This window comes from Microcoleus sp. T2B6, assembly GCF_036700475.1.
Taxonomy (GTDB): Bacteria; Cyanobacteriota; Cyanobacteriia; order Cyanobacteriales; family Microcoleaceae; genus Microcoleus.
Window position 1 is genome coordinate 52,911 of sequence record NZ_JAUBOZ010000021.1, and the last position, 48,225, is coordinate 101,135.

A 48,225-nucleotide genomic window follows, 5' to 3' on the forward strand; every position below is an offset into this window, starting at 1 on the left:
TTCCACAAGATAATTCATCTGTTGTGGAACTAACAGGCAAGATGCCTGTTCCACCAGATAATTCATCTTGTGTGGAAGCAACAGGCAAGATGCCTGTTCCACCAGAAAATTCATCTCTTGTGGAACGGGCATCTTGCCCGTTCTTGACAATGCCACATCTCCTTTGAAAATAATTCGGCGACTGAAATAGGAATTTCAGAAAGTCGTCAAAAAACCACTGGGGAATCGCTGCATTGTTATACTCAAGCGGCAACTGATAAGCGTCGCTGTACAGCATCACTGCGAGGAGATATTGCATCTTCTCGGCAATTTCCCCTCCTTCAGCAAGTTTCGAGGATAACTCCTGGACAAAACTTTGTTCTTCGTCAGTTAAAGTTTCATGTTTGAGACCGCTATGTAGTAGCAATTTATGAGCTTTCCCCATGTCTTTCGAGTAAGCAGTTTCTAATTTTTCCGCTGGCAAATTCAGCCAATATTCAGCTAGCTGTTGGCGGTAGGGGCGCAGCGCGAGAAGAGGCTGTTTTGAGGGGAATTTCTTGTATTGATCAAGCATTGCTGACAATTCCGATAAACTCGGCTGGGTTCTCAATGCCAGCTTTTGGCGGATTTGCTGTTTGATTTGTTGATTCAGGAAACTGTAATCAGGACTATTGAGTAGTTTTTTGTAAAATCTTACTACATCCTTATGATTTTCCCCAGCCGCGAAGTTTTTCCAAGTTTGTTGTTCGGGATGAATCCGCAGTGAGGACAGTTTTTCGTCTACAAATCCGATGTGATAGTTCCCCATGATTCGCCACCACATATCTAAGTCTACATACTGAGATAATCCCGAATCAAATAATCCTATTTCTTCAAAGACTCGCGCGGCAATTAAGACGGTACTCGGTTCGCCAATTTTGTTTATCGGGTTGGTCAAGCAGTTAGTATCTGCCAGTAATTCTTTTCCGGGCTGAATAGATTTTAAATTCGACCAACTTTTATGCAAATCTTTAATTGATTGGGAAGCTCTCCGCAAAATTGGGTTAGATTCATCTTCAGCTATGGTGATGCCGCGCGGGGAGAAAACCATACCTATTTCTGGGTTTGCTTGGGCGAGTGCGACCATTTTCTCAATACATTCTGGTGCGAGTAAGTCGTCTTGAAATAGAAATTTAATGTATTGGCCTGTTGCTTGAGAGATGCAAAAATTCCAGTTTTGTGATAAGCCGTAGTTGCGGTGCAGTATGATGCGGAAATCGACTAAGGTTTGTGATTGGAATGATTGGGCGATCGCAATTGTGCGGTCTGTGGAGCCGTCGTCGGATATAATCAGTTCTATGTTAGGGTAGGTTTGGGCCAAAGCACTTTGAATTGCTTCCCCAATAAATGCTTCTCCGTTGTATGTCGGAATGCAAATGCTAACCTTCGGCTGCCCGTTTGGCAGTTCTGCTTTTGATTGACTTTGTTGCTGTGATGGTGGCAAGTTAGCCCTAATTTTGGCAGACTGCGCTTTGGCAGCTCCTGAAAGATGTATGCTTTGAAAGCTATCGGTAATCTCGGCAATATATTCGAGACGTTTTCTAATTTTATTCCCTGTAACTTGCGGGTTGAGTAAAGTCTTAATTTCCTCAGCAGCTATCGCTCCAATTTGTTGAGCTTCCCGGTAATTGTTGAAGACGTACCGCATTAAATCCGCAGCGTGTTCGACATCCGGTTCGGCCCAAACATTGCCTTTTTTGTAAGGCCCGCAATCTTTCTCAATTGGGATTAACTTATACTTGACTAAATAGCTGTTGCCGACATTCATAAATTCTGTATTTGATGAATAGTCGGTGGCAATTACGGGTTTTCCGTAAAACATGGCTTCAGCCATTGTTAAGCCAAATCCTTCGCAGCGGTGCAGCGATACATAACAGTCGCAATTATAGAGCAAGCCGTTAAGTTTATTTTTGGACAAATATCCGTCTAGATGTTTGATATTTGAATTATTTGCTATGGCTGAGTTTAAGGATGCTTGCGCCGCTGAAAATTTGTGGGAATTAGAAGATTTGATGACCAATAATACGCTGTTATCTTCCCCAAAAGCTTGTTTAAATGCTTGAATTGTCGCCAAAGTATTTTTGCGCTCTATGCGGCTAGAAAAGTCGAAGACAAACAAGAAAATAAATTTATTTTTCGGTAAATTCAGTGCTTCTCTTTTCAGGGAAGGTGCGGGGAGAGCAATACTGGGCATGATTTTGATAACGGGAATTGGCGAGACTGCGGAAATTGCCTCGGCGCAATAGTTGCTGTAAGTCCATATTTCGTGAAAGTGATTAAATGCTGGCTGCCATTCTGGGGGAAATGCGGGCAGTTCCCAAGCCCAAAAGCCGATATTGTATTGGTTTTTAAAGTAGCTGGAACCTGTATGTTTAATAAAGGTTGCAACTTCATCGGCGTTGACTTGAATTAAGTTTACGGGATGGGGATTGTCTTGGCTAAAATTTTGATAGGTGGTGTCTTTCTTGCGGTGGGGACTGCGGGTAAAATTGTTGATGACGAAGGGAATGTTGGCGGCTTCTGCGGCTCGGATGTTTGCTCGGACACCTTCTCCTATGCCAAATTCGCCGTTGATGTAGCCGGCGATGTTCATTCCTAGATTAGGCTTCATAGTTTCTAATGTATTTAGCAAATTGTTGGGTTTATTTTTTGGGAAAAAGCCGAATTAATTGAGCTCCTCAATCGCGCTAAAGGAGGGTATAGATTGAGAATAAATTATTATAAGTTTGCTCAATATTTGCTAAGATATAGCAATCCTTGTAGGATGGGTGAATAAGATTAAATGAACCGCAGAGGCCGCAGAGAACGCAGAGGAAGAGAAGAGAGGGAAGAGAAAGAGTTGGCAACAAAAAATTTGGTGCTTGACAAATGTGCCGATCGCCATTGTATACTGGCATCGCAATGCTAACCTTCGGCTGGTTGTCTGTCGGCATGGGTGGCTCTGTTTTATTTTACGATAAACTCATCAGGAATTTTAGAGAAAGTGATCGATCGCGTCAACCACGACCTCTTGAAGCTGCTCCCGCCGGATGCTAAAGTCATTGTTGAAATTGGTTGCGGTACGGGTTCGACGGGCGAACAGTACAAACTGATCAATCCCCATTGTCAGTATATTGGCATTGAATGCGATCGAGAAAAAGCTAAAATTGCAGTCGATCGGCTAAACTGGGTGACGGTAGCCGATATTGAAGAAATTGCCCTCGAAAGTCTCGACATCGCCCCAGGAACCGTCGATTGTTTGGTTTTTGGTGACTTGCTACCCTATCTCAAAAACCCTTGGGAAGTGCTCAAGCAGTACAGTGCTTTGCTGAATCCAGAGGGGCAAATTCTCGCCAGAATCCCTAATGTTCAATACTGGCGGCGGATTGTCAATCTGTTGCGGGGACAGTGGGAGAATCCCGACAGCAAGATGCAGCACTGGTTTACCCTAGAAAGTATTAAATCACTATTTGCTCAAGCCGGATTGCAGGTTTATGAATTTCAAGGGAAGGGACACAAAACTGAAAATTTTGTCCAGTTTCAGGAATTACTGCATCCTATGGTAAAGGCTTTAGAGCTAACATCGAGCAGTTTTGCTACGGAAACAGGTGCTGAATATTATATCGTGCGATCGACCAAATCGACCGTACCTGCGCGCAGACTGCTGATTCAGACTATCATTATGGCTCCTACAGGGTGCGATCGCGTGCGAGTTTTGGAACCGGACAAATTTAGCGCTACAATTCCCGGTGTCCGCACCGTATCCGCCGTGAAAACAGCAGAATTAATTCCGCCACTGCTGGGAGAAGAAAAAGTCTTCATCTGGCAGCGGACAATCATGCAATATCCCGGCTATATTCCCCAACTCAAAGAACTCCTGCAACAAGGCTATTTAATAGTAGCTGAAATTGACGATAATCCCATCCGTCGCCGCGAATACGCCGACAATAATTACCTCAGCTATCGCGGCTGTCACTGCGTGCAAACTTCTACAGAACCCCTAGCCAAAATTTTGCGCCAATACAATCCAAATGTTGCCGTATTTCCCAATCAATTAGCTTATCTACCTCCGCCGCGAATTTATCCGACAGAAGATACAGTCACCATCTTTTTTGGTGCACTCAACCGCGAAAAAGATTGGCAGCCGATTATGGCAGCGCTCAATCGAGTTTTAGTCGCACACAAGCACAGGATTAGAGTTAAAGTAATCCACGACAGCCGTTTTTTTGAAGCGTTGGAAATACAGCAAAAAGAATTTGAACCATTTTGCAGTTACGAACGGTATCAAGAAATTATGTACAGTTGCGATATAGCTTTGCTACCGCTTGTTTCCAACCCGGTTAACGAAATGAAATCCGACTTAAAATTTATTGAATGTGCAGCGCGGGGAGTAGCGGTGCTGGCAAGTCCCACTGTGTACGAACATTCGATTGTCGAAGGTGAAACCGGATTGATTTATAGATATGAAAAAGAGTTTGAAACCAAACTAAATTCGCTGATTTCTGACACTTCTCGGCGCCGGAAAATAGCCGCGAATGCTTACGAATGGGTGCGGGACAACCGCTTACTGTGCGGGCACTACCGGCAGCGGCGAGATTGGTACTTACAGATGCGGGAGGAGTTGCCACGTTTAAATGCTGAGTTGCGCGATCGCCTGCCGGAGTTATTTGGTGACTAAGTGCGGTAAGATTTATAGGCTATTGTGCGATCGTTCTGTTTTATTGTTTAATTTCTAATTGTTACTCCACACCAATGCGAATTCTATTCACTATTGCTCACTTTTACAATCCCAGCGGCGACGGGAAACACGCTTCCCAGCGAAATGATCCGCAACCACGACTAAATGCTTTAACCGCTTGCGTGACATCGCTGCAAGCTTTGTACGGCAAATCTCAGTCCATGATTGACATTAGCGAATGTGCAACTATCCCAGCAAATCAATCTCAACAGCACGAAATTGACATTGTTGTTTGCACTACTCAAGGTTATCATCTGTTGCCTCAACTGCCAGTGCAGCCCAGATGTTTTATGCACCATGCTACAAAATGCGAACCGCTGCTGTTGGGGTTTGAGTGTCAAGCAGTTTTGCGAGCGTGTCTTAACAAATACGATTATTTCTGTTATTTGGAAGATGATTTAGTTCTGCATGATCCGTGGTTTTTTAGTAAATTAAAGTGGTTTACGCATCACGGAGGAAATGGGAATTTGCTGCAACCTAATCGCTATGAAATAGCGCCTAAAGGCGCGGTTTTTAAAGCATATGTTGATGGTGATTTAGCAGACTCAGCGACTTCTGCGTTTCAAAATGTAGACGAGCAGCGGCAGTTAACGGGAAAAATCATGGAACAAAAAATCGCTTTTGAGCGGGCGTTGAATCCTCATTCCGGCTGCTATTTTTTGAATGCGGAACAGATGGCACACTGGGCTAAGCAGTCTCATTTTTTGGATAGGGATACGAGCTTTATCGGCCCGCTGGAAAGCGCGGCAACTTTAGGAATTATGCGGACTTTTAGAGTTTACAAGTCAACTCCTGCTTATGCTAATTTTTTGGAGATTCAACATTTTGGAGCGAGTTTTCTGAACTTGATTGGTAATAAGGTGAGGATACCCGAAGAAGGATGAGTTAAGATATTCAGGTAAGCTGCAATACTTGAGAGGTAGCATGACCCCGGCAACCGAAAAGATTGTCCTTCCCTCTCCCTTCCCCGACCACACTCAACTGCCAGAGGAAGACGGCACTTTTGTGAAGAATTTTCAGGAGCATCCTCAGAGCATTATTTTGACTGATTCTATCGGGTCGGTATTGCAAGGGCTTCATCCCGATGGGCAATATGCTATAGGGCAAGACTGTGGCATCTACTGGCGAGAAACAGACCCACTTGAAAAGGGAGCAGAAGCTCCTGATTGGTTCTACGTGCCGAACGTGCCACCAAGACTAGGAAATCAGATTCGTCGCTCTTACGTGCTGTGGCGGGAATTCATGGCTCCGATGATTGCTTTGGAGTTCGCATCGGGAGACGGTTCAGAAGAGCGGGACACAACCCCACTATCGTACTCGGAAGTTGGAGCGGCGCAAAGGCCTGGGAAGTTTTGGGTATATGAACGGATCATGCGGATTCCGTATTATGGCATCTATGAAATCAATAGTGGCAGGCTGGAGGTTTACAATCTGAACAACGGGTTTTACCAGCAGTTGCTTCCGAACGATCGCGGTCATTATCCGATCGCGCCAATGGGGGTAGAATTAGGACTGTGGGAAGGCCGTTATCAAAACCAGACAATGCTGTGGCTGCGGTGGTGGGATAGCGAGGGCAATTTGCTGCTAACAGGTACAGAACGAGCTTCCTTAGCAGAGCAGGCTTTGAGTGCAGAAGCCCAAGCACGGCGGGATGCCATCCCTCGGTTGTTGGCAATGGGATTGAATACAGAGCAAGTGGCAGAAGCACTCGGTTTATCAGTAGAGGAAGTTAGGCAGCATTCACAATCTTAATGTTGCTTTTGATTAAGAATATTCCTGGACGCAGAAACCGGGTTTTTTTACAAAACTACTGCATTTTATCCTTGAATGCTGGTGAAAAACCCGGTTTCTTTGGTATTTATGCGTCATATCATGTCCGAGAAATTGACCATAATATCCCGGCCGGGCGGGTTTTTGAGATTGTCAATTATTGGCACATATTTTTGGTGAACCCGCCCCTACCTGATTTCGGGTGAAGCGAAGCGGAGGAAATCGACCGGGCATGATAATAAGTCCTAATCTATTTTACAGCAGTCAAAACATCGCCGATTTTAACTGTGCCGCTGTTGATGATTTTGGCTAAAACTCCTGTTTGTGCGTGACCAAATTCCTTTTGGAGTAAACTGAGTAGGGAAATATCCCGATCGCCTGTTTCTGGATTCACTTCTATATTGACACAGCGACCGATTCGTGCTGTAACTTCTATGAGCGCCGTGCCTAATTGAAACTGTTTTCCAATCAACTCAAATTCTGACCAAGCTGCCATACCTTCTAGCACAATGTTCGGGCGAAATCTGCCCACGTCAATGTTTTGAACAGCAATTTCTGTTAATTGGTCTAATGTGGCTTGACTGAGTAAAGAAATGTGTACTGGTTCTCGATCGGGATAACGAGTTTCGCCGCTGGTGTCGCCGACTAATTGCAAAGGTGCAAACTGCGGGTGTCTCGCTTCTTTTGTCGGTTCAATTGCCGCCAGATATTCTGTGAAAAAACTGCCGATGCGATCGCGACCCGCTGCTGTGTTCGTTTCTGCGGATAACACTGCAACTCCTTCACGCTTGACTGTTAAAACGGCCGTTTCCGGTTGATAATGACATTCTAAAGCTGCTAACAAAGGCCAATCGTTTTGAACCGCAAAATTTTTTTTGCTCATCCAAGGCATATTTTGGGCGGGCATTTTTGCAGATTCAAGATTATCTGCAAACATTAAGGCAAAAGCTCGATCGCCCTTAATTCCATGTCCTGCTATTAAAGCAAACTCCGACATTTCTTGCGGTGTCAGCCCTTTAATTGGATAAATAAATAACTGTTTTATTGTTGCTAATGTCATAAAGTTTTCTGAAGTTAGTAGAATTTTAACTTTCACTCTTGTCCCCCCCTTACTAAGGGGGGCTAGCGGGGTCGAAGCTATTTCACACACATTAATCCAATTGCTATAAAAACCCGATTAAGCTAGCAATTCATAGCGGCGGATATCTGGAGGCCCAACGGCCAAACCGTCTAATTTCTGCACGGCGTCTTGAATGTGAGTTGAACCGAGATGTAGTTCGAGCAAATCTGCACTTTCCCACTCTTCAACATAGGTAAAATCTGTGGGATCGGCTTGATTTTGCAGGAGTTCGTATTTGATGCAGCCTTTTTCTTTACGAGTTGGTTCTATAATGCTCAGCAGCAGAGATTTAAGTTCTGCTACTTTGTCGGGAAAGGCAGCGAGGCGGGCGACTACTCGCAAGGTTGTTTTGGACATAGGAGAAAAAAGTCACAGATAGGACGATCGAACTTACCGATTTTTATTTGGAAAACTCAGCAATACATGATTTTACTTAAAGTAACCTAAACAGGTCGATCGGTCAATCGATTTTAGATTTTAGATTTTAGATTTTAGATTTTAGAATTGACCCCACGGATAAATTCGGGGGGCAAGTTTCATCGGATACAGGTTTTTTATTTCTCCACGGATGAATCCGGGGGCTTGTATCCTGGATGCGAGGAGGTCAACCACAGTAAAATTAGCCCAGGACGCGCTCAATTCTCAGAAACCCGGTTTCTTGCCAAATTATTCGTTAGCAACCGCAGAGCGTCGTAGAAACCGGGTTTCTTTAGATATTTTGGTAAATACCGAAGGAACTCAATCTTTGGGATAAAATCGCTTGTTTTCTGTAGAATATTCCCAGGCGATATTCTCCGGGTCTTTTTCGCGGCTCCACTGAGCAAACTCCGGCTTAAGTTTCCACTTGCCGATCGTACTTGCGTGAACTTTGAACCTGCGAGAGAGTTCCGTCTGGGTAAAAGAGATTTTGGGCTTGTGAGGAGTCTTGGTTTGAGCAATGGGGAATAAATTTGGTTTTTTCTCTTGTGTTTTTTCCCGATTTGTGGGAGGCTCTTGAACAGCTATTGCCACATTAGCTGTTTCGCTTTGATTGACAGTTGGAGCTATTTGAAAATAATACAAAATTCCGCCTTGTTCCGTCACCTCAAAATCCGCTGCAAACTCCGACGCTCGTTCGTCGAGATACTCTTGAACCTTTTCTCCGGGGAGTTTCGCATTCATCGCCAAATCCAAAGCCGTAACTCGCCCTTGATTTTCCTTGATCAACTTGTAGAAAACCGAGTCTAAATGAGCGAGTTTGTGTTTTTGCTGCTGATGGTAGAGCTTGTAAGCCCAAGCAATGCCCGCTGTGGTGGCGATCGCCCAAAACATCTTTCCCGACTCGAAACTGGCAACCGCCGTCAAGGAAATAGGCAAAAGCAGGGTAAGATATCCCCAAATGCTTCCCTTCTTTAGGTTATTGCTGTTTTTGACCATAGTTCCTAAACAGGTACGTAGTTTAGCTTAGTAGAGCGTGTCTGAATGTCGCGAAAGTTTTTCGACAGTCGATATATCGATCGGCCCGCTGACACACCCAAAAACGGATACTGTGCCGCGTACACTCGCCTTGTGGACAATCCCTAATTTTAGACCAAAGTTCCAGCTCCTTTGATTCAATGTCGCAAGTAAATCGAAAATCGAAAATCGAAAATCGAAAATCGAGTGACGCACTCTACTATAAAATCCCAGAATCTACTTTTTTTGCAACCGAGGGTTCATGTACTTTTTTCGCAAACAGATTGCCATCCTGCTGATAGTTGTTGCTTGCTGTACGCTGACGATTAGTTGCAGCAATAGCCGAGCTATCCAGTGTACTAAATTTACTGAAATTGTCAACAAAGGCAACGCTCTCATTGATGTTGATAAAGACAGCAACGATGCTGCAACGACCGACAATTTAGCTAAAAATTTGAACCTGATAGCGAATGAACTTCAAGCTCTGCGAATAACAGATCCAACCCTCAAAGAAATTCAGGAGCCATCGGTTAAATCCTTCCAGGAAATTAGTCAAGCACTCGGCGACATAAGCAAAAGTCTTCAGACTGGAAATCTCGCTTCTACAAGTATAGAAGGTCGAGAGCAAATCAAAACAGCTCAAGCAGATATTATTAGAGCCGGCCAACAGGCGAATCAAGCAGCCGCAAATCAAGACGCTTTGACTAGCAAACTGATTAATTATTGTAAGAGGGATCGCTAAAGGCGAAGAGTTTTGAGTTGTGAATGCGTGAGTTTTGAGTTTGAGGAAGGCATCGCCTTCATCTATAGCGGTATTCAAGGAAGTGAGGTACGCGCTATAGAATTCAGAGAAAGAAAAGGAAGCGCCGATGCCCGATGCCCGATGCCCGATGCCCGATGCCCAGGAACACCTAATTTACCTGAGAAAGGCTATAGCATCTACTAATTCCCCATTACCCAATTTAGTGATGAATTTCTAGATTCAAAATATAGCGACCGAGTTGCACTTTCTCCGACCACAACTCGTATTCTAACTGCAAGTGATCCGGTTCCGGCTTTCCTGTCAGCGTCAAGTTGCGAGTGAAGTTGCGGAGTCGCAACTGTTCGGGAGTCGCCAAGGATTCACCCTGAAGCCAATAACGGCTCAGGCCGTACATTCCTCGTTCCCAGCAGTGGCGGTAACTGTATTTGCCGTTTCCTTGCATGGTCATAATGACTCGATAGGGCGAAACTTCTAGCCAGAGCAACCGGGGTTTTGTAGTTGGGGGTAAGATTGTAACTTGCTCGGCAGATTCGTTGGAACCCTCGGAAAATTCGCGATCGATTATTGCTGGTTCGTGCAACAACAAGTGAAAGCGATCCCGGTCTTTTTGATAAACCGTAGCAGCGGTTTCAACGACTGACCACAAAGGTAAATCTGTGGATACCAGCGATAAACTTACAGGCTTGCGGTGATGGGTCAGCATAAATAAAAGTTTAGGGGTTGTTGTGGATCGGGCGGTTTGAGATTTGAGATTTTAGACTTTAGATTTTAGATTGGCTGGCTTCCAAATTCCGGAGCTTTTGCTTAAAAAAATGAAAAATCTACAACTCGCAATCGAAAATCTAAAATTGTTAGGTCAAACTTCAATCATCGGGTCGATAACTGAGAGCAGGAGATGAAATCTAAGCAGATACACGGATAATATTTGTGAAATTAATGTGAAATCCGTGCCGTTGCGTCCGCACTCCCGTGTCATCGAGAACTGACAGCGGAGTCTCCGGGCGAGTTTAATCAGGCTTTAAGTTAACCGGACACATTGGGAAAAAACCCGCAGCCCGTACAAAAGACGACTAACTTAGGACTGAGAAAAAGGTAGGATAGCTAACGCCATCTAATCCTAGTTTATCTCAATGCAAGCTGACATTATAACTACTACGCTTCTTGACAAAAACCAAACTTTAAGCATTCAAAAACCGGCCTCGGGCTTGTCGCTGGTCGGGAGGATTCGAGTTCCCGGCGATAAGTCGATTTCTCACCGAGCTTTGATGTTGGGTGCGATCGCCCAAGGTGAAACTACTATTGAGGGACTACTTCTAGGAGAAGACCCCCGCAGCACTGCTAAATGTTTCTCGCTCTTGGGAGCCAAAGTTTCTGAACTCAACGCGGAACGGGTGACAGTCCGGGGCGTCGGAATTGGCGAGTTAGAGGAGCCTGTGGAAGTCTTGGATGCGGGTAATTCCGGCACGACGATGCGGCTGATGTTGGGAATTTTAGCCTCTCATCCGGGGCGTTTTTATGCAGTAACGGGTGACAGTTCTTTGCGATCGCGCCCCATGTCGCGCGTCATTAAACCGCTGCAACAAATGGGAGCGCAAATTTGGGGCCGAAAAAGCAATTCTTTAGCTCCTTTAGCGATACTGGGACAGCAGTTAAAACCGATTCACTACCATTCTCCGATCGCCTCGGCTCAAGTTAAATCTTGCATTTTGCTCGCCGGTTTGATGGCAAGCGGAGAAACTACAGTCACAGAACCCGCTCTGTCGCGGGATCACAGCGAGCGGATGCTGCGAGCGTTTGGAGCCCAATTGAGCGTCGATCCAGAAACTTGTAGCGTGACAGTCACTGGGCCGACACAACTGCAAGGGCAGAATGTGATTGTACCGGGGGATATTAGTTCGGCGGCATTTTGGCTAGTTGCTGGGGCGATCGTCCCGGGTTCCGAGCTCGTAGTCGAAAATGTCGGCGTCAACCCAACTCGTACAGGCATTTTGGAAGCTTTGGAAATGATGGGCGCCGATATTGAACTGCAAAATCAGCGAGAGGCGGCTGGGGAACCGGTAGCGGATATTTTGGTTCGCAGTTCCGGCCAATTGCGGGGATGCACCATTGCGGGCGACTTAATTCCCCGACTGATTGACGAAATCCCGATTTTGGCCGTAGCGGCGATCTTTGCATCGGGTACTACAATAATTCGAGATGCGGCCGAGTTGCGAGTCAAAGAGAGCGATCGACTGGCCGTGACTGCAGCAGAACTCAACCGCATGGGATCCCAAATTTCCGAGTTACCCGACGGTTTAGAAATTACCGGGGGAACTCCTTTGACCGGCGCGGATGTTGACAGCTACACCGACCACAGAATAGCGATGAGTTTGGCGATCGCAGCCCTCAACGCCACAGGTATTACTAACATTCACCGGGCCGAAGCCGCTGCCATTTCCTACCCCGACTTTACCGCCACTTTGCAACAAGTTTGCCATCCAAATTAAGATTGGGCATTGGGAATTGGCATTGGGCATTGGGCATTGGTCATTGGGCATTGGGCATTGGGCATTGGGCAGTGGGCATTGGGCATTGGGCATTGGGCATTGGGCATTGGGCATTGGTTGCTGGTTACTTGTTATCGGTTATGGCTATAGCCTTACAAATAACAAATAACCACGAACTAATGACCAAGGACTAAGGACTAATGACTAATGACTAATGACCAATGACTAATGACTAATGACTTCCTCTAAGAATCTTTACCTACAACTTGTTCTTTTAAAGAATCAATTTCCGTTAACAACTCTTGGCGATCGGAAGCCTTGAGCAGATAGCGGTAAACAAACCAACCCGTATATCCCATGCCAATCAACTCAAAAACTGGAGCTACCAAAGGGACATCATTAAGAGCACCTAAAACTCCCAGCATTACCTTAATACTAATACCGCCTGCCAGGATTAAACCAACAGTTATGAGGGGCTTTTGGTAGTCAGCAAAAAAATTGGAGAGATAGGCTGGAAGTTCCGACAAAATTGTAATAACTTGGTCTTTAATATCTTGGAACTGGCTGGCCGGTGTTTCTGTGGTTGTCACTGTAGTCATGACCCCCGGTTTGTCCTCCACCAGATCTACTGTCACGACTTCAGTGATTGTTTGTGTCTCGTCCGAAAAGTTAGCTTGTGTCATTGAATACTTCCTCCGTTGTCAGGTAAAATTGCAGGCTGTGAATTGCTGCCAGTATAATTCTCCGGCAATTAGCACAGCATCCGCGCTGCAGGGACTAATTGATGAGACTAAGGCAGAGTTTCACAAATTGCAAGCAAAAATAACGATATGACTTGATTTTAAACAATTGCCTTCGTTGCCAAATCGCTCTTTTGACTCATTTTTTCACTTGAGCGAGGTCGATTTGATTCGGGCAAGGGCGTCCTTGTTCAAAGTCGGTGATATTGCCGATCGTGGTTTCGGCGATATTTTTCAAAGCTTCCTCGGTGAAGAAAGCTTGATGTCCGGTAATTAGGACGTTGGGGAAAGTCAGCAAACGCTGAAAAACATCGTCTTGAATGACCTGATTTGACAAATCCTCAAAAAACAGATCCGTCTCTTGTTCGTAAACATCTAAGCCGAGGTAGCCAATTATACCCGACTTCAGTGCTTTGGTAACAGCTTTAGTGTCAATCAACTGACCGCGGCTGGTATTGATCAGCATCATTCCCGGTTTCATTTGCTCGATCGCCTCTGCACCGATTAAATGGTAAGTTTCCGGTATCAGCGGACAGTGGAGGCTGACAATATCAGAGGTGGCGAAGAGTGCCGGGAGTGCGACGTATTCCATGCCTAGGGCGAGGCAATCTGGGTTTTGGTAAACATCGTATCCCAGCAGGCGACACCCGAATCCGTGCAGAATTTGAGCAGTAATTGCGCCAATTCTGCCTGTTCCGACGATTCCCACCGTTTTGCCGTGGAGGTCAAAACCCAACAAGCCATCTAGGGCGAAATTGCCTTCGCGGACGCGGTTGTAGGCCCGGTGGATTTTGCGGTTGAGGGACAAAATTAGAGCGACTGCGTGTTCGGCGACTGCGTAGGGAGAATAAGCAGGAACTCGCAGCAGAGTTAGATCTAAATCCCTCGCTGCTGCTAAATCGACGTGATTGAATCCGGCGGATCTTAGTGCCAGCAAGCGGACGCCTTTTTCGGCAATGGCAAGCAGCGTTTTCGCGTCCAAGCAGTCGTTCACGAACGCGCAAACGGCCGGAAATCCAGCAGCCAAAACGCTGGTTTCCAGGTTCAGACGCGGTTCAAAAAAAACTAAATCGTGTTTGCCGCCGACATTCGCTGCTTCCAGAAATGTGCGATCGTAGGATTTGGTGCTGAATACGGCTACCTTCATGATTTTTGCCTGCAAACCCAGTAATAGTGGGAAATTCTTTCCCGATCAACTCTAAATTTTACTAGAACGCCGTTGCCCCAAACAACCCACTTTCCACGATCGATATTGAATTTCGTAACAAGAGCCTCTCTGAAGAAACCAATTTTTTAGCTTTAGGGCAACTCCTGCTTAATTTTTTGAATCTAATTGCTTAGACTGTAGTAAAGCGCGATCGTTAATTGCTAAATTTTTAGGATAAACTCAGATGCGTAAACAAATCAAAACTCTAATTTATGAAATTTTAGAAACCTCAGAATCAAGCAATTTATACAGTTTAGCCGATGATGTTTTCATAACTTGTTTAATTCTGATAAATGTCGCAGCTTTTATTGCTTCTACTTCGCCCACATTGTCGCCAGAACACACATCGCTTTTGGCAAACATAGAAATTGTTTCCTCCTTAGTATTTACAATAGAATATATTTTAAGACTGTGGGTGTCTACAGTCGATCGCAGATACAGCCACCCGCTTTGGGGAAGATTGAGATATGCTCTGACACCGCTAAGTTTGATAGATTTAATTTCCATCTTACCTTTTTACTTCTTGCTGTTATTTCCTACTTTCAACTTCGTTAATTTAATTCGTGTTCTGCGCTTGTTGCGGTTGCTAAAAATGAGCCGTTATTCTGAGTCAATCAGAACTCTGGGAGCAGTATTGTACGATAAAAAAGAGGAGTTAATTGCCACCGCCTTTGCAGTTTTTATTCTGTTAATATTTGCCTCTAGCGTCATGTATTTTGTTGAATACGAGGCGCATCCCGAAACTTTTGCGAGCATCCCCGATGCAATGTGGTGGGGAGTTGTGACCTTAACTACTGTCGGTTACGGCGATATTTATCCAATCACTCCTTTAGGGAAATTGTTAGGAGCAATATTAGCATTTTTGGGAATCGGAATTTTTGCGTTACCTGCGGGGCTCATTGCTGCGGGTTTTTCCGAGGAAGTCCAAAGGAGAAAGCAGGAAAAAATGGCGGCAAATTTAGAGCAATCCGCGAATTGTCAATCGGTCAAAAGGCTGGCGGAAATCGAGGTTGGGTTTGAAGAAAAGCAAAGGGCGATCGCACTTCACATCGAAAGTTCATCAGAGTTGATGAAAATGTGTGTTCAAACGGCGAAACAAAAGTTAGGAAGTGAGTTTCAAAATGAACACATTATACGGGATTTAGCTATTCATTTGTACAATGAAGCCGTCCGCCAATTCGAGCTTTAATTACAGATATAGCCTTTCGATCTCTCATATGAGGTACTCATGGGCATAGGGCATAGGCCTCCGTGGGCATAGGGCATAGGCCTCCGTGGGCATACCTCACTTTTTTGAGAACCGCTATATATATTGCCTGTAATTGCCCCCCAATCCTTACCATCGCTTGTGGTTAGTTATGACTGCTTTATGTAATGACTAATGACCAAGGGCTCATTACCAATCTGGGGGCAAATTGTAATACTCGAGAGTGGATGTATCTGCCAGCAAATCTTTGGTTTTTCTGTCAATTTTAATCTCACCATCCGCCAAAACTAACGCCCTTTCAGTCGTTTTACCTATCCAATTCAAATTGTGAGAAGCGATCAAAATTACCTCGATCGGCAATTGGGACAAAACCTTAGCCAAATGACGCCGCCACGAGGGATCGAGTCCGTTGGTCGGCTCGTCTAAGATTAAAATTGCCGGCTCTAATGCTAAAATTGCTGCCAAGGCTGCTAATCTTCTTTGGCCTCCTGAAAGTTCGTGGGCCGAACGGTTGGCGAATTCTACTAAACCAAATTCGTCTAATAGTGATAAAGCTCGATCGCGCGCAACTCCCGGTGGCACTCCGTAATTGCGGGGGCCGAACATGACATCCTCTAAAATAGTGGGCATAAATAGCTGGTCGTTAGCATCTTGAAAGCAAAATCCAATCTGCCTGCGCGCCTGCGATAAAGTCGCCTCTTCCAACTTTTTTCCCTGCACTCTAATCTCGCCCGCTTGAGGCATTTTTAATCCGATCAAGTTTTCGAGCAAAGTGCTTTTACCAGCACCTGTCAGGCCGAGTAGAGCAACTCTTTCTCCCGGTTGCAAAGTAAAAGAAATTCCCCGCAATACTGGCTTTTGATCTGGATAGCCAAATACTAAGTTTTCTACTTCGATTGTTGGCACGGATTTTAGTCTACTCAAGTTTTATTTTCCTCTATTTTAGGATTAAGAGTGTTTAACCGCAGAGAACGCAGAGGGCGCAGAGAGGGGAAGGGATAAGGCAAAAGGTAGAGGCCTGAATTAATCAATTACCAATTCTACTCGTTCACAGGCTCTGCCTGGGAACGCAGATCGGGAGGCTCTGCCTCCAATTTTCCTCCGCAAGAGGCGAGGCAGAGCCTCTGGATATGGATTCCCAGGCAGAGCCTGGGAACCAGTTAAATGCCCAATGCCCAATTACGAATAACCGTAAGAAGCTGTTGTTAATCCGGCTGCGATTAAAATTGCTAGTGTCAGCCAGAGTCGCTCTTTTGGTGTTGATTTTGAGTCGGCAGGTAAAGCTCCTTGATACCCGCGAATTAGCATGGCTGCGTGTACTCTTTCTGCCCGATCGAGACTTCGCAAATAAAGCGCTCCGATCATGGAAGCACTGGCGTAGCGCAGCCATCCTCCGGTACCGGACAAGCCCCGGAGTTGGGCTGATATTTTCATGCGGTTGACTTCGGACAGCAGGATTTCTAAGTATTGTCCTGTTAAAAGTACAATCTCTTGCAAACCTGCTGGTAGGGGTAATCCTTTGAGGGCGATTCCGAAACTGTGGGGTGGCAAAGTTAGCAGAAAGCTGTTCATAATTAGCAGGCAAATTAGGGAACGTAGCAACAGAAAACTGGCGCGTTCCCAACCTTGGGGCAGCACTAATAAGGAGAGAAAAACCAATTCTGCTCCCAACAGTTGCGCTAGGGTTCGCACGGGAGCCCTGAGCCAAAACGACCAAAAAAGTGCGATCGCCCCATAAATTCCCAGCCACAGCCAAGCGCCTGTCTTCAGAAAACCCATGCCAATCACAATTGTGAGAGACATTCGCAATCGAAAAGGTATGGAGAGTTTAGACATCTTTAGGTTTTACCACCAACTGAGCAATTCCAAAAGCCGCGCCGAAGCTGAAGGCAGACCCTAAAAGTCCAGCAATGCTAGTACCAACAGGCTGTTCTTCTAATCCTTTAACTGTGTAATCTGCTAAAGGAGTGGGATTTTCGATCGCCACAGCTTCTTTATCTTTAAAGCCGTATTTTTCGGCTACCGCTTCTAACCCGTCAGGCCAACTTGATGCGAACAGTGAAAGCACCCCGGAAATTAATAAAACTCCGATTACTGGCACTACCCATTTCTGCAATTGTGGCTGTTGTCCCGGCAGTAAATCCGGCCGCACTTTGACGAGATAAGTTAACACGCCGCCTGTAATTACCCCTTCGCCAATGCCAATTAAAATATGTACGCCTACCATTGCTGGCAATGCGATATTGAGCCCTACTGTACCAGAAATTGCGAGTTGGATCGCCACACAAATCGAAGCAGCCACGACGCTGAGGCCAGCGGCGATGCCCGCAGCTAGGGGCAAACGATTTCTGGAACCTCCCAAGAGTTGCTGCAATGGCTGCAACAGCCACCAGCCCACCCAAATGCCAACTAGCCCCATGTTAAAAATATTGGCTCCCAGGGCGGTGATGCCCCCGTCGGCAAACAAGACGCTCTGAATTATAAAAACCGTGCTCATTGCCAAAGTTGCCGCCCAAGGGTTCCCCAATACGACGGATGCCAGCGCTCCTCCCAACAAGTGGCCGCTGGTGCCGCCGGCTACGGGAAAGTTGATCATCTGGGCTGCAAACACGAAAGCTGTGGTTAAGCCCATGATTGGGGCTTGTCGAAGTCCAAGACTGGCGCGGGTTCGATTTAGCGCAACTGCAATTACTGCTGCACTTGCTATGCCGGTGGCAATGGCTACTGGCGGTGAAAGAAAGCCATCAGGTATGTGCATCGATCTCTCCCAAACGAGAAAAGTTCCAGCCCTTTAGTCAACTATTTTTTACAAAAATTTACCATCCCCTGTGGGGGTATTTCTGCGAGCGAGCGATCGGGGGATTGGTGGCGGGCGATCCCTTATGGGATATAGATTAGCGCCTCATCGGCAGAATTTTGAGGATGAGAAATTTTATATTAAATAATCCTGAAGAATTATTCGGATATTTTACAGACAACCTGCACATTAAAGCTTTTTGATAAGAATTATCAATATTTGTTTACACATTCAACTTCCAAATTGTATTCACCGTCCAGCTAAAACAAGAATATTAAAAAAATATAAAGAATATGCTGAAAATCTATCATTGGTTTTATTCTCAACTCTTGAGAATAAATTGCATTAAGTTTTTGACGACCGCAGCTGTGAAATTAGCAGATAGCTAGTCAAAGCCAAAGTATTGCGTGTTAGAGAAACTAAAAAGTGCGAATTATTGCGACTATATATAGTTAGCAGTAGGTTTGCAGTTGTCGAGCGCGCCCAAGTGCGATCGGCTTTGCCTGCACGAGCTCCATTATCAAGAAACTCAAAATACTAATGCGCTTATTCTCAAGTAATTTTCCGCACAACCTACAGGAGGTTTGCCAGTGGTGCAGCCGTCAACCCAAGACTCAACTACCGATTTAGTTCCATCGGAATTTCCCAGACAGTTAGATATCGCTCAAGTTTCTATCTACGGACTGAGTTTTTTATCGGCTGGTATGTTTCTGTTTTTACCTCTAGTCAACCTACTGCATCCCAGCCATTGGCAACGATTGATGGGAACCATTCACGGCTTAGGCGCAATGTTTGCAATGGTAGTGATGGTTTACACGGGACATTTAGCTTTCCCGTTGCTGCGCGGTGCCGGTAAAATCTTGCCACAAATGCGTACATTAGCCTTTTGGTCATCTATTTTGAGCTTTTTAGCCATAGCTACCGGCAATTGGGCTTATATGCGTTATCGGGCAGGCATGGACTTTGGCGGAGCTCGGGCTTGGCTGAAAGAAAACTCGCCTTTAGGGCAGTATGTTTTGATGGAATATCACGAGTTTAGCGTCCTGTTTACCCTGCCATTAGCAATAGCTTGCACCTGGATTCTGTGGACTTACGGCGATGCAATTTTAGAAAAGCATAATCGCCCGGTTTTAACCGCAACCTGTGTAGCTTTGATGGCGCTAATGTTTTTTTCAATGGGTGGCATGGTAAGTGGAATTGGCGTTGCTAAAATTCATGCTTTGTAGTCCGCATTTGCCAATTATCAACTATCAATCAATCGACTCTCAACTCTCAACTCTCAATCGATTGACTCTCAAGGCGGACAAGGTGGCACTGCCCCTACCCACTCTCAACTATCAACTATCATAGGAGATTTGTGAAATGACCAGACAATTATCCCGCCAAAGTCATGCGGGGGATGAACCTTTTTACGGTAAATTTTGGAGCAAATTAAAACACTTTCCTAACGGTTTAGCTGAGGGTTCGGCAACTGCGCCTAGGGTTTCGGGCCCAGCAGCAGCAGCAATAGTTAGCGCTGCAATTGGTTGTTTCACAATGATGGTGAGTCACCATTTAGGGGACACATCCAAAGAGATAAACGAAATGCTTTGGAACCTCGGTAGTTGGATTCCCGGAAGCAAGACTAATGATGAATTGTGGGGCAACATCGGCAGCTATACGGGCAAAGAAACTATGTTGCTTGTCGGTTGGCTTGTCAGTTGGCCAATTCTGCATCTGGTGTGGAAAAATCAGCAGATTAAAAGTCGCACCATATTTTTCTGGATGTTTGCTTTGTTAGTTGCTGCGACAGCTATGTCCTGGCATCCTCTCTTCCCCTATTTGCCCTTAACTTAAGTAATGCGAGGTTTGATGATGGAAACAAAAAATAAGCCGATCCCAGCCAGGGAGATGCACAAAATAGTTTGGATTAGTATGGGAGTTTTGACTCTTTTCTTTGTGAGTTTTCCTATCTCAATGTGGCGCGTCAGCCAAAAAGAAAAGTTTCTCGGTTCCCACGTCAAGTCTTTCACAATCGAGGGACAAAATCCCGCTAATGCTGTTGCTAATGCTGTTGCTAAGGGGCTGGCCCAACCAGCTATTGCCAGTAGCAGTGCGCTTCCGGCTGCAAATAATTCCTATTTAGGGGTTGATAGCCAAAAAAAGCTGCCTGACAAGTCTCCAAAGGTTTTACCTTTCACTAATACGTCTACTGAAACGGCTATTGCGAGTAGCCCTACAGATAAGACTGTCCAAGCTGTACCTGTATCAGCAGGCCAGCAGCAAGTTCAGGCGGTGGATGGAACAAATCAGACAGCAGAAATTACGGATCGCGTAAAACTAGATGAGTTAGCTCTAAAAGTCTACGATCGCATCGATCGAACTTGGCAAACTAGCCCTACGTTCAATCAAAATCTAGTCTATCGAGTCACTACAAGTCAAGATGGGGCGATCGGCAATTTCGAGCCCCTCAACCAGCCAGCCAAGGATTACACCCAAGAAACTCCTTTGCCAAATCTGCTCAAATCTCCCGAAACTAGCAGCAACAATGCAGCACCAGTCGCTAAGTTTACTGTAGTGTTTGCTCCTACTGGAACCTTAGAAGTTAACCCCTAACTCACATACAACATCTATATCCGGTAAGGTGCGTCCTCCGCACCTTACTTTTCATTTTTAACTTAAATGTGATATTATAAACAGCGCCCTCTAAGGCATTCTACATCTAAAACAACAAATGAAAGAACTTGACGAAAAAAAAACTCAGGAACTGCTATGCACCATCATGGAATGGGAACTTGCAGGTGTCGTGCGCTATACCCACTATTCACTAATGGTGACAGGGCCAAACCGGATTCCCATCGTGCAGTTTTTTAAAGCACAAGCAACGGAATCCCTACTCCACGCCCAACAAGCAGGAGAAATTCTCACCGGTTTAGAGGGGCATCCCAGTCAGAAAATTGCTCCCATCGAAGAAACATACAAACACTCGGTGAAAGACTTGTTAGAAGAAAGTTTAAATCACGAGAAAAAAGCGCTCAAAAAGTATAAATCCTTACTTGACGTTGTGACTGACTCCAGCGTTTATTTGGAAGAATATGCCCGCAATCTAATTGGACAAGAAGAATTGCACCAAGTAGAACTGAAAAAAATGCTGCGGGATTATAGTTGATTTAATCATTAGTTAATTGTTATTGGTTATTGGTTATTGGTTATTTCCAATGACCAATGACCAATGCCCCCTGCCCATGCCCCATGATTATAAAAAATGAATTTTAGTGAAGCAATACCAACTTTTGTAATTACCCTGCGCGAAGGTGTAGAAGCCGCCTTAGTCGTCGGAATTGTACTAGCTTGCCTCAAAAAAGCCGAGCAAACTCACCTCAATTCTTGGGTTTATGCAGGTGTCGCAGCCGGCATTGCTGCTAGCGGTTTTGTGGGTGTTTTATTCAACGGATTGCTCGCAGCCCTATCAACATCCGAGCAGCCTTACGCACCAGTAATTAAACAGCTATTAGAGGGCGTGTTGGGGATGGTGGCGATCGCAATGCTAAGCTGGATGCTAATTTGGATGACTCAGCAAGCGCGCTTTCTCAAAGCTGAAGTTGAAGGAGCAGTTACAGCAGCTTTGACAGAAAATAGCAATGCCGGCTGGGGCGTATTTGGCTTAATTTTTATTGCGGTACTGCGCGAAGGTTTTGAAACAGTTATATTTGTCAGCGCTCAATTTCAACAAGGTTTAACTCCTGCTTTAGGTGCTTTGGGCGGTTTGACTGGGGCGGCAATCATTGGCGCGCTACTGTTCAAGTGGGGCGTAAAAATTGATATCCGCCTGTTTTTCAAGTTTATGGGGATTTTGTTGCTGTTAATCGTGGCAGGTTTGGCAGTATCTGCACTCAAACATTTTGACCAAGCCGCTGGGATGTTGTCGCAGATGAATAGCCAGTATGCAGGGATTTGTTTTTATTACGATCGCCTCGCACCACTCCACTCTTGTATTTTAGGGCCTATGGTGTGGAATGCAGCGGAAATTTTGCCCGATCGACAATTTCCCGGAGTGATTCTCAAAGCACTGTTTGGATACAGAGATCGACTTTATCTCGTCCAAGCGGCGGCTTACACAATATTCTTAGCCACCATCGGCGGTCTTTATTTCCAAAAATTAGGCTCTAAGGCGACTGTTTCCCCAAAAAATACTCAGTCGGCTCAAGAATCAACTCTTTCTCAGTAGTTGTGTCGGCTATGGTTACAGATTATTTCCCTGCTTTCACTGCTTCTGAGGCCCAAAAAAATTGCCTGATTTTCCAAAATCGGCCAAAAATTTTAGGGTTTTGGGATAGACTCTTTGACATTTGTATGATATTATTTAATAATGGGAATAGCGCTTGTTTTGAAAATAAATAGTTAGATTTCTATTATTTAATAATACAGTCAAGAGCTAAAAAAAGCAAGGGCTAACCCTCAAAAAAAACAAAATTTTTCTCAACCTCACCAACTTTATAAATCACAAATCGTAGAGTGGGCGATCGTCGAAAATATGTAACTTGCAGAGAGCAGAATTGGCAATGTCAGGCCCGCAAAGGTGTCGATCGAGAACAGGGGCGATGACCCACTACGAGCAAACAAACGCAGGGTGGCTCTAAAATCTCAAATCCCATCATCACTCGTCGCCACAGAAGTCGCGCCCGCCAACAAAAAATCTACTCCAGGCCAGATTTCTGGCGAACAGTCTTTCTGATAACCACTGAAGGCGCTTATAATTAATACAACAATTTTTACATAGCTCAAAAAGGTCTTAATCAACCTTATAATTCTTAAATGAAGCTTAAAATTAAAAAATTGCTTGTTAAAGTTACCTGGAACCCCCAGAAGGCTGTAGCCTCCCCCATCTGGTTAGCGGTGAGATAAATAATGATGCCCCGGATACTTGTTATTGATGATGACGCGGCGATCGCCGAACTCGTAGCCGTCAACCTAGAAATGGCTGGCTACGAAGTCACCCAGGCAGAAGACGGCATCAAAGGTCAGGCACTAGCCATACAACTGCTCCCCGACCTGATCATGCTAGACCTCATGCTGCCTAGAGTAGACGGATTCACCGTATGTCAGCGTTTGCGGCGTGACGAGCGCACCTCAGACATTCCCGTCTTGATGTTGACCGCCTTAAGTCAAACTCAAGACAAAGTAGAAGGCTTCAACTCCGGCGCCGACGACTACCTGACCAAACCCTTTGAACTAGAAGAGATGCTAGCGCGAGTGCGAGCTCTACTAAGGCGAACAGACCGCATCCCCCAAGCTGCCAAACACTCCGAAATTCTGAATTACGGCCCGCTGACCCTTGTCCCCGAAAGGTTTGAAGCTGTTTGGTACGCTCAGACAGTCAAACTGACCCACCTAGAGTTTGAGTTGCTGCACTGCTTGCTTCAGCGCCACGGTCAGACAGTCTCTCCCAGCGAAATTCTCAAAGAAGTGTGGGGTTACGACCCCGACGACGACATCGAAACAATTCGTGTACACATCAGACACCTGAGAACCAAGATGGAACCCGATCCCCGCCATCCTCGGTACATCAAAACCGTATACGGGGCTGGTTATTGCCTGGAGTTACCCAACAACGAGCAAGTAGCTGAAGAAAGCAAATCCTCTGCTTGAGCTAGCGCGCCCGATGCAACAAGCAGTGAAAAATTCAGCTAGAAAAGCCTGAGAGCATTAGCTCTCAGGCTTTGTTGTTTGGAGTTTGAGATGAATATTTGACACTCCCCACGGCCCAAGCCTGGGGATTCTCCAAGCTAAACTTGGAAGGGACAGGCAAAAGTCCCCCTAGACGCTCAAAACAATACCCGTATCAAAGATATTGCAATTGCGCTTACTTTTAGAGTTTTTCTTACTTTCAGAGTCCATCGCACGAGCCAGATAGGTACGCTCCTCACCCTGCCATTATTCGCCCTTTAAGTATTCCGCATCAAAGGCGGATGTCTCCGTTGCCGGGATTTCTCCGCACGCTTGATGATTCTTCGCGTAGATGGTTATTCTTACTTGCTGTTTGAATTATATCAAAAACTGAAGGCGGTTGAAACCGCTACCGACTTATCCCCGTGTCTAAAGCCAGGGGCCCGGCGGGCTCGTTCTTCGGTCAACCAGTAGCCATTAACTCTAGCCCTAATACTCCTTAATAATATTATTTATCAATAAATTTAGAGGTATTCCTTTAGCTGCTATTTTCGCTAACGAGAAGCCCAATTCCGATCAAGCGCCAAAAACACTCATCATCGTGATATAACGATTTTTTTTCCTACAGATTTACATACCTGAACTCCAATCAGTGAAAATTTTTCTCAAATACCCCTTGACGAAACTACTAAAATTGTTGATTATCTATATCAATAACCTGCGATCGCTTAAAACTCCACTGACATCTTTCTCAAGAGGTAAATCGCCGTGAGCAGCATGGCAAAATCCTTCCCAGCCGAAGGAAAATCATTTCCCTGGTGGGTCGGCAAAGCCCGCTTAATCAACCTTTCGGGCCGTTTGCTAGGTACCCACGTCGCCCATGCCGGCCTCATCGTCTTCTGGGCGGGAGTCTCTACCCTATTAAAGCTTTCCCGCTTAAACCCCGAATTACCCATGTACGAACAAGGCTTAATCCTATTGCCAAACCTAGCCAGACTCGGCTTGGGCGGGGGTGCGGGAGGCAAAATTGTCGATACTATCCGTACTTCGCCCTTAGGGCGATTCACCTCTTTCTCGGCTTCGGCGGCATCTTTTACTCCCTCAAAGGGCCAGCCACCCTCGAAGCAAGAACTTTTTTCTTTGGCTACACATGGAAAGACGCAGACAAAATGACCACCATCTTGGGCATCCGCCTAGTTTTGCTGGGTGTCGCTACCTTCTTGTTGGTGGCCAAAGCTATGTATTTAGGTGGTTTATGACTGTTTTTTTCTAATATTTATGTATCGCCACTTTGATTATTTTTGTGGAGTCTGTCCGTAACATTGCCGCAAGGAGCGCATCAAATCAAGCGCTTGTATCCAATTCCTTGTTATGGGGATTTTTTTACTAAGGACTACCGCCACACATTTACAGTGCGCCCGTGCGTTGCTTGTACTAAAGATGCGATGGTTGCACTGACTTTGAACCTAAAACTGGTTTTGCCAATGCTTATCAGCAAAATTGCTATAAACTTCACAAAAATTACGCACAAATACCGAAAACCACTTTTTCACTTCCACTTTTAGTAAGGGGGATAGGTGACTAGCAGATTACCCTGGACTAAAGGGGGAGTCTAGAGTTATATGGATTCTCACGGAAAATATACTTTAGGAGAATTTCAAAAAGAGCGCGAATAAATAACAGATAATCCATTACCATCCTCGTTCAACTTTTTATTTTTGCCGACATGAATTTATACAGTGCTAACTCACTCAAAGTCGAACTAAACCAGAGAGGCTGCCGCCTGACTCCCCAGCGAGAAACTATTTTGAGTGTCTTTCAAAATCTACCGCAAGGCAATCATTTAAGTGCGGAAGAATTATACAAGACATTGCAGAATAAAGGAGAACGAATTGGCTTGTCTACTGTCTACCGAACGCTGCATTTATTAGCAAGGATAGGAATTTTGCGTGAACTAGAATTAGCAGAAGGACACAAACATTACGAACTGAATTTTCCCGAATTGCACCACCACCACCATCTGGTTTGCATTCAGTGTCACAAAACCTTTGAATTTAGCGATGAATCTATTTTAAGAATTGGCAAAAAGCAAGTTGAAAAAGCTGGGGTAGAACTGCTTGACTGTCAATTAACTGTGCGAGCTGTTTGTTTGGAAGCGCTACGGGAGGGATGGCCTTCTTTGGTACCCAGCAATTGGTTGTGTCCCCGATATCATTCAGCAATTGATGAGGAAATTAGTTGAGTTGAATGAAATATACTGGGGTAATTGGTAATTGGTGGTAATTCGTAATTTGTGCTTTTTTATTCGTTATGAGCTGTTAGTTATTAGCACCTACAAATAACCAATGACAACTGACAAATAACCAATGAGAAATAACCAATGAGAAATAACCAATGACAACTGACAACTGACAACTGACAACTGACTGCACTTTTGCAATCAAGCAACCTCAGAATCGCAACGTTGGTGTTCCATCCGAAATATGTTAGCGTACAAACTAGCAACAATCTGTTTGCCTTCCTGAGTCAACTGCAAGTAACCGAGAGATTCACTGATGTGAGGATAAATGCCGCTCCAGTAAAACTTAGAGTAGCTTTGCAGCAAGTCGCCCGGATGTCGATAGCCCAAAAGTTTAGTAGCACCGCTTTCTTCCAACTCGTAAAACAGCGCGCCAATTTTCTGCAAATATTGCGGGTTGCTGAGCTGACCTATCAAGTCAGCACCGCGAACTAAACTAGAGTAATTAACTGCCTCCTCGTCAGTGTTGCCGTCAAAAACCGAGAAACGAGTCTGTTCTATGTTCTGCTTAATTATCTCAGCATTAATTAGCTTGTGGTTGCCGAAGCGCTCGTCAATGAACAATTTAGCTCTGTCAACTCGGTAAGGAGCTAAGCTAGCGGCTGTTGCACCGGGAGCAAGTGCAATTCTCATGCCATCTTTTCCCGTAGCATACAATCCTTCTGATTCTTGGTCTTGCCGGCAAACTCCTTTGACATATCCGATGTCTTGGCACAGCAAAGAAATGATGAAGTGCAGCCAATCTTCGCAGGAAACTCCGCCCTGGCGAATGTGTTTTCCCCGCAAGATTTCTTGACCGACTAAGCTAATGCAAATGGCGTGTTCTACATTGTGATAAAGAGCGTCGCTGTTAGCGATGTTTTCTAACGCCATTGCGCCCACCCAGGCAATAATGTCAGCATAGTCTGATTTGTAGCCTCCGTAAGTGCGGCTGTACCCGTTCTGAAGTTGTTGGATGAAAGCCTCGATCAGCAGTTCTGTAGAATTAAACATACCGTGTCCTTTTACCTTAATATTTCCTTTTAAGAGCGGTGCATCTATGGGGGAGTCCTCTAATTTTATGGATGAGATTTTAGTTCACAACTCCTGCACCCCGCGTGCGTTGTGCTCTGTGGGCGGCAAATGGGTGGCAATCTCACAACTCAGTGACGCAGCTACGCCCGGGGAGTCACGAAGCAATCTCGCGCCCTGACTCAAAACTCCCAAGCAACTCAGTCCGTCACTGACACCCATCCCCGCCGTACTGCATACAGCAGCCTGCTGACAATTTTTCGATCGTCTGAACTTTTTAAACTGTGAGAATTAATTGCGTATTGAATTTGCTGGAACACAGTCCGATCGATCTTACCGGATTTCCAAATGTTCAAGTAAAGTTCGGAAATTTTATATTCAGGAATATAAGCTTTGGTTGTCATCTGCCGTCAACTCAATGTATATTTCTTATTGTCCGGCAATTTTAGATAACTTTATGTGATGTAGATCGGCTATAGACGGTGATGCGATCGCAGGCTGGAGTTGGACTAACTCGCCAAAAACTTTACTAAACTTAGTCATACTTAACTTGACTGATTAACATTGTGGGCGGTATGATTACACCAATGCCTAAAAAAGGCTTAAGCATCTGGTTTGTAAACCACAGCGCATGTCAAAACTGACCAGCCTGTAAAAAGGTCGAACGGGAGTCCGCGTTTCGTTAAATTGGTTGAAAATAGTGGATCACTCATGGCTAAAAGCTTCAACTAAAATTAACTCAATTAGGGCGATGCTCCACCCGAATTAACGCCTGTGGACAAGTTGCGAGCCGACTCCCTTATGTGAAACAGGAAGCAGACCCTTCAGGAGCAATCCTGATTGAATGGTAAGAATTAAATAAGTTTAGCCAAGTTTTGTGTAGCAGTTAAGGCGCCTCTCCTCACAATGGTAATTCGATCGAAAAAGCGCGATATGGCGATCGTCATAAATTTTGGTGACGGCTGTGAAAATCATCATAGTTGCGCCTAAATTATAGGATGTCACATACCATTCTCCCGTTGCGCTCGCCCCCGGACAACTTGCAGCAAGGAAGGAAGTTCGATCGCGGATCGCGCAAATTTCTTGCCAAAGAAACTCGCGTCGTGTACAATACAGAGTCTGGTATCCTCACTTACCCATAATTATTTTCATTCATCCCGTCCCCCCAGAGGGGAAGGGACTTTCAGTGCGGATACAGCCAAATCACTATATTCAGCAAAAAGCTAGAAATGCCGTAACTCATGCCCACTATTCAGCAACTCATCCGTTCAGCACGGGAACAAACGCAGAAAAAAACCAAATCGCCAGCTCTCAAGAGTTGTCCGCAGCGCCGCGGAGTTTGCACCAGAGTGTACACGACCACCCCGAAAAAACCCAACTCGGCGCTGCGGAAGGTGGCTCGGGTGCGGCTGACATCTGGTTTTGAAGTCACCGCCTACATCCCAGGGATCGGTCACAACTTGCAAGAACACTCGGTAGTAATGATCCGGGGCGGTCGGGTAAAAGATCTGCCCGGAGTTAGATACCACATCATTCGGGGTACATTAGACACCGCTGGGGTGAAAGACCGCAAGCAGGGTCGTTCCAAATACGGGGCCAAGCGTCCTAAAGAGAAAAAATAACACGGAACTCGCCCGCTCGTCGGGGTTGGGAAGCAAAAATAAATCCGATCGCGCCGATCAATTGCACGCTCGATCGTCATAAATCGAGATGTGATCCCAAAACCCCAAACTCAATCATTCAAAATCAAAAATCCCAAATAGAACTATGTCTCGCCGCACAGTTATTCAAAAACGTCCAGTTCCACCAGATCCAACCTACAACAGCCGGTTGGTAAGCATGATGGTGAGACGGATCATGCAGCACGGCAAAAAATCCGTTGCCTCCAGCATCGTCTACGACGCCCTCAAAACAATCCAAGAACGCACAGGGGCTGAACCGTTAGACTTGTTTGAAAAAGCAGTCAAAAACGCAACACCCCTGGTCGAAGTCAAAGCCCGCCGGGTAGGTGGCGCCACCTACCAAGTGCCGATGGAAGTGCGTTCCGATCGCGGTACCACCCTCGCCCTCCGCTGGCTGATCAGATTTGCCCGCGCCCGCACCGGCCGCTCAATGGCCGCCAAGCTAGCCAACGAACTGATGGATGCAGCTAACGAAACAGGGAGTGCTATTCGCAAGCGCGAAGAAACTCACCGTATGGCTGAAGCTAACAAGGCTTTTGCTCACTACCGCTACTAACTGCAACAACGGGCATGGAGAAGAGCGCGATCGTTCGGTATAAAAGCATCGGGTGAGAAATTGGAAAGTGTAAGTTTTGAGTGTTGAGATTGCTTCTCTTGGCGCAGTTGCGATTCGTGAAGCAAACTCAAAATTCACGCACTCAAAATTCACGCACTCTCTGAATCCTCCATGTCGCATCCTTAATATTTTTGTAAACAAATCTTGCAAAAAATATTAAAATGTAACAATAAGCTCCTGAGACTTTTGTAAGTCGCTGGGGAGTGCAAAATAGGGTTACTGTGTAGTATAATAGTATTATAACAGCAACACAAGATTAAGGAGGTAGCTGTGGCACGTACCGTCCCGCTAGAAAAAACTCGCAACATCGGCATCGCAGCCCACATAGACGCGGGCAAAACAACAACAACTGAAAGAATTCTGTTCTATTCAGGCATGGTTCACAAAATGGGTGAAGTGCACGAGGGAACAGCAGTCACTGACTGGATGGAGCAAGAGCGGGAGCGGGGAATTACGATTACTGCCGCTGCTATCACCACCAGTTGGAAAGATTACAAAATCAACATCATCGACACTCCCGGACACGTAGACTTCACGATCGAAGTCGAACGCTCGATGCGAGTGCTCGACGGAGTGATCGCAGTGTTCTGCTCGGTAGGGGGAGTGCAGCCGCAATCCGAAACAGTTTGGCGACAAGCCGATAGGTACAAAGTACCGAGGATCGTGTTCGTCAACAAAATGGATCGGATGGGGGCAAACTTCTACAAAGTCTACGGCCAAATTCGCGATCGAATGAGAGCGAACGCCGTACCCATCCAAATCCCGATCGGCAGTGAAGAAAACTTCCGGGGAATTGTAGACTTAGTGCAAATGAAAGCCTATATCTACAACAACGACACGGGAACTGACATCGCGGAAGTAGAAATCCCCGATGAAGTAAAGGATCTAGCCGTAGAATACCGCACCAAGCTGATCGAGTCGGTAGCAGAAACCAACGACGCCCTCACCGAGAAATACCTTGAAGGCGAAGAGTTAACGGAAGACGAAATCCGCTTGGCCCTGCGTCACGGCACTGTCGAAGGTACGATCGTCCCCATGTTGTGCGGTTCGGCATTCAAAAACAAAGGCGTTCAGTTGTTATTGGATGCAGTCATCGACTATCTGCCGTCGCCCTTGGAAGTTCCTCCAATTCAAGGACTCCTGCCCAACGGCGACACAGCCGAGCGGTTTGCCGACGACAACGCCCCGCTGTCAGCCCTGGCCTTCAAAATCATGGCAGACCCCTACGGTCGCCTGACCTTTGTTCGCGTCTACTCCGGTATCCTCAAAAAAGGCACCTACGTCCAGAACTCCACCAAAGACAAAAAAGAGCGGGTTTCTCGCCTAATTGTACTCAAAGCGGACGATCGGATAGAAGTTGAGGAACTCCGAGCCGGAGACTTGGGAGCAGCCTTGGGTTTGAAAGACACCTTCACCGGCGACACCCTCTGCGAAGAAGGAGCGCCAGTGATTCTGGAATCTCTGTTTATTCCAGAGCCAGTCATCTCGGTGGCTGTCGAACCCAAAACCAAACAAGATATGGAGAAGCTCTCCAAAGCCCTCCAGTCGCTCTCGGAAGAAGACCCCACCTTCCGAGTCAACGTTGACCCAGAAACCAACCAGACAGTCATCGCCGGTATGGGCGAACTGCACCTGGAAATCCTGGTTGACAGGATGCTGCGGGAATTCAAAGTAGAAGCGAACGTGGGTCAGCCACAAGTAGCCTACCGCGAAACCATTCGCAAAGCCGTCCGCGCCGAAGGTAAATTTATCCGCCAAAGCGGTGGTAAAGGTCAGTACGGTCACGTCGTGATCGAACTAGAACCCACCGAAGTCGGAAGCGGCTTTGAATTTGTCTCCAAAATTGTTGGTGGCACTGTACCCAAAGAGTACATCGGCCCTGCAGAACAAGGGATGAAAGAAGCGTGCGAATCAGGTATTGTAGCAGGATATCCCGTGATTGACCTCAAAGCTACTATGGTAGACGGGTCTTTCCACGACGTAGACTCCTCAGAAATGGCATTTAAGATCGCCGGTTCAATGGCGATCAAAGAAGCCGTGATGAAGGCGTCGCCAGTGCTGCTAGAGCCTATGATGAAAGTAGAGGTTGAAGTTCCCGAAGATTACATCGGGAACGTCATCGGAGACCTCAACTCGCGTCGGGGTCAGATCGAAGGTCAAGAGACGGATCAGGGGATAGCCAAAGTTTCTGTAAAAGTTCCACTAGCAGAAATGTTTGGTTACGCCACCGACATCCGCTCGAAAACCCAAGGTCGAGGCATCTTCACAATGGAATTCAGCCATTACGAAGAAGTGCCGCGAAACGTGGCTGAAGCCATTATCGCTAAGAACAAAGGGAACTAATGATTTTGGATTTTAGATTTTGGATTTTGGATTGAATCCAAAGTCTAGAATCTAAAATCTCAAGTCTAAAATCGCTAAAAGAAACAAGGAACAGATCAAGAATGGCACGCGCAAAATTTGAACGGAATAAACCCCACGTAAACATCGGCACGATCGGTCACGTTGACCACGGCAAAACAACTTTGACCGCCGCGATTACGATGACTCTCTCTGCACTAGGTCAAGCAAAGGCTAAGAACTACGCCGACATCGACGCTGCGCCTGAAGAAAAAGCACGGGGTATTACGATTAATACTGCCCACGTGGAATACGAAACCACAGGTCGGCACTATGCCCACGTAGATTGCCCCGGACACGCTGACTATGTGAAAAACATGATCACCGGTGCTGCTCAAATGGACGGCGGCATCCTAGTAGTGTCAGCGGCAGACGGCCCCATGCCTCAAACTCGCGAACACATCCTGCTAGCTAAGCAAGTTGGCGTTCCCAGCCTGGTTGTCTTCTTGAACAAAGAAGACATGGTGGATGATGCTGAACTGTTGGAATTGGTAGAACTGGAAGTTCGCGAACTTTTGAGTTCTTACGATTTTCCTGGTGATGACATCCCCATCGTCACAGGTTCGGGATTGAAAGCTCTCGAAGCGATGCTTGCTAATCCCAAGACTGTCAAGGGCGAAAATGAGTGGGTTGACAAAATCTACAAGCTGATGGAAGAAGTAGATTCTTACATCCCCACACCAGAACGCGAAGTTGACAAGCCTTTCTTGATGGCAGTTGAAGACGTATTCTCGATTACTGGTCGGGGTACTGTTGCTACTGGTCGGATTGAGCGCGGCACAATCAAAGTCGGCGAAACAGTAGAAGTGGTTGGCATTAAGGACACTCGCAGCACTACGGTGACTGGTGTGGAAATGTTCACCAAGTCGTTGGATGAAGGCTTGGCAGGCGACAACGTGGGTCTACTGCTGCGGGGGATTTTAAAGGCGGATATTGAAAGAGGCATGGTAATTGCCAAGCCCAAATCCATCAGTCCTCATACTCAGTTTGAATCTGAAGTGTACATCCTGAAGAAGGAAGAAGGTGGCCGGCACACGCCATTTTTCTCTGGATATCGCCCTCAATTCTACGTTCGTACCACTGACGTGACCGGCACGATCAACCAGTTCACCGCTGATGACGGTAGTGAAGCAGAAATGGTGATGCCCGGTGACCGGATCAAAATGACTGTTGAGTTGATTCACCCGATCGCGATCGAACAAGGAATGCGCTTCGCTATCCGCGAAGGTGGCCGCACCGTCGGCGCCGGCGTTGTTTCCAAAATCCTCAAGTAGGACTCCGATAACAGCTTAAATAGCAGAAAAGCCACCAAATGTCAATAGGCTTTTCTGCTATTTAGTGAGTAGTGAGTAGTTATAGGTTAGTGGCCAGTTGTTAGTAGTTATGGGTTAAAGGTTTAATAACAAATAACAAATAACAAATGACTGATGACTGATGACTAATGACTAATGACTAATGACTAAAAATAAACTGAACCTCGAAAATTCAAGAAACAAAAATGGCAACAATTCAACAGCAAAAAATTCGCATTCGCCTCAAAGCTTTCGATCGCCGAATTCTAGACGCATCCTGCGAAAAGATTGTAGATACAGCAAATCGGACAGCAGCCACAGCGATCGGCCCGATTCCCCTACCGACAAAACGGCGGATTTACTGCTTGCTGCGATCGCCCCACGTAGACAAAGATTCTCGCGAACACTTTGAAACCCGCACGCACCGCCGGATTATCGACATTCACCAGCCATCGGCCAAAACAATTGACGCTTTGATGAAACTGGATTTGCCAGCCGGCGTAGATATCGAAGTCAAGCTGTAGATTGACCTATCTCAAACGCAGAAAGAAGGAACAAACATTAAATAAATTGTTCCTTCTTTTTGTTGAAAATTCCCTAGTCATTAGTTATAGAAGAAGGAAGAAGGAAGAAGGAAGAAGTAAGTTCGGCAACCGATTCGCTCGACGGATGTAACGGATGTAACGGATGTCAGTTCGATGGAAGTCGGAAGAAGGAAGAAGGAAGAAGCAATAAAATCAATCGTTTCAGCCATTAACAACGTCCTAACCGTCTTGGCGATTGCTATAAGCTGTCGCGCATTTAAATTGTATATTCAGGGCGGGCGGGACGCCCAACCCCTACTCCCCACAATACTTTAATTTTTTTTGACATACAATTTAAATGCAGAACAGCTTATTAGGTATTAGTTATTAGTTAATAATCAGCAATAATTTCTGCTCCAGCCCGAACTTAAATAATTATTTTTAATTAAGGCGCGATCACTACAAAAACGCTCCTTTAGCAGTCGCTATCATCGCCTTCGGGAGCACTGAGTTTAGCAAAAAGGTATATTTAACATTTTGACGAAATAACGCCTTTGTCAAGCTCTCAGCGCTGGAGATAGCCAGCCGTCGCTCCCGTTGCGAGCGAAAAAGCCCGATCGCTCCTGCCCCGGAATTGCCTTTAATCAGTTAAAGTAAGAAAAATAAGCGCAAGTACCGTCACCTTTGAGCGACAATGGCATCCTCTTCCTCTGTAGCAGTTCGCGAACTCCCCTTATTTCCGTTGCCGGAAGTGGTTCTATTTCCAGGTAGACCGCTGCCGCTGCAAATCTTCGAGTTTCGCTATCGAATCATGATGAATACGATTCTGGAGGGCGATCGGCGTTTCGGTGTACTCATGTGGGACCCCAACCAAAACAAAGTCTCTGCCGTTGGCTGTTGCGCCGAAGTGATTCACTGTCAGCGCCTCCCCGACGATCGCATGAAAATTATGACCCTCGGACAGCAGCGGTTCCGAGTGCTCGACGCAGTTCGGGAAAAACCCTATTTAGTCGGTCTAGTAGAATGGATGGAAGATGAACCGCCGCAAAAAGACCTCAGACCTTTGGGAAAAGATGTCGAACAACTGCTGAGAGATGTAGTTCGCCTCTCCAGCAAATTGATGGATCAGCCGATCGACCTGCCCGAAGACATTCCCAGTTTGCCCACCGAATTGTCCTATTGGGTAGCGAGCTACCTTTACGGCGCAGCGACAGAACAGCAAACTCTTTTAGAATTGCAAGATACTGCTGCGAGATTGGAACGCGAAACCGAAATTTTGACTTCTACTCGCAATCACTTGGCAGCGAGGACTGTACTTAAAGATACCCTCAAGTAGCCAATGGGGCAGGCAAAAAGTACGATCGGTTTTGCCTGCATGGAAGCAAGAATCACACAGAGTCATACCATTTTCGATTTTCGATTTTCGCATTGGAGATTAAATAATTGAGAATTAATAGACCTTTTACACAAATATATAGCAACGGGCAAGATGCCCGTTCCACAAAAATAAATTATTCTGTGGAACGGGCATCTTGCCCGTTTCTAAATTAGATGCTTGTGTTAGACAATCACGACCAACCGAAACCATACGATGCAGTTAGAGGCGGTCAACTGCCACCTCCTGTGGGCGGTGTAGTGCTCGGCGGACTAGCAGGAGTTAAACATCGGCTGTCTAGTTCTATCAACGAACATCGAATTGCCGCCCTGAGAGAGACATTGAATTACGGCGATGCTGGCTTAAAAATAGTCATCCAGATTTGTCAAAGCGAAACAGGGCCAGTGCAGCGGGCGGCCTGCGATTTGCTTCGACAAAGGCTGAATTCGATCGCCCGCGAAAAATTACAGGCCTTTGTAGCTTCAAGTTCAGATTCAGAAGCTGAGTTAGACAGCACGGAAAAAATATTAAAGCACTCATCCGGTGCAGTCTCAGAAAAAAATTACGATCGGCAAATGTCCGAAGCACAGTTAATATTTGAGACCATTACGCAGCAAATGCAACCAAATTTGTTGCTATTAGAAGCACTGGTAGCCTCTGTAGAACGGGAAGAATTTACCAGCGAACTGATGAATCTTTGGGAACTATTAATCTTAGAAATTCAGGAACCTCTCAAAGAACTGCGTCAGGCTGTTGGCAGTGCGATTTCCGCCCAACTGCGGATTCAGTGGCTGTACAATCAAGCTGAATCTCAAGCCAACCAGTGGCAGCAGCGAGCTTTGCTAGCTCTTCAGACACAGGATGAAAATTCAGTCCGCCTCGCCGTGGTTCGCCAGCAGGTTCAATTCGATCAGGCGGCAGAACTAAAAATTGACTTAGACTACCAAACTGTGCGAGTAGAAAATCTCAACCGCAACTTGCTGGCTTTGGAAAGTAAGATTGCTCAAGCTAATTCCAAGAAAGAGATCCTCAAGATGCAGCTTCATTTTGCTAAGGTACAGCAGCAAATAGACTTCACTTTCAGCCAAGTCAATAGTATATTTTTTAGTCCTTAGTTGTCGGATTCTCCGGTTATATATTGCGTGAACTCAAACTTGTCTGACGCAAAAATGTATGGCCCCACTTAAAATTGCCTCATCTAACTTAGCTCCTTCGAGATTAGCGCCGCACAAAAATGCCCCGCTCAAATTAGCACCCCTCAAGTCAGCTCCTCTCAAGTCAGCGCCCTCAAGGTTACTTTCACACAAAAAAGCGTTTCTCAAGTCGGCTTTGTTCAGGCTCGCTCCCCGCAGTCTTGCCTCGCTTAGATTGGCTTTTTCAAGGTTTGTATTGTCCAAGCAAGCATCTAGGAGGTTTGCTTCCATCAAGTTGGCGTTTTCCAAGTTTGCTCCGATCAAATTAACACCAATCATTTTGGTGTCGCTCAAGTTGGCTTTTTTCAGGTTTGCGTCAATCAGGTCAGCTCCTGTTAATCTTGCGAAAGTTAGATCGGCTCCGCTCAGGTTAGCTCCATTTAGGTTGGTCATCACCAGACAGGCATTCTTGAGCTTGGCACCTATTAAGTTTGCCCCCCTTAAGTTGGCCAGGGCAAAATTTATTTCCTTGAGATTCGCACAGGCTAGATTAATATGAATTAGGAAAGCTTCTCGCAAAGAAGCCTCTTTCAAGTTGCTTTCATGAAAATTTCTTTCTCCGGCTGCGTATCGCTTGAGAAGTTCATCCGCATTCATCTCGCCAGCCTCCTAAGTTTTACTTAAAAATAAATTATACTACTGACAGTACATTGTAGCAACCAAATATTTTTAAAGTTTCTGTGTGATTTTTTAATTCATCGAGTGCCGAGCGAACAAATGCTTGGCAGGCGTTAGCCTCAACGTCCATAAAGAAAATATATTCTCCGAGGGATCTTTTAGTCGGTCTAGATTCAATCCGACTTAAATTAATACCGCGACTGGCAAATACTTGCAAAGGTTTTACCAGTGTTCCCGGCATATTGGCAGGTACGCTAAAAGCTAGTGAGGTATGGGTGCAATTAGACGGTGAAGCATCGAGGATCAACTTAGAAGCAGATTGGGTAAGGGATTTAAGGGATGAGTGATCCCCTGGTTCTACGTTGGCGATTTCTCCAAAACTCCTGCTGAGTACCCAAAATCGAGTGTAATTATCGGGATAATCATTAATGGGGTGAGCTAACACTGGCAAATTGTAAAGTTCAGCCGCTCTTGGCGAAGATATCGCTGCTACATTTGTATCTTCCAGATATTGCAATGCTTCCGTGGTTGAATTGGCCGGAATTAATTGAGCTGAGGGAATAAACTGCCCCAACCATACCTGACACTGAGCTAGCGCTTGCGGGTGAGAGTAAACTTTTTGAATCTCGTTAAAATTTTTAGCATTGGACACTAGCGCGTGGGAAATTGGCAAAACTAAGGCGTGTTGAATGCGGAGTTGATCGAGTCGCCACAGTGTGTCTAAGGTGACAGTCACGCTGCCTTCGATCGAATTTTCGACGGGCACCACTGAATAGTCAACCTGCCCTAGGGCCGATGCCTCTAGCGCTTGAGAAATGGTGGAATAAGGACACAGGGTGCATTCCAAGTTAGTATTCAGGCTCAACCAATTGACATAAGCTAGAGCCGCTGTTTCTGCATTTGTACCAACAGGGCCGAGATGTGCGATCCTCTTCGAGGGCTTCGCTAACGAAATTTTCATTTAGAGGCAATTTTAGGTTACAAATGTTTGCTTGACTCTCATCAGCTAGGAAGTATGATGAAAAATTAGCGATGTCCCGAAAGCTTTTATCAGTGATTTCTCGGATGACATTGCTGGGTACGCGACTTAGGGGGCAACTTATGTCACCTTAAAAAAGGTGATAGTTTATTAAGATATGCTTAGGAATCCTATATTTTGATATTTTCTCATGTATACCCGCTTTAATGCTTCCCAATCCGTTGAGCTCGCCGTACCAGAGGAACGGGTTCCCATTCAACATTATCTGCGCCAGCCGAGGCGACTGGTGAATGCCCTTGTCGATCAAAGTCGCACAGAACAGCTAAACGATGACTGTTTCCGCCTGAAAATGCGACCGTTACAATTTATGATGCTGAGCATTCAACCCACAGTAGACATGAGGGTGTGGGCCCAGTCGGATGGCACCATCAATTTGGAGTCCGTCGCCTGCGAAATTCGTGGCGTGGGTTATATCAACGATCGCTTTGCTCTCAATCTCAAAGGAAAGCTTTGTGTACACCAAAGCAGCGGGGTAGCATACTTGAAGGGAAAAGCGGATTTGGAAGTGCAAGTAGAATTACCGCCACCGTTTTGGCTGACGCCCAAACCCATTTTAGAAGCAACGGGGAATGCTTTGCTCAAGAGCGTACTGCTGAGCGTCAAACAGCGGTTGATGCACCAGTTGCTCTTAGATTACCGCCGCTGGGCAAGCAGCGAAAGTGAGCTAAGATCGATCGATATCCCCCCAATCTTATCTTTAGAAGGGTGAAATCCTACTAGAGAAGCTGTTAATTAATGTATAGGGATATTTAGCCACAAATCAGACCACTTACCACAATATTTATTAGTTAGACCCTGGAATTGGGCATCGGTCGCTTTGTGGGAACTAGCCAGCAGGGATAGATAGCTGCGGGTCAGTCAAGATCGATTTGAGTGATCCCTCCAAGTTCATCGTCTTCGATTATTCCCACGCCCCCCGGCAAAGGAGTTGACCTGTCTTTTGAAACTTCGTCCTTTGGGCGGAGTTCGCGCTGCGGTGGCTTGATTATTTTGCCCGGTTGATTCGTTGCGGCCACCCGAATCCTGATTTTTGGCCCGGAATTGCCCAAGCGAATTGTCATCCCGTCCACAACTGACACCTGAGCGATCGGTCTATCATCTACATAAGTGCCATTAGCACCAAAATTAATAATTTCCCAGCCATGAGCGTGATTCCACAGTTCTACGTGGTGGCGGGAAACTACAGCGCTGTAAATAATTACATCATTGTCGTTCGATCGACCGATCCGAACCACCGGTTCTGATTCAAAACACCAACTTTGAACTGGGACAGACTGGATAGGATGTAAAAGAGTTAAGGTAATCACTGATGTTTTGACACTCCACCGCCAGACAGAAACGGGGATACTTCCAGAGAGATTTTTTGGGAGAAAACTGCAAAAATTTGGATTTTTAAAGCCGTCATCAGTGCGCCATGATTCCCTCTATTTGCCGGAAAAGTCGAACTTTTGGCTGCTTGAGGGTGAAGCAACTTTTGACGGTTAGCTTTTGGCGCAGGCGCAAATTTTTGCGGTACTCGGTAACAACCAAACACGATGTTATTAATCGGGTGAACTTCCCAATGATGGACAGCAGTTTTAACCGCTTGATTAATTTGGTCTGTGAGGGAGCGATTCTGCCGATGGGCGAGCCGCTCAATTCGATCGGCTTCATCACCCTTTTCCCGCTGATGAAGCAGAGAATTTAACTCATACCCGCGATGGTTGCACCGCTGATTCGAGTTCTCGATCGGGCCACAGTCACTGCTCAACGACTTGCTGTTTATAAAGAAAGAAGTTAACCAATTATTAATCCTGGGGTCTCTAGATAAAATACTTGTTGATTGTATCTGAGATGTTGCACCATTCTCAATTACTTGTTTAGGAACAGGCAAGATGCCTGTTCTACAAGAAAATTCACTCTTTGTGGAACAGGCATCTTGCCGGTTCTGGAGAATGGTGCAAGATGTGAGTTGTATCAAACAGCATAGGTCATTTTGAGTTGCTAACATTTTCCTTATTGATGCGATACCTTTAAAATACAATGCTTTGAGCAGCACTGGAATTTTGAGCGACAACGCATCACTCTCTCATAGCGAAAATACCGATCGACCTTCCTCGCGCGCGCGGCCCCAAAATGCGCTCGGCAATTAGTCCCCCGGCCAGGGGGAAGGCCAAACTTCAGCTCAAATCTGACTCAGGCGGCTCCGGTTTCGGCTCTGGTCGGACAGATTCTTGCCTTTGCCGCTTCAACTCTGCAACTTTTTCTTGAGCTACATCCCTGACTTCTAGAGCTTTATCTTGGAATTTTTCCGCCAGACTTTGAGCGCCTCGCTTCACACCTGCCACATTTTTGAGAGTTCTGTCGAAATCTTCGTGTAAAAACTCTGCTACCAGACCGACTTTTTTGTGCAGTCCCTCCGCGTACTGCACGGGTTCCGATACAGCAGCTTCAGAGACGATCGCCCGCTTGCTGCCGATGGTCGAAATAGCTGCCACAGGTAACAAGTAAATGTCGTCTAAAACACCGCGCCACCCGCTCGATTTAAATAGGTAATGGGTGACTGAACCCGTGCGGACATCAAATAGGTAGTCAACCACTGCACCTGCCCGATTCCCAGCGTCCGTGAGTACCTCAAGCCCGATCGGACAAACAGCTTGTTCCGGCTGATGAAGTTCCGGCAGTTCCGGGTTAATGGTGACAAAAACATTTTCCCCCACCGTATCTACTTGCGCCCAAGCGAACCAAGTTTTTTTACTGCCCAAAAGTCCCGACTTGCAAGTAAAGCCGATCGCCCGCTGGGAGTGAGCGTCTAGCCAAACCCGATCTACCCTGCCGACCTCTTCCGCCGTTCTGCGGTCGATGGTGCGGCGGTTTAGCAGTTCGCTGCGCCTAACAATTTGTGGTGATGTACTCATAAATAAACTCCTGAGTGCCGCCTTTGAAAAATGTCGATCGTCCAAAGAAGCCGATTTAATATTCTTCTTCCGAATAATGGCGAGTATGATCTGCCTCGGTTAACTCATCCTCTTCCCTGGAAGTGCCAACTTCTTTGTGGTCGGGAACAGGAATCGTGCTAATGTGCACGCCGCCCGAGGGAGCGTGAATTTCCTTAGCCTCCCTGGGCTTGACGGTAATTTGTCCTAACTGGACAGAGGACTGATTCGGGCCTACGTTGATTTGAATTTTCGGCCCTGAGCGAGCCAAGTGAACGATCAGACCGTCCACAATGGGAACCTTAGCGATCGGCTTACCATCGAGGTAAGTGCCGTTGGTACCTAAATTGATCAGTTCCCAAGTTATGCCGCTGCGCCGCAATTCGATGTGGCGACGAGAAACCACAGCGCTAAAAAGAACGACGTGGTTTTCGGTCGAGCGCCCGATCCGGACGACCTGCTCGTCTTCAAAGATCCAACTGCGGACGGGTATAGACTGGAGTGGATGTAGCAAGGTCAGCTTAATCACATTGGCAGCATTGAGTTTTGGTAGAGCGCCTCAAGATGCGATTTTAGATTTTAGACTTTCGATCGCCCAATCCAAACTCGCTCTAAGAGATTTGAAATAAAAACGTAACCAGGTCTCCTTTGCCCAGAGAGATGCGGTCTCCCGGTCGCAACCGGTGGCGGTTTCCCTTGGGTAGCGGAGTATTGTTGACGTAAGTGCCGTTGGAACTGCCTACATCTTCTAGGTAGCAAGCATCTCCCTCCACCCGGAGATTTGCGTGTACCCGAGAAACTATCTCAGAATTAGCAAATCCCGAAACATCAATATCCGGCGGTACTAAGTCATTTGGCTTGCCTATGTGAACCACAGACAGACTGTGAGGCAATTCCATCGGCGTATTTGTCTGAACGTGTAACAGGCGGGCAGACTGCTGTTGCAGTTGAGTTTTAGCTACACCTGCTGGCTGTGGGCCCGGAACCGGAGGAGAGATATTTACTGGTGTTGCCACCGATTCAGTTGTAACAGGAACCGAGGGCGAAGGCGGGGGATCTGGAGTAGTCGGAATGCTGGCGGTAGTTTTTTCCAAGTTGAGCCCCTTATTCAGGGTAACTAGAGGTTCCATTGCCATCAGGGGTTCGGGTGGCACTAAATCCGGCGCCGGTGACGATACCACTGTGGGGCCTACAGGCGAGGGGGACGTTACTGTCACCTCAACTTCTGGAACTATGGAACCCGGACGCAAGTTAAAGCCACACTGACCGCAAAATGCTGCATCTGTCTGAACTGCTGCACCGCAGTTCGAGCAACTTGCGGTAACAGGTAAAGGCGTGTAGCAAGCCTCACACTGGCTGGCCCCGTCGGGGTTCTGGTGATTGCAATTGGGACAGACAATCATCGATTTCTCCTTGCTATCGGCCAGATTTTTAAATCAGCCTCATAAAAATACTCGTGTATATGGTCAAATTTTAACTTTAACCGCCACAATTCTTATATTGCTTCGCTCATACTAGCAACTGAGCTGACGCTGTGACGTTAGCTGTGATGGGCAAGATTGAGTTAGTGATAATGAATGCTGACTGTTTTGGCACGCTGGCGGCTCTGTCGGCTATTTTACGGAGGAGCCAGCAGCCGCATCGAGCAGCCACCAAAGTTCGCCCTCTGGTTGAACGAGTCTGGCTGGATAAGTCATTTCGTCGGCTGCGGGGGCAAAAATTTGAGCAAGGGCGGGTTGTTTGCTGGCTCCTGCGACCATGAAGATGACGCACCGGGCCCGGTTGATTAAGGGGACTGTAAAGGTAATGCGGGGTTGACCGTCTTTGTTGCCGACAGTTACTAGGGCGTCGCGGACTTGCAAGGCTGCTGTGCCGGGAAATAGAGAGGCTGTGTGGGCGTCGTCTCCTATGCCCAATAAAATGATGTCGAAGGCAGGAAACTCGCCGTCGGATACTTTGAAGAACTGCTGCAATTCGGTTTGGTGCGCGGCAGCGTCGGCTGCGGGGTCGCCGGCGGCTGTGGGCATGGGGTGGATGTTGCTGGCGGGGATATTCACTCGATCGAGCCACGCGAGGCTCGCCATTTTTTGATTGCTGTCTGGGTGTTCTGAGGGAACGTAGCGTTCGTCGCCCCAGAACACGTGAATTTTATCCCACGGCAGGTCTTGGGCTGCGATCGCTCTGTAGAGCGGTTCGGGTGTGCTTCCGCCCGCTGCGGCGATCGTACAAACTCCGCGTTCTGCTATGGCTTCTGAGATTTTTGACAGGACAATCCTGAGCGATCGATCTATTAATTCTTCCCGATTTGCTAATACTTCTACTATTTTTTTCATCAATTTACTCTCAACTTTCCTATTCGTGTTGTTCTGGGCAATTGCCAATTTTACCTTGACATTTTGGTTAGACATTTTGGTTTGAGGTCGCTCTGCTGACAGACTCGGCAGGCATGGCACAGCATCCCATACAATTTTATCATCTTATGCCCATTGATTGGAGGAAAGGCAGACATATTTCTACCAGTGCTTTATGGATTTTCACCTGTTGCATTGAGCTTTCGCAACTTTCAATCAAAAGTTCGATCGTACTCGGAGCATCTGGGCAGAAAGTAAAAAGCGTTTTTTGGGACTCCGAGCCGTCCCGCACAGCAAAGTCTATAAATATAGCGAGCCGGACGATCGCACACCGACAGTAAAAGCCAAACCGAGATGCTCCCGATCGCACTTACCCCGGCCTTGCAAAAATAATCAAGATTGATGTGGTAGACTAGGAAAAATAGTTTTAAATCCGCACGCTCGGAAGGAAGCAAAACTATGTCAATTTTTAAGCGATTTCCTACATCAGTCCGCTATCTAATAGCGCGGTTGCGCCACTGGACCCAACCGGCGGTTTGGGCTCCGTTAGCCGTGCTGTGTGCGGGGGGGTTATTTATCTGGGAGGTCTCGGTAAATCCAGAAAGGTTGAGCATAGATGGCGAAGAAGAACCAGCCACAAACAATCCAGTTTCGCTATCGGGACTATCTGCTGAAGATACCGCCATTGCTGCTGAAATCGACAGCTCACCAGTGCTAGTCAATCAGTTTAATGGCTCTACTGCTTCTGAACTGAACTTGTTAAATTCATCAGTAGTAAAAAGCAAAGGTTTATTCGAGGAACTTCGAGATCGGGAGTTAGAAACTCCTGAGCCATCTTCAGCCCCCAAGCGGGTAGGAAGCAGCGGATTTTCCCCCTTGCCAAATTTAGCAAATCCTGCTGTCGAGGCCGGAAACAATAACCCCCAAAATTCCAGCTTGCCCAGTTCAAACGCAACATCAGCGTTGAGTTTATCGGGCAGTGGGAGACTGACTTCTGGGATAAAAACGATCGAGCCTGAGTCTGGAGGTACAGCGAAAGCAACTTTATCGCAGGCGTCGAGTGATGCTAATTCAGATAAACAAAAGGAAAATTCTCTGCCTTTGAGTCCGCTGCAAGCAGCTATGAAAAAATACGTTGTTGCTAACACTTCGGCAACAGCGGCTTCAGGTGAGAAAACTGCAGACTCGGCTACATTGCTCGATCGACCTGCTTCCGATCCGGCTGCTGTAAATGCGACAAATTTGCTCCCAACGACCGCTACAGCTCAAGGTGGAGCAAATCCTGTGAATGTTCCCACAGCACTTCCCCCACTTGTGGCTCCGACAAATACTGTGAGCAACGAATCTCAAGAATTCTTAAAACCGACAGCTACAGTCTCTGAATCATTTGCTGGGTTAAATTCCAGAGTACCCAGCCTCCCCGAAATTAATGCAGCGGCTGCACCGGTGGCTTTGCCGAAAAATCCCTACCAAACTAATTTATCTGGTTCCGGCTTCGCACCTGAAGTTCAACCTGCGGCACTTCCCGTAGCCATACCTTCGCCAACACCTTTACTTCCAAATGTCGGTCAATCTCCCTTTCCGAATGTGATTGGGGGCAGCAAGATAATTAGCCCTCAATTCTCTCCCAATTCAGCGAATTCTCAATTTCAAACACCTCCACCGAGTCAGCTTAACTTGCCGCAGCAGCCTAACTTTGGAGTTGTTCCCCAAAACACCAATCAGGGCGTGCAGCCCATTCAACCTCAAACTTTTGCTACACCCCGCTCTCTGGCTCCGGGACGCTACATTGGGGGTGGCGAAATCAATACTTTTGCTAATCCTTAAATGAAGGAAGTGCGGCCACTAAAACGATATTACCAATTCCCAATTACCAATTCCCAATGTTATCGGTAAAACTTACCGAGAAGCGGCCCGCACCAACAATAATCCCCCGATTCCCAAGCCAAACACGATCGGCAGCCAAGCCGAAAGAATCGGAGTCAAAACAGCTTTCACGCCCATAGAACTGGTGATGAAAGAAAATACATAGTAAGTAAAAATCACAACTACGCTAATACCAAAACTCGTTCCTCGACCGGAGCGGCGCGGTTGAGTTCCCAAAGCGGCTCCCACTATACCAAATACCATGCACACGAAAGGAAAAGCATATTTTTCTTGAATTCGCACCTTTAATTTGCGAATTTGCGGTTCGTCGCCACTGTTTTTAATGATATCCAAACGCTCTAAAGCTTGGGCAATGTTCATTTCCTTGAAATCCCGCGCTCTAGCAGCTAAATCTAAGGGCGTGCGGGGGAGTTGCAACTGCTGGTGTTGAAACCTAACTATATTGCGGTAAGACCCGTCAGGAGCAACGATATAAGCGGTTCCGTTGAAAAAATCCCAAGTATTTTCTGAGGGATTCCAAGTAGCTGATTCTGAAGAAACGATTTGATTGAGGCCTGGGGTGGAGCGATCGATAATTGTTAAACCTTTCATTCGCTGGCCGTCAAACTGTTCTGCATAAAAAAAGCGGGCCAGGGTTTCGTCGCCGCCTTTTTCTGGTTTGCGAAATTCTGTGTAGATAATATTTCTATCTTGAAATATCGGTTTTTCTCGCTTCAGGGCTCTGTCTAAAGTCACAGTAGCTCTGTAGCTGGCGGCGGGTACAACTAACTCTTGCAAAGCAAAGGTGAAGCCTGCAACAATTAAACTCATTATCACAGCAGGCAGTATCAATCGGTAAACGCTAACTCCGCAACTGCGGAGGGCGATGAGTTCGCTGTCGCTGGACATTCGGCTGTAGGCCATTAAGGTTGCTAGCAGCATTGACATGGGGAAAGCCAATACTACGAAGTAGGGAATTTGCAGGAGAAAAATTTCTATGGCTGCGCCGTAGGGGAGGCCGGATTCTGCTACTCTGCGGACTAATTCAAATAAAGCTCCAACTGTGACGGCGACGGATGTAAAGAGTCCGACGCCAAATAAAAATGGGCCGATTAGTTCTTTGGTAATGTACCAGTCCATTACTGAAATTCTCGGCAGCCAGTTGATGGGATTCAAAGAATTGGATATTGCTATTTTCATAGTGGCGCTTTCTCGCAGATTGCTCCTCAATCTAAAATCTAAAATTCTGCCGTTTGCTGAATGCCTTCAAAAGACTATCGCACGAAGTTGTCACCTAAGTAATACTGTCGCACTAAAGGGTTGCTGTAGAGTTCTTCTTCAGCCCCGGAGGCTAAAATTTGGCCGTCTCGCATGATGTAGGCTCGATCGGTAATTTCGAGGGTTTCTCGGACGTTGTGATCGGTGATGAGGATGCCGATTTGGCGATCGCGCAGTTTAGCAATAATGGTTTGAATTTCGTCTACGGCGATCGGATCGACGCCTGCAAACGGTTCGTCTAAAAATAGGAACATCGGCCCGTCTCGCCCTGCGGCTAATGCTCTGGCTAGTTCAGTCCGTCGCCTTTCTCCCCCCGATATTTGAATTCCCAAACTGGATGCTATTTTTTCTAAGCGAAATTCTTGCAATAGGAAATCGACTCGCTCGCGCCATTCCCAGCGCGGCACTTGAGTTTGTTCTAGGACTAACAAAATGTTGTCGCGCACGCTCATGTTTCGGAAAATGCTTGCTTCTTGAGCGAGATAGCCAATTCCCAAATGTGCTCGCTGGTGCATCGCCAATTTAGTGATGTCTAAATCGTTGAGCCAAACGGTGCCTTGATTTGGTTTTTCTAATCCGGTTGCTATGTAAAATGTGGTGGTTTTGCCGGCACCGTTGGGGCCGAGCAATCCTACGATTTCTCCTTGGGCTACCGACAGGTTGACGCGACTAACTACATTGCGTTTTCCGTAGGATTTGTGAATATTTTCGAGTACAATTTTCATTTTCGCTCCCGGCAACCTCTACAAGCTCAATTTCAGACTGCAGCATTGTGCGATCGAGTCTCTAATTTAAATTTTACCTTTTCAAGTTGGTGAGTTTTATAAAGACGAAATTTCGCATCTATCCCAAGTAGTATGTTTTGGCTGAGGCGAAATTTCGCTGCTGCAAGCCACTGTTACCGGGGGGCTGTAGTTGGACGTGGGGAGCCCAATGTATTTTGGGCTGCCGCATCTTGTTCCGGGGCAACCAGATAAACAGATTCTACCTGTCCTGGGTTGTCTGGCAGGGCAATAAACCGCCCTTCGTCGATGAGGTATGTTATGGTTTCGCCGCGCAGGCTGTTGCCCTGCTGCAAGACGTAAACATCTCCGCTGAGAATAATCCGGCGCTCACGGCTGAAGTATTGAGCTTGAGCCGCAGTTGCTTGTATTTGGCGGGCTGGATAGTTGATTTGGACGTTGCCGCGGGCTGTCACGATGCCGGTTTTGGAGTCGGCTTCTTGAATGTCCGATCGCACGCTGAGGGTGCGGGGCGCGTTGGCTTGCGAATAGGTGGGAGAGGCGATCGCGCCTGCCAGAGTGAGGGGCAACAGCAGCGATAATCCTTTGAATATTCGGGAATTGAGTAGTTTAGCGGAGGGCATCATAGCTTACAAGCCTCAAAATTTATAAAATTGCTGAAGGGCATTACCTCCAGTTTTGACACTGACAGATCAGCTACCGGGAGCATTTAACTTGTCTGTTGAGACTGAGTGAAGGACGGCGGACACGGCAACCGGGACACTTTTCTTGATGGAGATTAGATGCACAACAGCTTATCAGTTAAATATGTTATTTTAACGGTCGGAAAGACTTTCGGACTTGTCGATCGACCTGCCCGAGAGCGTCAACCAATTATCGTAGCAAGACAATAGGCATTTTCACGACGTGTTTGGCTGATTTGCTGGATTTGCAAGTTTTTTGACGGTTGCTCGCATCGGGAAGTTACGGATAACCTCTCTAGGTACTAAGGCATTAGCTGTCCGCAGTGAGTTCGGCAAAATAAATCAAATTTTGATTTATTAAGCTGTTGCACATTTAAACTGTGATACAATCATTACCCTTATTTTTGATTTTGCGACCCCATTTAATTATTAATT

Annotated in this window: 48 protein-coding genes and 1 pseudogene; 25 read left to right on the forward strand and 24 right to left on the reverse strand. The window is 46.4% G+C overall.

Going from position 1 to position 48,225, the window contains the following annotated elements; genetic code table 11:
* Window positions 1-2,629, reverse strand: a 2,629-nt coding sequence (locus QUA00_RS12150) for a glycosyltransferase (protein WP_333409777.1), incomplete at its 3' end; no start/stop codon positions are given.
* 324 nt (window positions 2,630-2,953) lie between these two features.
* On the opposite strand from QUA00_RS12150, the gene QUA00_RS12155 reads away from it, so the two are divergent.
* From QUA00_RS12155 to QUA00_RS12165, 3 genes are all read left to right on the forward strand, one after another.
* Window positions 2,954-4,675: a methyltransferase domain-containing protein gene (locus QUA00_RS12155; RefSeq protein ID WP_445305741.1), complete on the forward strand. Its 1,722-nt coding sequence runs from the start codon at window positions 2,954-2,956 to the stop codon at window positions 4,673-4,675.
* A 74-nt stretch (window positions 4,676-4,749) separates the two neighbouring features.
* Window positions 4,750-5,619, forward strand: coding sequence for a calcium-binding protein (locus tag QUA00_RS12160; protein WP_333409778.1), 870 nt, complete (start codon window positions 4,750-4,752; stop codon window positions 5,617-5,619).
* A 40-nt stretch (window positions 5,620-5,659) separates the two neighbouring features.
* Complete coding sequence (locus QUA00_RS12165) at window positions 5,660-6,487, forward strand: Uma2 family endonuclease (protein ID WP_333409779.1); 828 nt, start codon at window positions 5,660-5,662, stop codon at window positions 6,485-6,487.
* A gap of 268 nt (window positions 6,488-6,755) precedes the next feature.
* Here QUA00_RS12165 and QUA00_RS12170 read toward each other — a convergent pair whose 3' ends face one another.
* The 3 genes from QUA00_RS12170 to QUA00_RS12180 form a co-directional block, all read right to left on the reverse strand.
* Window positions 6,756-7,565 (reverse strand): MOSC domain-containing protein, encoded by an 810-nt coding sequence (locus tag QUA00_RS12170; protein ID WP_333409780.1) that lies wholly within the window; start codon window positions 7,563-7,565, stop codon window positions 6,756-6,758.
* A 117-nt stretch (window positions 7,566-7,682) separates the two neighbouring features.
* Complete coding sequence (locus tag QUA00_RS12175) at window positions 7,683-7,982, reverse strand: putative quinol monooxygenase (protein WP_333053347.1); 300 nt, start codon at window positions 7,980-7,982, stop codon at window positions 7,683-7,685.
* A 381-nt stretch (window positions 7,983-8,363) separates the two neighbouring features.
* Complete coding sequence (locus QUA00_RS12180) at window positions 8,364-9,041, reverse strand: hypothetical protein (RefSeq protein ID WP_333409781.1); 678 nt, start codon at window positions 9,039-9,041, stop codon at window positions 8,364-8,366.
* Between the two features lie 280 nt (window positions 9,042-9,321).
* Between QUA00_RS12180 and QUA00_RS12185 the strand changes: the two genes are divergently transcribed.
* A complete protein-coding gene (locus QUA00_RS12185; protein WP_333409782.1) occupies window positions 9,322-9,801 on the forward strand; it encodes a hypothetical protein in 480 nt (159 codons plus the stop codon).
* A gap of 12 nt (window positions 9,802-9,813) precedes the next feature.
* Window positions 9,814-10,005 (forward strand): hypothetical protein, encoded by a 192-nt coding sequence (locus QUA00_RS12190; RefSeq protein ID WP_333409783.1) that lies wholly within the window; start codon window positions 9,814-9,816, stop codon window positions 10,003-10,005.
* Between the two features lie 16 nt (window positions 10,006-10,021).
* Here the strand turns inward: QUA00_RS12190 and QUA00_RS12195 are convergent, their stop codons facing one another.
* Window positions 10,022-10,525: a hypothetical protein gene (locus QUA00_RS12195; RefSeq protein ID WP_333142734.1), complete on the reverse strand. Its 504-nt coding sequence runs from the start codon at window positions 10,523-10,525 to the stop codon at window positions 10,022-10,024.
* Between the two features lie 427 nt (window positions 10,526-10,952).
* Here QUA00_RS12195 and aroA point away from each other — a divergent pair, with 427 nt between their 5' ends.
* The gene (gene aroA / locus QUA00_RS12200; protein WP_333409784.1) at window positions 10,953-12,308 is read left to right on the forward strand and encodes a 3-phosphoshikimate 1-carboxyvinyltransferase; all 1,356 of its coding nucleotides are present in this window, start codon (window positions 10,953-10,955) and stop codon (window positions 12,306-12,308) included.
* 245 nt (window positions 12,309-12,553) lie between these two features.
* Here the strand turns inward: aroA and QUA00_RS12205 are convergent, their stop codons facing one another.
* Window positions 12,554-12,991, reverse strand: coding sequence for a CAAD domain-containing protein (locus QUA00_RS12205; protein WP_333100475.1), 438 nt, complete (start codon window positions 12,989-12,991; stop codon window positions 12,554-12,556).
* 196 nt (window positions 12,992-13,187) lie between these two features.
* Window positions 13,188-14,195, reverse strand: a complete 1,008-nt coding sequence (locus tag QUA00_RS12210; RefSeq protein ID WP_333409785.1) for a 2-hydroxyacid dehydrogenase — start codon at window positions 14,193-14,195, stop codon at window positions 13,188-13,190.
* Window positions 14,196-14,439: 244 nt separating this feature from the next.
* Between QUA00_RS12210 and QUA00_RS12215 the strand changes: the two genes are divergently transcribed.
* The gene (locus tag QUA00_RS12215) at window positions 14,440-15,444 is read left to right on the forward strand and encodes an ion transporter (protein ID WP_333409786.1); all 1,005 of its coding nucleotides are present in this window, start codon (window positions 14,440-14,442) and stop codon (window positions 15,442-15,444) included.
* A gap of 207 nt (window positions 15,445-15,651) precedes the next feature.
* Here the strand turns inward: QUA00_RS12215 and QUA00_RS12220 are convergent, their stop codons facing one another.
* The 3 genes from QUA00_RS12220 to QUA00_RS12230 form a co-directional block, all read right to left on the reverse strand.
* Window positions 15,652-16,386: an ABC transporter ATP-binding protein gene (locus QUA00_RS12220; protein WP_333102842.1), complete on the reverse strand. Its 735-nt coding sequence runs from the start codon at window positions 16,384-16,386 to the stop codon at window positions 15,652-15,654.
* 255 nt (window positions 16,387-16,641) lie between these two features.
* Window positions 16,642-17,298 carry an energy-coupling factor transporter transmembrane protein EcfT gene (locus QUA00_RS12225; protein ID WP_333102841.1) on the reverse strand — a complete coding sequence of 219 codons (657 nt, stop codon included), beginning with the start codon at window positions 17,296-17,298 and terminating at the stop codon, window positions 16,642-16,644.
* The gene (locus QUA00_RS12230; RefSeq protein ID WP_333142739.1) at window positions 17,291-18,220 is read right to left on the reverse strand and encodes an energy-coupling factor ABC transporter permease; all 930 of its coding nucleotides are present in this window, start codon (window positions 18,218-18,220) and stop codon (window positions 17,291-17,293) included. The genes QUA00_RS12225 and QUA00_RS12230 overlap by 8 nt, the downstream gene beginning before the upstream one ends.
* Window positions 18,221-18,849: 629 nt before the next feature.
* Between QUA00_RS12230 and QUA00_RS12235 the strand changes: the two genes are divergently transcribed.
* From QUA00_RS12235 to QUA00_RS12270, 8 genes and pseudogenes are all read left to right on the forward strand, one after another.
* Window positions 18,850-19,485: a hypothetical protein gene (locus tag QUA00_RS12235; protein ID WP_333409787.1), complete on the forward strand. Its 636-nt coding sequence runs from the start codon at window positions 18,850-18,852 to the stop codon at window positions 19,483-19,485.
* Between the two features lie 136 nt (window positions 19,486-19,621).
* Window positions 19,622-20,095, forward strand: a complete 474-nt coding sequence (locus QUA00_RS12240) for a hypothetical protein (RefSeq protein ID WP_333102838.1) — start codon at window positions 19,622-19,624, stop codon at window positions 20,093-20,095.
* 15 nt (window positions 20,096-20,110) lie between these two features.
* A complete protein-coding gene (locus QUA00_RS12245; RefSeq protein ID WP_333409788.1) occupies window positions 20,111-20,854 on the forward strand; it encodes a hypothetical protein in 744 nt (247 codons plus the stop codon).
* Between the two features lie 118 nt (window positions 20,855-20,972).
* Window positions 20,973-21,407, forward strand: coding sequence for a ferritin-like domain-containing protein (locus QUA00_RS12250; RefSeq protein ID WP_333102835.1), 435 nt, complete (start codon window positions 20,973-20,975; stop codon window positions 21,405-21,407).
* A 96-nt stretch (window positions 21,408-21,503) separates the two neighbouring features.
* Window positions 21,504-22,466, forward strand: coding sequence for an FTR1 family protein (locus QUA00_RS12255; protein WP_333409789.1), 963 nt, complete (start codon window positions 21,504-21,506; stop codon window positions 22,464-22,466).
* A 683-nt stretch (window positions 22,467-23,149) separates the two neighbouring features.
* Window positions 23,150-23,887, forward strand: coding sequence for a response regulator transcription factor (locus tag QUA00_RS12260; protein ID WP_333142744.1), 738 nt, complete (start codon window positions 23,150-23,152; stop codon window positions 23,885-23,887).
* A gap of 795 nt (window positions 23,888-24,682) precedes the next feature.
* Window positions 24,683-25,164, forward strand: a pseudogene (locus QUA00_RS12265) (hypothetical protein).
* 467 nt (window positions 25,165-25,631) lie between these two features.
* Complete coding sequence (locus QUA00_RS12270) at window positions 25,632-26,147, forward strand: transcriptional repressor (protein ID WP_333409790.1); 516 nt, start codon at window positions 25,632-25,634, stop codon at window positions 26,145-26,147.
* A 198-nt stretch (window positions 26,148-26,345) separates the two neighbouring features.
* On the opposite strand, the gene QUA00_RS12275 is transcribed toward QUA00_RS12270, so the two are convergent.
* Together QUA00_RS12275 and QUA00_RS12280 are read right to left on the reverse strand one after the other, a co-directional pair.
* Entirely contained in the window at window positions 26,346-27,197 is an 852-nt protein-coding gene (locus QUA00_RS12275) for an Npun_R2479 family HD domain-containing metalloprotein (RefSeq protein ID WP_333147448.1), read from the reverse strand.
* 218 nt (window positions 27,198-27,415) lie between these two features.
* Complete coding sequence (locus QUA00_RS12280) at window positions 27,416-27,619, reverse strand: hypothetical protein (protein ID WP_333109740.1); 204 nt, start codon at window positions 27,617-27,619, stop codon at window positions 27,416-27,418.
* A 594-nt stretch (window positions 27,620-28,213) separates the two neighbouring features.
* Here QUA00_RS12280 and QUA00_RS12285 point away from each other — a divergent pair.
* From QUA00_RS12285 to QUA00_RS12320, 8 genes are all read left to right on the forward strand, one after another.
* The gene (locus tag QUA00_RS12285; RefSeq protein WP_333147444.1) at window positions 28,214-28,357 is read left to right on the forward strand and encodes a hypothetical protein; all 144 of its coding nucleotides are present in this window, start codon (window positions 28,214-28,216) and stop codon (window positions 28,355-28,357) included.
* A gap of 99 nt (window positions 28,358-28,456) precedes the next feature.
* The gene (rpsL, locus tag QUA00_RS12290) at window positions 28,457-28,837 is read left to right on the forward strand and encodes a 30S ribosomal protein S12 (protein ID WP_006632197.1); all 381 of its coding nucleotides are present in this window, start codon (window positions 28,457-28,459) and stop codon (window positions 28,835-28,837) included.
* A 145-nt stretch (window positions 28,838-28,982) separates the two neighbouring features.
* Window positions 28,983-29,453: a 30S ribosomal protein S7 gene (rpsG, locus tag QUA00_RS12295; RefSeq protein ID WP_006632196.1), complete on the forward strand. Its 471-nt coding sequence runs from the start codon at window positions 28,983-28,985 to the stop codon at window positions 29,451-29,453.
* 330 nt (window positions 29,454-29,783) lie between these two features.
* A complete protein-coding gene (fusA, locus tag QUA00_RS12300) occupies window positions 29,784-31,856 on the forward strand; it encodes an elongation factor G (RefSeq protein WP_333147442.1) in 2,073 nt (690 codons plus the stop codon).
* A gap of 101 nt (window positions 31,857-31,957) precedes the next feature.
* Window positions 31,958-33,187, forward strand: a complete 1,230-nt coding sequence (gene tuf, locus QUA00_RS12305) for an elongation factor Tu (RefSeq protein ID WP_333147440.1) — start codon at window positions 31,958-31,960, stop codon at window positions 33,185-33,187.
* Between the two features lie 224 nt (window positions 33,188-33,411).
* A complete protein-coding gene (gene rpsJ, locus QUA00_RS12310; protein WP_006632193.1) occupies window positions 33,412-33,729 on the forward strand; it encodes a 30S ribosomal protein S10 in 318 nt (105 codons plus the stop codon).
* A 694-nt stretch (window positions 33,730-34,423) separates the two neighbouring features.
* On the forward strand, window positions 34,424-35,065 hold the full coding sequence (locus tag QUA00_RS12315) for an LON peptidase substrate-binding domain-containing protein (protein WP_333104131.1): 642 nt from the start codon (window positions 34,424-34,426) through the stop codon (window positions 35,063-35,065).
* A 215-nt stretch (window positions 35,066-35,280) separates the two neighbouring features.
* Window positions 35,281-36,219, forward strand: a complete 939-nt coding sequence (locus QUA00_RS12320) for a PspA/IM30 family protein (protein WP_333409791.1) — start codon at window positions 35,281-35,283, stop codon at window positions 36,217-36,219.
* Between the two features lie 33 nt (window positions 36,220-36,252).
* Here the strand turns inward: QUA00_RS12320 and QUA00_RS12325 are convergent, their stop codons facing one another.
* Together QUA00_RS12325 and pheA are read right to left on the reverse strand one after the other, a co-directional pair.
* Window positions 36,253-36,894, reverse strand: a complete 642-nt coding sequence (locus tag QUA00_RS12325; protein WP_333145974.1) for a pentapeptide repeat-containing protein — start codon at window positions 36,892-36,894, stop codon at window positions 36,253-36,255.
* A 34-nt stretch (window positions 36,895-36,928) separates the two neighbouring features.
* Complete coding sequence (gene pheA / locus QUA00_RS12330) at window positions 36,929-37,876, reverse strand: prephenate dehydratase (RefSeq protein WP_333145977.1); 948 nt, start codon at window positions 37,874-37,876, stop codon at window positions 36,929-36,931.
* 208 nt (window positions 37,877-38,084) lie between these two features.
* On the opposite strand from pheA, the gene QUA00_RS12335 reads away from it, so the two are divergent.
* Window positions 38,085-38,663: a DUF1997 domain-containing protein gene (locus tag QUA00_RS12335; RefSeq protein WP_333145980.1), complete on the forward strand. Its 579-nt coding sequence runs from the start codon at window positions 38,085-38,087 to the stop codon at window positions 38,661-38,663.
* 145 nt (window positions 38,664-38,808) lie between these two features.
* Here the strand turns inward: QUA00_RS12335 and QUA00_RS12340 are convergent, their stop codons facing one another.
* The 7 genes from QUA00_RS12340 to QUA00_RS12370 all read right to left on the reverse strand — a co-directional run bounded on the left by QUA00_RS12340 (window position 38,809) and on the right by QUA00_RS12370 (window position 43,590).
* The gene (locus tag QUA00_RS12340) at window positions 38,809-39,261 is read right to left on the reverse strand and encodes an FHA domain-containing protein (protein ID WP_333145983.1); all 453 of its coding nucleotides are present in this window, start codon (window positions 39,259-39,261) and stop codon (window positions 38,809-38,811) included.
* On the reverse strand, window positions 39,258-39,827 hold the full coding sequence (locus tag QUA00_RS12345; protein WP_333145986.1) for a hypothetical protein: 570 nt from the start codon (window positions 39,825-39,827) through the stop codon (window positions 39,258-39,260). The genes QUA00_RS12340 and QUA00_RS12345 overlap by 4 nt, the downstream gene beginning before the upstream one ends.
* A 286-nt stretch (window positions 39,828-40,113) precedes the next feature.
* Window positions 40,114-40,851 (reverse strand): PRC-barrel domain-containing protein, encoded by a 738-nt coding sequence (locus tag QUA00_RS12350; protein WP_333145989.1) that lies wholly within the window; start codon window positions 40,849-40,851, stop codon window positions 40,114-40,116.
* A gap of 55 nt (window positions 40,852-40,906) precedes the next feature.
* Window positions 40,907-41,398 carry an FHA domain-containing protein gene (locus tag QUA00_RS12355; protein ID WP_333145991.1) on the reverse strand — a complete coding sequence of 164 codons (492 nt, stop codon included), beginning with the start codon at window positions 41,396-41,398 and terminating at the stop codon, window positions 40,907-40,909.
* 82 nt (window positions 41,399-41,480) lie between these two features.
* The gene (locus QUA00_RS12360; RefSeq protein ID WP_333145994.1) at window positions 41,481-42,272 is read right to left on the reverse strand and encodes an FHA domain-containing protein; all 792 of its coding nucleotides are present in this window, start codon (window positions 42,270-42,272) and stop codon (window positions 41,481-41,483) included.
* 210 nt (window positions 42,273-42,482) lie between these two features.
* Complete coding sequence (pgl, locus tag QUA00_RS12365) at window positions 42,483-43,202, reverse strand: 6-phosphogluconolactonase (RefSeq protein ID WP_333146035.1); 720 nt, start codon at window positions 43,200-43,202, stop codon at window positions 42,483-42,485.
* Between the two features lie 139 nt (window positions 43,203-43,341).
* Window positions 43,342-43,590 (reverse strand): hypothetical protein, encoded by a 249-nt coding sequence (locus QUA00_RS12370; protein WP_333145996.1) that lies wholly within the window; start codon window positions 43,588-43,590, stop codon window positions 43,342-43,344.
* Between the two features lie 89 nt (window positions 43,591-43,679).
* Here QUA00_RS12370 and QUA00_RS12375 point away from each other — a divergent pair, with 89 nt between their 5' ends.
* Window positions 43,680-45,047 carry a hypothetical protein gene (locus tag QUA00_RS12375; protein WP_333145998.1) on the forward strand — a complete coding sequence of 456 codons (1,368 nt, stop codon included), beginning with the start codon at window positions 43,680-43,682 and terminating at the stop codon, window positions 45,045-45,047.
* Window positions 45,048-45,119: 72 nt separating this feature from the next.
* Here QUA00_RS12375 and QUA00_RS12380 read toward each other — a convergent pair whose 3' ends face one another.
* The 3 genes from QUA00_RS12380 to QUA00_RS12390 all read right to left on the reverse strand — a co-directional run bounded on the left by QUA00_RS12380 (window position 45,120) and on the right by QUA00_RS12390 (window position 47,733).
* Window positions 45,120-46,286 carry an LptF/LptG family permease gene (locus tag QUA00_RS12380; RefSeq protein ID WP_333146001.1) on the reverse strand — a complete coding sequence of 389 codons (1,167 nt, stop codon included), beginning with the start codon at window positions 46,284-46,286 and terminating at the stop codon, window positions 45,120-45,122.
* A 74-nt stretch (window positions 46,287-46,360) separates the two neighbouring features.
* Window positions 46,361-47,089, reverse strand: a complete 729-nt coding sequence (gene lptB / locus QUA00_RS12385) for an LPS export ABC transporter ATP-binding protein (RefSeq protein ID WP_333146003.1) — start codon at window positions 47,087-47,089, stop codon at window positions 46,361-46,363.
* Window positions 47,090-47,262: 173 nt separating this feature from the next.
* Window positions 47,263-47,733 carry an LptA/OstA family protein gene (locus QUA00_RS12390; RefSeq protein WP_333146005.1) on the reverse strand — a complete coding sequence of 157 codons (471 nt, stop codon included), beginning with the start codon at window positions 47,731-47,733 and terminating at the stop codon, window positions 47,263-47,265.
* Between the last annotated feature and the right edge of the window lie 492 nt (window positions 47,734-48,225).

What these genes read in the sequence shown, in the direction of transcription:
- QUA00_RS12160 (WP_333409778.1), top strand. Translation starts at nt 4,750, where the DNA reads ATGCGAATTCTATTCACTATTGCTCACTTTTACAATCCCAGCGGCGAC.
- QUA00_RS12165 (WP_333409779.1), top strand. Translation starts at nt 5,660, where the DNA reads ATGACCCCGGCAACCGAAAAGATTGTCCTTCCCTCTCCCTTCCCCGAC.
- QUA00_RS12170 (WP_333409780.1), bottom strand. Translation starts at nt 7,565, where the DNA reads ATGACATTAGCAACAATAAAACAGTTATTTATTTATCCAATTAAAGGG.
- QUA00_RS12175 (WP_333053347.1), bottom strand. Translation starts at nt 7,982, where the DNA reads ATGTCCAAAACAACCTTGCGAGTAGTCGCCCGCCTCGCTGCCTTTCCC.
- QUA00_RS12180 (WP_333409781.1), bottom strand. Translation starts at nt 9,041, where the DNA reads ATGGTCAAAAACAGCAATAACCTAAAGAAGGGAAGCATTTGGGGATAT.
- QUA00_RS12185 (WP_333409782.1), top strand. Translation starts at nt 9,322, where the DNA reads ATGTACTTTTTTCGCAAACAGATTGCCATCCTGCTGATAGTTGTTGCT.
- QUA00_RS12195 (WP_333142734.1), bottom strand. Translation starts at nt 10,525, where the DNA reads ATGCTGACCCATCACCGCAAGCCTGTAAGTTTATCGCTGGTATCCACA.
- aroA (WP_333409784.1), top strand. Translation starts at nt 10,953, where the DNA reads ATGCAAGCTGACATTATAACTACTACGCTTCTTGACAAAAACCAAACT.
- QUA00_RS12205 (WP_333100475.1), bottom strand. Translation starts at nt 12,991, where the DNA reads ATGACACAAGCTAACTTTTCGGACGAGACACAAACAATCACTGAAGTC.
- QUA00_RS12210 (WP_333409785.1), bottom strand. Translation starts at nt 14,195, where the DNA reads ATGAAGGTAGCCGTATTCAGCACCAAATCCTACGATCGCACATTTCTG.
- QUA00_RS12215 (WP_333409786.1), top strand. Translation starts at nt 14,440, where the DNA reads ATGCGTAAACAAATCAAAACTCTAATTTATGAAATTTTAGAAACCTCA.
- QUA00_RS12225 (WP_333102841.1), bottom strand. Translation starts at nt 17,298, where the DNA reads ATGTCTAAACTCTCCATACCTTTTCGATTGCGAATGTCTCTCACAATT.
- QUA00_RS12230 (WP_333142739.1), bottom strand. Translation starts at nt 18,220, where the DNA reads ATGCACATACCTGATGGCTTTCTTTCACCGCCAGTAGCCATTGCCACC.
- QUA00_RS12240 (WP_333102838.1), top strand. Translation starts at nt 19,622, where the DNA reads ATGACCAGACAATTATCCCGCCAAAGTCATGCGGGGGATGAACCTTTT.
- QUA00_RS12245 (WP_333409788.1), top strand. Translation starts at nt 20,111, where the DNA reads ATGATGGAAACAAAAAATAAGCCGATCCCAGCCAGGGAGATGCACAAA.
- QUA00_RS12250 (WP_333102835.1), top strand. Translation starts at nt 20,973, where the DNA reads ATGAAAGAACTTGACGAAAAAAAAACTCAGGAACTGCTATGCACCATC.
- QUA00_RS12255 (WP_333409789.1), top strand. Translation starts at nt 21,504, where the DNA reads ATGAATTTTAGTGAAGCAATACCAACTTTTGTAATTACCCTGCGCGAA.
- QUA00_RS12260 (WP_333142744.1), top strand. Translation starts at nt 23,150, where the DNA reads ATGCCCCGGATACTTGTTATTGATGATGACGCGGCGATCGCCGAACTC.
- QUA00_RS12270 (WP_333409790.1), top strand. Translation starts at nt 25,632, where the DNA reads ATGAATTTATACAGTGCTAACTCACTCAAAGTCGAACTAAACCAGAGA.
- QUA00_RS12275 (WP_333147448.1), bottom strand. Translation starts at nt 27,197, where the DNA reads ATGTTTAATTCTACAGAACTGCTGATCGAGGCTTTCATCCAACAACTT.
- QUA00_RS12280 (WP_333109740.1), bottom strand. Translation starts at nt 27,619, where the DNA reads ATGACAACCAAAGCTTATATTCCTGAATATAAAATTTCCGAACTTTAC.
- QUA00_RS12285 (WP_333147444.1), top strand. Translation starts at nt 28,214, where the DNA reads ATGTCACATACCATTCTCCCGTTGCGCTCGCCCCCGGACAACTTGCAG.
- rpsL (WP_006632197.1), top strand. Translation starts at nt 28,457, where the DNA reads ATGCCCACTATTCAGCAACTCATCCGTTCAGCACGGGAACAAACGCAG.
- rpsG (WP_006632196.1), top strand. Translation starts at nt 28,983, where the DNA reads ATGTCTCGCCGCACAGTTATTCAAAAACGTCCAGTTCCACCAGATCCA.
- tuf (WP_333147440.1), top strand. Translation starts at nt 31,958, where the DNA reads ATGGCACGCGCAAAATTTGAACGGAATAAACCCCACGTAAACATCGGC.
- rpsJ (WP_006632193.1), top strand. Translation starts at nt 33,412, where the DNA reads ATGGCAACAATTCAACAGCAAAAAATTCGCATTCGCCTCAAAGCTTTC.
- QUA00_RS12315 (WP_333104131.1), top strand. Translation starts at nt 34,424, where the DNA reads ATGGCATCCTCTTCCTCTGTAGCAGTTCGCGAACTCCCCTTATTTCCG.
- QUA00_RS12320 (WP_333409791.1), top strand. Translation starts at nt 35,281, where the DNA reads ATGCTTGTGTTAGACAATCACGACCAACCGAAACCATACGATGCAGTT.
- QUA00_RS12325 (WP_333145974.1), bottom strand. Translation starts at nt 36,894, where the DNA reads ATGAATGCGGATGAACTTCTCAAGCGATACGCAGCCGGAGAAAGAAAT.
- pheA (WP_333145977.1), bottom strand. Translation starts at nt 37,876, where the DNA reads ATGAAAATTTCGTTAGCGAAGCCCTCGAAGAGGATCGCACATCTCGGC.
- QUA00_RS12335 (WP_333145980.1), top strand. Translation starts at nt 38,085, where the DNA reads ATGTATACCCGCTTTAATGCTTCCCAATCCGTTGAGCTCGCCGTACCA.
- QUA00_RS12350 (WP_333145989.1), bottom strand. Translation starts at nt 40,851, where the DNA reads ATGAGTACATCACCACAAATTGTTAGGCGCAGCGAACTGCTAAACCGC.
- QUA00_RS12360 (WP_333145994.1), bottom strand. Translation starts at nt 42,272, where the DNA reads ATGATTGTCTGTCCCAATTGCAATCACCAGAACCCCGACGGGGCCAGC.
- pgl (WP_333146035.1), bottom strand. Translation starts at nt 43,202, where the DNA reads ATGAAAAAAATAGTAGAAGTATTAGCAAATCGGGAAGAATTAATAGAT.
- QUA00_RS12375 (WP_333145998.1), top strand. Translation starts at nt 43,680, where the DNA reads ATGTCAATTTTTAAGCGATTTCCTACATCAGTCCGCTATCTAATAGCG.
- QUA00_RS12380 (WP_333146001.1), bottom strand. Translation starts at nt 46,286, where the DNA reads ATGAAAATAGCAATATCCAATTCTTTGAATCCCATCAACTGGCTGCCG.
- lptB (WP_333146003.1), bottom strand. Translation starts at nt 47,089, where the DNA reads ATGAAAATTGTACTCGAAAATATTCACAAATCCTACGGAAAACGCAAT.
- QUA00_RS12390 (WP_333146005.1), bottom strand. Translation starts at nt 47,733, where the DNA reads ATGATGCCCTCCGCTAAACTACTCAATTCCCGAATATTCAAAGGATTA.